A 56,515-nucleotide genomic window follows, 5' to 3' on the forward strand; every position below is an offset into this window, starting at 1 on the left:
CGCTCGCTGGCGAGGGCGGGGCTGCCAGTTTGCTATCATTGCAACGAACAGACTTCGATATCGCGACCGATGACCCCCTTGCCGGCAGCTGCGCTGCACGCCATCAATGCCGATCTGCACTGCCATTCCACCGTGTCCGACGGCTGGCTGGAGCCGGAGGCAGTGGTGCTGCGCGCACTCGGCAATGGCGTGGAGTTGCTCGCCCTGACCGATCACGACGAGGTCGGCGGCATCGACGCCGCGGCCAGGGTGGCGGCGGCACACGGCTTGCGCTTCGTGCCGGGAGTGGAAATTTCGGTGTCCTTCGCCGGGGAAACCATCCACATCGTCGGCCTCGGTATCGATCATCATCATCCTGCGCTGAGCGCGGGGCTGGCACAGGTGCGGGAGGGGCGCGATGCGCGTGCGGTGCGGATGGGCGAAGCCCTCGAGCGCGCCGGAATTCGCGATGCACTTGCCGGTGCCCGCCGCTTTGCACGCAATCCGGCCCTGCTGAGTCGAGCCCACTTCGCCCGCCACCTGGTGGCGAGCGGGGTGATGCCCGACGTCAGGACCGTGTTCGACCACTATCTGGTACGCGGCAAGCCCGGCTTCGTCGACCACCAGTGGGCAACGCTGGAACAGGCGGTGGGCTGGATCCGGGCTGCCGGCGGCATCGCGGTGGTCGCCCATCCGGCCCGTTACCGCCTGTCCGCGGCCGACCTCGTGCGCCTTTTCGACCGTTTTGTCGCCGCCGGGGGCGAGGCGGTCGAAGTCGTCTCGGGGGCGCACACCGAGGACGAGATGCGCCGCTTCGCCACGGTCGCGCGCCAGCGCGGCTTGCTCGCTTCGCGCGCGTCGGATTTCCACGGTGAAAAGGAAAGCGCGGTCGATCTCGGGCGCTGCAACCCTCTTCCTCCCGATCTCGAGCCGGTGTGGTCGCGCCTGCTGTAAGGGCGGGTCCGTGCCGCCGGTCTGCCCGGGAAGGCCTTTTTCCACCCCGCCGCCGATCCGCTTCACCCGTGACCGGCCGCATGCGCACCGTCCCGCAATCAACAACACGACCATGACACAGTTCTTCACCCTCCATCCCGAGCAGCCGCAGCCGCGCTTGCTTCGCCAGGCCGCGGAAATCATCCGCGATGGTGGCCTGGTGGTGCTGCCGACCGATTCGGCCTACGCCCTCGGCTGCCAGATCGGCGATGCCGGCGTGCTCGATCGCATCCGGCGCATCCGCGCGGTCGATGAGCGCCACCATTTCACCCTGATGTGCCGCGACCTGTCCGAGATCGCCACCTATGCCCGGGTGGACAACCGCCAGTACCGCCTGCTCAAGGCGACCACGCCCGGTCCTTACACCTTCATCCTCGAAGGCACCAAGGAGCTCCCCCGCCGCGTCCTGCACCCCAAGCGCAAGACGATCGGTCTGCGCGTGCCCGAGCATGCCGTGGTATCGGCGCTGCTTGCCGAGCTCGACGGCCCCTTGCTGACCTCCACCCTGATCCTGCCCGGCGAGGACTTGCCGCTGAGCGACATCGATGAAATCCGCGAGCGTCTGGACAAGCAGGTCGACCTCGTCATCGAAGCCGGTTACTGCGGGCCGGAGGCGACCACCGTGATCGATCTCACTTCGGGGGCGCCCGAGCTGATCCGGGCCGGGCGCGGTCCGCTCGGACCCTTCGGGCTAGAATGAGCGCTTTATTGCCGCCGATTCCGTCATGGATGCGCTGATTCCGACCCTGGCCATCTGGGCCCTGCCGGTGCTGCTGGCGATCACCCTGCACGAGGCGGCGCACGGCTATGTTGCGCGCCACTTCGGCGACCCGACAGCGCATCTGGCCGGGCGGATCACGCTCAATCCGCTGCGCCACATCGATCCGGTCGGCACCGTACTGGTGCCGGTCGGCATCCTTGCGTTGAGTACCTTGATGGGCGGGGGCGGCATCCTCTTTGGCTGGGCCAAGCCGGTGCCGGTGAATTTCGGCCGCCTGCGCAGTCCCAAGGCCGACATGCTGTGGGTGGCGGCAGCGGGGCCGTTCACCAATCTGCTGATGGCGCTCGGCTGGGCACTCTTGTTCCGCATCGCCGTTTCCGCCGAGCCGGGCGCTTATTCGCTGGCGATGCTGAAAATGGCCGATGCGGGTATCCAGATCAACGCCGTGCTGATGGTGCTGAACCTGCTGCCGATCCCGCCGCTCGACGGCGGACGGATCGCGGTCAGCCTGCTGCCGGACCGCTTCGCCTGGCGTTTCGCCCGGCTCGAACCGTACGGTTTCCCGATCCTGCTCGTGCTGTTGTTTACCGGCATCCTCGGCGCCATCCTGTGGCCGCTGATCGCCGGCTTCCGCTACCTGCTCTCCCTCGTCTTCGGTCTCTGACTTCCGCCCATGTACGCAGAACGCGTCCTTTCCGGCATGCGCCCCAGCGGCCGCCTGCATCTCGGCCACTATCACGGCGTCCTCAAGAACTGGGTGAAGCTGCAGGAGGAATATCCCTGCCTGTTCTTCGTCGCCGACTGGCACGCGCTGACCACTCATTACGACACGCCGCAGGTGATCGCGGACCATGTCTGGGACATGGTGATCGATTGGCTCGCGGCCGGCGTCGACCCCGCCCAGTCCACCCTCTTCATCCAGTCCCGCGTGCCCGAGCATGCCGAGTTGCACCTGCTGCTGTCGATGATGACGCCGCTCGGCTGGCTCGAGCGTGTGCCGAGCTGGAAGGAGCAGCAGGAAAGGCTGGAGGGGCGCGACCTGTCGACCTACGGCTTTCTCGGCTATCCCTTGCTCCAGTCGGCCGACATTCTGCTCTACCGCGCCGACAAGGTGCCGGTGGGCGAGGACCAGGTGCCGCATGTCGAGATCACGCGCGAAATCGCCCGCCGCTTCAACCATCTTTACGGGCGTGAGGCCGGCTTCGAGGACAAGGCGAAAGAGGCGGTGAAAAAGCTCGGCGCCAAGCGCGCGCGCCTTTATCAGGAGCTGCGCACCCGCTTCCAGCAAGAAGGTGACGACGATGCGCTGGAGCAGGCCAAGGCCCTCCTCGATGAAACCCAGAATCTGAGCCTGGGGGACCGCGAGCGCCTCTACGGCTATCTCGAAGGCAGCGGCAAGATGATCCTGGTCGAGCCCGAGACCCTGCTGACCCCGGCGGCGCGCATGCCCGGGCTGGATGGGCAGAAGATGTCCAAGTCCTACGCCAACACGATCAACCTGCGCGAGGACGCCGACAGCGTCACGCGCAAGATCCGCACCATGCAGACCGACCCGGCGCGGATGCGGCGCACCGACCCGGGCGACCCGGAGCGCTGCCCGGTGTGGCCGCTGCATGCGATCTATTCGGACGAAGCCACCCTGGCCTGGGTGCAGCAGGGTTGCCGCAGCGCCGGGATCGGCTGCCTGGAGTGCAAGCAGCCCCTGCTCGAGGCCATCCTCGACGAACAGGAAATTCTGCACGAACGGGCCCAACCCTATCTCGACGATCCCGCGTTGGTGCGCAGCATTCTTGCCGACGGCTGCGAACGTGCGCGCAAGCTGGCGCAGGAAACCATGCGCGACGTGCGTGAGGCGATGGGCCTGGATTACGGCTGATGGGCAGGCCGATGCGCCGTCACCGGGCGGGACGCCGATGAGCCTGCCGTTGCCGCTGGCTCCCCCCGAAACCGCCGCGACGCTGGATGCGTTCGCCCGCATCTACGGCGAACCCCTGCTCGAACTGCCCAAAGACCTGTATATTCCGCCCGATGCGCTGCAGGTGTTCCTCGATGCGTTCGAGGGGCCGCTGGATTTGCTGCTGTACCTGATCCGCAAGGCCAATCTCGACGTGCTCGACATTCCGATGGCGCCGCTCACCGCGCAGTACCTGGAATACGTCGAGGCGATGCGGGCCACGAATCTGGAGCTGGCTGCCGAATATCTGCTGATGGCGGCGATGCTGCTCGAAATCAAGTCGCGCATGCTGCTGCCGCGGCCGCCGCGCGAGCATGCCGAAGAGGGCGACCCGCGCGCCGAATTGGTGCGCCGCCTGCTCGAATACGAGCAGATGAAGTTCGCTGCCGCACGGCTCGACTCGCTGCCGCGGGTCGAGCGCGATTTCGAATGGGTGGGGGTGTTCGTCGCCGAGAAAGTGGTCGAACGCCTGCCCGAGGTCAGCCTGCACGACCTGCAGCTGGCATGGCTGCGGATCATGAAGAAGGCCCGGCTCAACCAGCATCACCGCGTCGGCCGCGAGCAGCTGTCGGTGCGCGAGCTCATGGCGGCGATCCTGCGCAAGCTGGGCGATGGCGCCTTCGTGGCGTTCGACACCTTGTTCGATGCGCAGCTCGGGCCGTCGGGGCTGGTGGTGAGCTTTCTCGCCGTGCTCGAGCTGGTGAAGGAAAGGCTGGTCGAAGTGACTCAGAACGAGGCTTTTGCGCCGATCTACGTGAAACTCGCCGATGCCAGCCGCAACGACACCTGAGGCCTACCTGCGCATCGTCGAAGCGGCGCTGTTCGCCGCACCGGCGCCGTTGCCCGTGTCCGAGCTGCGTCGCTTGTTCGACGAGGATCCCGGGGCGGAACTGGTGCGCCGCCTGCTCGATACCTTGTGTGCGGAGTGGCGCAGCGCCGGACGCGGCATCGAGCTGGTGCAACTGGCCAGCGGCTGGCGCTTCCAGACGCGGGCGCAGTACCAGGTTTATCTGGACCGGCTGAAGGAGGAAAGGCCGCCGCGTTATTCGCGAGCGGTGATGGAAACCCTGGCGATCATCGCTTACCGCCAGCCGGTCACCCGGGGCGACATCGAGGATATCCGCGGCGTGGCGGTGTCGCCGAACATCTTGAAGACGCTGGAATCGCGCGGCTGGGTCGATGTCGTCGGTCATCGCGACACGCCCGGCCGGCCGGCCTTGCTCGCCACCACCCGGCGCTTCCTCGACGACATGGGGTTGCGCAGCCTGACCGAGCTGCCGGCGCTCACCGAAATCGAAAAAATCATGGACTTAGTCGATGTCTCGCAAAACGAACCGGCCCCTGCGCCCACCCCTGAAGAAGAAGTCTGACACGATCGAGATTCTCGATCACGAGCCGCGGCCGGGGCGCGCGGTCCGCCGCGAAGGCCCGGCCCATGCTGACGGGGACGCCCAGCCGCGCCACAAGGACGCCCATCTCAATGCCGATCCGCGTGGGCCGCGGGCGCCGCGTCCGGGTACGGCGGGCAGGGGGCAGGGCCGCAGCCAGGACGATCCGGTGCGCCGGCCCGATGCCCATCATTCCGCCCTCGGCCAGCCCGAACGTGGCGAGCGTGCGCCGCGGGGCCGCAGTCAGGGGAGCGGGCGCGCGGCGCCGACCACCCTGAGCGAGCCGGAGCGGCTGCAGAAGGTGCTGGCCCAGGCCGGCGTCGCCTCCCGGCGCGAGATCGAGGAGTGGGTGGTGGCCGGGCGCATTTCGGTCAACGGCCTGCCGGCTGCGCTGGGGCAGAAGATTGGCCCGGGTGATCGGGTCAAGGTCAACGGCAAGCTGATTCCGCTGCGCTTCACCCAGCGTTCGCCGCGCGTGCTGATGTACCACAAGCCCGAGGGCGAGATCGTCTCGCGCGACGACCCGGAAGGCCGTCCCACCGTGTTCGAGCGCCTGCCGCTGCTGCGCAAGGGGCGCTGGCTGGCGGTCGGGCGGCTCGACTTCAACACTTCCGGCCTGCTGTTGTTCACCAACGACGGCGATCTTGCCAACAAGCTGATGCACCCGCGCTACGAGCTCGAGCGCGAATATGCGGTGCGCCTCCTCGGCGAGCTGACCGAGGAGCAGGCGAAGTCGCTGACCGAGGGCGTTCAGCTCGAAGACGGCCCGGCGAAATTCACCAACCTGCGTGACGAGGGGGGGGAAGGGGCCAATCACTGGTACCGGGTGACGATCTCCGAGGGCCGCAACCGCGAGGTGCGGCGCATGTTCGAGGCGGTCGGCCTGACCGTCAGCCGGCTGATGCGGGTGCGCTACGGCAGCGTCGAGCTTCCCGCCCGCCTCAAACGTGGGATGTGGATGGAAATGCCGGAGGCCGATGCCTGCCGCCTCGCCGATCTGCCCGTGCCCCAGGGGCGCAGCCAGGACGAGCGCGCCAAGCGCCCGGCCAAGCTGCACCGCACCCAGCCTCGCAGTGCCCCGAAAATGCGCTGATCGGCGATGCCAGCCCCCGCCCGTTGGTTTTCCGCGGCTGGGGCGTGGGGGTTTTTCCCGCTGTTTCCAGAACAGGCCGTTGACTTGCGACGGTTTGCCTGGACAGCGGCTTTCGCGCTATAATCTCAAAGCTTTGATGAGTGGCTTTATGGCTGCGCGCTTCAGCTGCCGCCGACCTCGTCAGTTATCCGGTTGTGGGCAGTGGCGTGTTTCCGGCGGGGTCAATCGTTTGATGGGCGTTTCGCCCATTTTTTATTTGTGGCGCCAGTCGCGGCGCCGGTGAAAGAGCGGGTTGAGTGCATGCGTGCAGAAGTCGAGCAACTGATCGAGCAGGTGGTGAGCGGTCTCGGGTACGAACTCGTCGATGTCGAGTTTTCTCCCAAGGGCCGGCTGCTGCGGGTGTTCCTCGATATCGAGCGTGGCATCACGGTGGATGACTGCGCCACGGTGAGCAACCAGCTGCAGCGCGTGTTCGAGGTCGAAAACGTCGATTACGACCGCCTCGAGGTGTCGTCGCCCGGACTCGATCGCCCGCTCAGGAAACTCGCCGACTTCGAACGTTTTACCGGTAGCGAGGCCCAGGTACGCCTTTCGCTGCCGATCGGCAACCAGCGCAATTTCGTGGGTGTGATCGAAGGAGTGCGCGATGCTGCGGTAGCGCTCGCCACCGAGAAAGGCGAAGTGCTGCTGCCTTTCGATGACATCGAGAAGGCACGCCTTGTACCCAAATTTTAAGACTGTGGATGTGGAGGTATTCTTGAAATGAGCCGCGAGATCCTGCTGCTTGTTGATGCGCTGGCGCGCGAGAAGAACGTCGCCAGGGACATCGTTTTTGCCGCGCTCGAAACCGCGCTGGCCTCCGCCACCAAGAAGCGCATCCATGACGACGCCGACGTGGTGGTGTCGATCGATCGCGAGACCGGGGACTACACCTCGCGCCGGCGCTGGCTGGTGATGCTCGACGAGGACGTGACCAACGACGAGGCCGAGATGGGCATCATCGATGCGCGCGAACTCGATCCGGACATCCAGCTCGGCGACTATATCGAGGAAGCGCTCGAGCCGATCGACTTCGGTCGCATCGGTGCGCAGGCGGCCAAGCAGGTGATCCTGCAGCGCATCCGCGACGCCGAGCGCGAACAGGTGCTCAACGACTTCCTCGAGCGCAAGGAATTCCTCGTTTCCGGCTCGATCAAGCGCATGGAGCGCGGCAGCGCGATCATCGAAGTGGGGCGCATGGAAGCGGTCCTGCCGCGGGATCAGCAGATTCCGCGCGAGAACCTGCGCGTGGGCGACCGGATCAAGGCCTTCCTGCTCAAGATCGATCGCGGCGCCCGCGGTCCGCAGCTGATTCTGTCGCGCACCGCCCCCGAATTCCTGATGAAGCTGTTCGAGCTCGAAGTCCCCGAAATCGAGGACGGCCTGCTCGAACTCAAGGCCTGCGCCCGCGACCCCGGGCTGCGCGCCAAGATCGCGGTCAAATCGAACGATCCGCGCATCGACCCGATCGGCACCTGCGTCGGCCTGCGCGGTTCGCGTGTCACCGCGGTGCGCAACGAAATCGGCGGCGAGCAGATCGACATCATCGTGTGGGCGGCCGACCCTGCCCAGTTCGTGGTCGCTGCGTTGCAGCCGGCCGAAGTGGTCTCGATCGTCGTCGACGAGGAAGCGCACGCGATGGATGTCGTCGTCGACGAGAACAATCTGGCGATCGCCATCGGCCGCAACGGCCAGAACGTCAAGCTCGCTTCCGAGCTCAGCGGGTGGACGATCAACCTGATGAGCGAGCAGGAGTCGGCGGAAAAGACCGCTCAGGAGCAGCAGGGGCTGCGTGCGCTGTTCATGGCAAAACTGGACGTCGACGAGGACATCGCCGACATCCTGATCGAGGAGGGTTTTTCCTCGCTCGAAGAAGTCGCCTACGTACCGCTGGCCGAGATGCTCGACATCGAGGCTTTCGACGAAGACACGGTAAACGAGCTGCGCAACCGCGCTCGCAACGTGTTGCTGACCGAGGCGATCGTCACCGAAGAGCAGCTGGAGAACGTCTCCGACGATCTGCTCAATCTCGAAGGCATGGAGAAATCCCTTGCCGCAACCCTGGCCCAGAAGGGCATTCGTACCCGTGATGATCTTGCCGACCTTGCGGTCGACGAGCTGGTCGAGATGGCCGGGATCGACGAAGAAAGAGCCAAGGCGCTGATTTCCGTTGCGCGCGCCCATTGGTTCGAAGAATGATGGGAGGGCAGTAATGGAACAAATGAGCGTGACCCAGTTTGCCGGCGAACTGAAAATGCCGGCCGCGGCGCTGCTCGAGCAGTTGAAGCGTGCGGGCGTGGAAAAAACCGGCCCCGCCGATCTGCTCACCGAACAGGACAAGGCGAGGCTGCTCGAATACCTGCGCCGGGCGCATGGCGATGTCCAGCCCAAGGGCAAGATCACCCTGACCCGCAAGCAGACGACCGAAATCCGTGCGACCGACTCGACCGGCCGTGCGCGCACGGTCCAGGTCGAAGTGCGCAAGAAGCGCACCTTCGTCAAGCGCGATGAACTCCAGGGGGAGGCGGGCGCCGAGGTGAGCGAGCTGGCTGCCGCGCCCGAGTCGCAGCTGGCCGCACCGGAGCCGGCCGAAGAGGTGTTCGAGGCGCCGCAGGCGGAGCCTGTGGCTGAAAGTCCTGTGCAGGCAAGCGCCGATGAGCCGGTGCCCGAAGTCCAGGAAGCGGCGCCGGTCGAGGCGGCGAAGGCCGAGCCTGCCGCCGCTTCCGAGGCGGTTGCCGTCGAACCGGCACCGGCGGAAGCCTCCGCCGGCGGCAAAGGCGCGGCCGTGCCTGCCGCCGAGCCGCCCCCCGCAGCGCCGACAACGACCATTGTGCTTAGCAGGCCGCTGCCGCTCAGCGAGATTCTCGGCGACGAAGAAATCGCCGCCCGCAAGCGCGATGAAGATCGCCTGCGCGCCTTGAAAGAGCGCCAGGCGGCCGATCTGCGCGCACGCCAGGAGCGCGAGGCGGCGGCGCGGGCTGCAGCTGAAGCCCGCCGTGCCGAAGAAGAAGCCCGTATCCGTGCCGAGCAGCAGAAAAAGGAAGAGCCGGCGAAGCCGGCCAAATCCACTACCGGCACGCTGCACCGGCCGGCGAAGACCGAAGACAAGCCGGCCGTCAGCCGCGACGCGCGGCGCACTCCAGCGGCCCCGGCGCGTGAGGCCGACAGCGGCAGCAAACGTCGTGGCGGCCTGAAGACGCGCGGCGAAGTGGGCGCGACCACGGGCAGCAACTGGCGTGGAGCGGGCAAGGGGGGCGGTCGTCACGGCCGCCATCAGGAAGACCGCTCGTCGTTCCAGGCGCCGACCGAACCCATCGTGCGCGAAGTCCATGTGCCCGAGACCATCACCGTCGCCGATCTCGCCCACAAGATGGCGGTGAAGGCGACCGAGGTCATCAAGACATTGATGAAGATGGGCTCGATGGTCACGATCAACCAGGTGCTCGACCAGGAAACCGCGATGATCGTGGTCGAGGAAATGGGTCACAAGGCGCTCGCCGCCAAGCTCGACGACCCTGATGCCTTCCTCGAGGAAAATGAGGAGCTCAAGGATGCCGAGCTGCTGCCGCGTGCGCCGGTGGTCACGGTCATGGGCCACGTCGACCACGGCAAGACCTCGCTGCTCGACTACATCCGCACGGCGAAGGTCGCGGCGGGCGAATTCGGCGGCATCACCCAGCACATCGGCGCGTATCACGTCGAGACCGCACGCGGCATGCTCACCTTCCTCGACACCCCGGGCCACGAGGCGTTCACCGCGATGCGTGCGCGCGGCGCCAAGGCCACCGACATCGTCATCCTGGTGGTGGCGGCCGATGACGGCGTGATGCCGCAGACGCGCGAGGCGATCCACCATGCCAAGGCGGCCGGTGTGCCGCTGGTGGTGGCGATCAACAAGATCGACAAGCCCGATGCCAGCCCCGAGCGCGTCACCCAGGAACTGATTGCCGAGTCCGTGATTCCCGAAGCCTACGGCGGCGACGTGATGTTCGTGCCGGTGTCGGCGAAGAAGGGCACCGGCATCGACGAACTGCTCGAGGCCGTGCTGCTGCAGGCCGAAGTGCTGGAATTGACCGCTGCGGTCGACACTCCGGCGAAGGGTCTGATCATCGAAGCCCGTCTCGACAAGGGGCGTGGCCCGGTGGCTTCGCTGCTGGTGCAGTCGGGCACCCTGAGGAAGGGCGACGTGCTGCTTGCCGGCGCGACCTTCGGCCGCATCCGCGCGATGCTCGACGAGAACGGCAAGCAGATCGACGAGGCCGGCCCCTCGATCCCGGTCGAGGTCCTCGGCCTGTCCGATGTCCCGGCTGCGGGCGACGAGGCGATCGCACTCGTCGACGAGAAGAAGGCGCGCGAAATCGCCCTCTTCCGCCAGGGCAAGTTCCGCGATGTCAAGCTCGCCAAGCAGCAGGCAGCCAAGCTCGAGAGCATGTTCGAGCAGATGAGCGAAGGTGAGGTCAAGACCCTGGCGCTGATCATCAAGGCCGACGTCCAGGGCTCGCAGGAAGCCCTCGTGCAGTCGCTGCAGAAGTTGTCCACCGACGAGGTACGGGTCAACGTGATCCACGCCGCGGTGGGGGCGATTTCCGAATCCGACGTCAACCTGGCGCAGGCCTCGGGCGCCGTCATCATCGGCTTCAACACCCGCGCCGATGCCGGTGCGCGCAAGCTGGCCGAGAGTTTCGACGTCGATATCCGCTACTACAACATCATCTACGATGCGGTCGATGAGGTGAAGGCGGCGCTGTCCGGCATGCTTGCCCCCGAGAAACGCGAAGAAATCACCGGTCTGGTCGAAATCCGCCAGGTGTTCACGATTTCCAGGATCGGCTCGATCGCCGGTTGCTACGTGCTCGAAGGGGTGGTGCGGCGCAATTCGCATATCCGCCTGCTGCGCAACCACACGGTGGTGTGGACCGGCGAACTCGAATCGCTCAAGCGCTTCAAGGACGACGTCAAGGAAGTCAAGTTCGGCTACGAGTGCGGCCTCCAGCTCAGGAACTACAACGACATCAAGGAAGGCGACCAGCTCGAGGTGTTCGAGATCAAGGAAGTGGCGAGGACGCTGTAGACGATGCCCAAGGAGTATTCCCGCAGCCAGCGCGTGGTGGAGCAGATCCGCCGCGAGCTGGCCGAGCTGATCCGGCTCGAAGTGAAGGATCCGCGCGTCGGCTTCATCACCCTGACCGATGTCGAGATCACGCCCGATTACGCTCACGCCAAGGTGTTCTTCACCTCGATGACCGGTGCCGGCGATGTCCCCGAAATCCTCCAGGGCCTGCGCCGTGCGAGCGGTTTCCTGCGCCGCGAGCTGGGCCGGCGGATCCGCATCCACACCATTCCCGAGCTCCATTTCCAGTACGACCGCTCGGTCGAGGAAGGCGCACGCCTTTCGCAGCTGATCGACGAGGTGGTTCGCGAGGACGAAGCGCGCCACCAGGACGACGGCGTTACGGGGCCGGATTCCGCCAGTGATGACGACGGCAAGCGCGGCTGAGGCCGGGGCGGCGACTCCGGGTGCCGACGCTTCGCGCCCGCGCCGGGCGAAGCAGCCGCAGCGCAAGATCGTGCGCCGGGTGGTCGACGGCGTGCTGCTGCTCGACAAGCCGCAGGGGCTGAGTTCCAATACCGCGCTGCAGGCCGCGCGCCGCCTGTTCCGTGCTGCGAAGGCCGGCCACACCGGGACCCTCGATCCGATGGCAAGCGGGCTGTTGCCGCTGACCTTCGGTGAAGCGACGAAGTTCTCGCAGATGTTGCTCGATGCCGACAAGACCTACGAGGCGGTCGTGCAACTCGGCGTCGAAACCGATTCGGGCGACGCCGACGGCGTGGTCATCGCCACCCGTCCGGTGGCGGTCGGGCTGGCGCAGCTGGAGGCCGTGCTCGCACGCTTTCGCGGTGAGATCGAGCAGATCCCCCCGATGTATTCCGCGCTCAAGCGCGACGGCAAGGCCTTGTACGAATACGCCCGGGCCGGCATCGAGCTCGAGCGCGCGCCGCGCCGGGTGTGCATACATGCGCTCGATCTGCTCTCCTTCGATGGCGATCGGTTAATTTTTCGCGTCGCCTGCAGCAAGGGCACCTACATTCGCAGCCTGGCGATGGATATCGGCACCACGCTCGGTTGCGGTGCCCACCTGTGCGGACTGCGGCGCACCGTGATCGGCCGCTTCCGGGTCGATGAAGCGGTCACCCTGGCGCAGCTCGAAGCTGCAGCCGAAGACGATCGCGGCCGCCTGCTCGCCCCGGTCGATGCGCTGGTGGCGGAGTTCCCTGCGCTCGAACTCGATGCCGACGCCGCCAGCGGGCTGCTGCAGGGGCGTGTGCTGAGTCTGGCCACAGGCGCTCCCGGCGAGGCCGGGAAAATATTGCGCGTGTATGGGCCTGGCGGTTTTCTCGGCCTCGGACAGTGGCAGGCCGACGGTCGGCTCGCGCCGCGCCGCCTGATCGCGACCGGCGGCGAGCGCCAGGGCGGTGCTTGAGGTTCGCGCGCGCGCACGATTTCGATTGAGTTTATGGTGCCGCTATGGGTATAATCCGCGGCTTCTGATTGGCAGAAAATACGAGTAAAGACACACATGGCTCTTGATACCGCATCCAAGTCGAAGATCGTCTCCGACTTCCAGCGCGCCCAAGGCGACACCGGTTCGCCGGAAGTCCAGGTCGCGCTCCTGACCGCCCGCATCAACGGGCTCGCCCCCCACTTCAAGGAGCACGGCAAGGATCATCACTCCCGCCGCGGGCTGCTGAAGATGGTCAGCCAGCGCCGCAAGCTGCTGGATTACCTGAAGGGTCGCAACGCCGACAGCTATCGCAATCTGATCGAGCGTCTCGGCCTGCGCAAGTAATTGCCGCCCGTGACCAGCCCGACAGTGCCGATCAGGGCGAAGTAAGCCAGGAAAGCCGGTGTGTGCCCAGGCGGCCGCACCGGCTTTTTGCCGTTTGGCGTCCGGGTCCGACGCCGCCTTTCCGCGCTGCCCCTCTCAGGGAAGGGCGCGGCATGCAGTTGTAGTCCGCTGCAATCAACGATAAAGGAATTCATCTTGCCTACTGCAATCAAGAAAACTTTCGCCTACGGCGCGCATACCGTCACCCTGGAAACCGGCGAAGTCGCCCGCCAGGCCGGCGGCGCAGTCATCGTCAACATGGACGAGACCGTGGTGCTGGCCACCGTGGTCGGCGCCAAGGAAGCCCGCCCGGGGCAGGACTTCTTCCCGCTCACCGTCGACTACGTCGAAAAGTTCTACGCCGCGGGGCGCATCCCCGGCGGCTTCTTCAAGCGCGAAGGGCGGCCGAGCGAGAAGGAAATCCTCACCTCGCGCCTGATCGACCGCCCGATCCGCCCGCTCTTTCCCGATGGCTTCATGAATGAAGTCCAGGTCATCATCACCGTGCTGTCGCTGAACCCCGAGATCGACTCCGATATCCCGGCGATGCTCGGCGCTTCGGCCGCGCTGGCGATTTCCGGCCTGCCATTCAATGGCCCGGTCGGCGCTGCGCGCGTCGGTTACCTCGACGGCCAGTACGTCCTCAACCCGACCGCCACCGAACTGCAGGCGAGCCAGATGAACCTGGTCGTGGCCGGTACCCAGACTGCGGTGCTGATGGTCGAGTCCGAGGCCCAGGAGCTGCCCGAAGACGTCATGCTCGGCGCCGTGGTGTTCGGTCACGAGCAGATGCAGACCGCGATCAATGCGATCAACGCGTTGGTCGAAGTCGCCGGCAAGCCCGAGTGGGACTGGCAGGCGGCGCTGGCCAACGAGGCGCTGATCGCCAGGGTCACCGAGCTCGCCAAGGCCGAGATGGAAGAAGCCTTCCGCATCACCAGCAAGCAGGAACGCTCGGCGCGTCTGTCCGAGATCCGCAAGCGGGTGATCGCACAACTCACCGACGGGGTGGAGAACGCGCCCTCGGTCAATGAGCTCAAGGACATCTTCTTCAACCTCGAGTCGGGCATCGTGCGCAGCCGCATCCTCAACGGTGAGCCGCGTATCGACGGGCGCAACACGCGCACCGTGCGCCCGATCGAGATCCGCACCGGGGTGCTGCCGCGCACCCACGGCTCGGCACTGTTTACCCGTGGTGAGACCCAGGCCCTGGTCGTGGCCACGCTCGGCACCGGCCGCGACGAACAGATCATCGATGCCATCGCCGGCGAGTACCGCGAGCGCTTCCTGCTCCACTACAACTTCCCGCCGTTCTGCACCGGCGAAACCGGCCGCTTCGGCATCACCAAGCGCCGCGAAGTCGGCCATGGCCGACTCGCCAAGCGTTCGCTGGTGGCGATGCTGCCCAAGCCCGAAGAGTTCTCCTACACCGTGCGCGTGGTTTCCGAGATCACCGAGTCCAACGGCTCCTCGTCGATGGCCTCCGTCTGCGGTGGCTCGCTCGCCATGATGGACGCCGGCGTGCCGCTCAAGAACCACGTCGCCGGCATCGCGATGGGCCTGATCAAGGACGGCAACCGCTTCGCCGTGCTGACCGACATCCTGGGCGACGAGGACCACCTCGGCGACATGGACTTCAAGGTCGCGGGCACCGAGAACGGCATCACCGGCCTGCAGATGGACATCAAGATCCAGGGCATCACCAAGGAGATCATGCACGCCGCGCTCGAGCAGGCCAAGGAAGGCCGCCTGCACATCCTCGGCCTGATGCAGCAGTCGCTGGGCAGCAGCCGCGGCGAGGTCTCGGAGTACGCGCCGCGCATGATCAACATGAAGATCAACCCCGAGAAGATCCGCGATGTGATCGGCAAGGGCGGTGCGGTAATCCGTGCGCTGCAGGAAGAGACCGGCACCGTGATCGAGATCGAGGACGACGGTGCGATCAAGATCTCGTCGGTGAGCGCCGAAGGTGCGCAGGCGGCGAAGGCAAAGATCGAGGCGATCACCGCCGAGGTCGAGATCGGCAAGATCTACGAAGGTACGGTGGTGCGGTTGCTCGATTTCGGTGCGATTGTCAACATCATGCCGGGACGCGACGGCCTGCTGCACGTTTCCCAGATCGCCAACGAGCGGGTGAATAATGTCTCCGACTACGTCAAGGAAGGCCAGTCGGTGCGCGTCAAGGTGCTCGAGACCGACGAGCGCGGCAAGATCCGTCTGAGCATGAAGGCGCTGCTGAGCGAAAACGCCTGACCGCCCGGGTGGGGCCGGATCTTCGCCGCCCGGGCTTTACGGGCGGCGGTTCCCCTTCGGACACATGAAGCACACATGAAAAAAGGACGCTGCCGCGTCCTTTTTTCATTGCCGTCAGGCATGCGCCGGTGAGCACGGCGTGCTTACTTCGCCACCTGGCGTTCCCGCATCTCTTCCAGCGTCTTGCAGTCGATGCACATGGTCGCCGTCGGGCGGGCTTCCAGGCGCTTCAGACCGATCTCCACGCCGCAACTGTCGCAGTAGCCATACTCGCCCTCGTTGATGCGGCCAAGCGCCTCGTCGATCTTCTTGATCAGCTTGCGCTCGCGGTCGCGGTTGCGCAGCTCGAGGGCGATGTCCGACTCCTGGCTGGCGCGGTCGTTGGGGTCGGCGAACACCGTGGCTTCGTCCTGCATGGTGTGCACGGTGCGCTCGATGTCTTCCATCAGCTCGCCCTTCAGCGAGCTCAGGATCTCGCGGAAGTGGGCCAGCTGCTTTTCGCTCATGTATTCCTCGCCGGCTGCAGGTACGTAGGGCGGGAATTGCTTGTGCAGGGTATCGTCAGCCATGAATCAACTTCCGTAGGTTGGTGAATGAAGAGACCCGACTTAATAGCAGAATCAGGCAGGCACGGCAAGCAAAGGCGCCTGCCAGGCCGCGGCATGCGAGAGCAATGGATTGTGCCGAGCGCTGTGCGTTGTCGAAGGGGGCAAGGTTCGCTATGCGGTACGCTGGAAAGGGAGGGCGGCGAAGGGAGCGGCGGCGTGATCCTAGCGTGGCGGGGGCGCCGGCTTCCCGGCCAGGCCGGACCAGCGTAGCCACTGGCCGCAGGCATTGCGTACTCCCCGGATGCTGCGGTGCCAGGGGCCGTCGATGCAGAGCCCTCTGGTGGCGCCCGATGCGACTTCGACGGTGTCGGGTTCGTCGCCCGCTCTGCGGCGGCCGTGCCAGCGCTCGCAGCTGATGCAACGCCTGTCGCTGACGGCTTGAAGCAACGGCATCGGCGCTTTTCCGCTCACTGGTGTTTTCGATCCGGGGGCGGGCTCGACGGGGCTGTGCGGCATGCCGTGCCCGTTCCGTACCGTACAAGGCGCCGGTCGCGGCGAGCCGCTGAGGGCCGGTGACGTCAGGTGGTGAGCCGGTTGATGAAGGGGTAGCCGAACCTGCGCAGCAGATGCTTGAATGCTCTGGAGCTGGCCTTGGGGTCGCTGCTGGTGAACAGCGCCTTTTGGCGGGGGTGTGTTGCGGCGGGTAATGAAGCCAGTAGCATTTCACGCTCATCAAGGATGTCGTCGCACATCCTGTCGGTGACGAACATGAACGGAATCGGGTGATACAGACCATCCTTCCGGAGGCGGTGAAAGCGTGGATTGGTGCTCTGGATGCTCTCAGTGGTGTGGCTTTTCATGGGCTCCGTGGGGGCGAATGGAAAGGCTGCATTTATAACAGAGAAATGTAACGGGTGTATTACGTTGTGTTAGGTCGTGCCGAATTCCGGGGTGGCCGGTCCGAAACGGCGGGCGGTGCCGGCTGGCAGACTCGCTGGCGTGAGATGGCGGCGAGAATGCGCGGCAAGAGCGGGGGCCAAAAAACAAAAACCCGCTCGGCGTGGCGCCTGGCGGGGATCGTTGGGGCCATCTCGTTGATGGGCTCCGGGGCTGGTGGCTGCGCGGTGATCTGCGCTTTTCAGCCTGTGCAGTACAGCGCTTTCGAGCGCTTGAATATTATGGGGCGACATACCGGTTTCGAACCGGTGACCTCTGGAGCCACAATCCAGTGCTCTACCAACTGAGCTAATGCCGCCACTGATGAACCGCGGTGAAACCGCAGCCCGAAACTTTTCTGGCCTGCCCGGCAGGGATCGAACCTGCAACCCCCGGCTTAGAAGGCCGGTGCTCTATCCAATTGAGCTACGGGCAGCTTCCTGCGGGCAATCGGAGTGTGAGCTGGTCGGGGTGGAGGGATTCGAACCCCCGACATCTTGCTCCCAAAGCAAGCGCGCTACCGGACTGCGCTACACCCCGAGAGCCGCGAACTATACAGTCCGAAAGACCCGCCGTCAAACACCTTTTGGAGATTTTTCGATGCCGGACGGGCAATCGCTGAAAAGCGCCGGATCACCCGCCAGCGCGGCTTTCAGCTCGAGTGGGCGCTGCCAGGAGCGCAGTCCGGCGTGCGCGCACGACACGGACCAGGTTGAGCAGCAGCCAGCCGAATTCCACCATCAGCAAGGCTCCGGCGAGCGGCGCGAGAAACGGCACGAAGACCGCGATGCAGAGCGCGCCGAGACTGAGCGTACGCACCTTCAGCTGGCGCCGGATGTGCACGTCGGGGAGCAGTTTCTTCATGTTGGGAGCCTTCACGCCGCTCTGGGTCAGGTGCAGCCAGGCGAGGAAGGGCACGATCTTGTAAAGCATCGCGGTGATCGCGCCGCCGAAGCCTCCGTGCAACACCAGGATCCCGGCGAGCACCGGCCAGTAGTCGGCATCGGTCCACAGTGCGAGGAGCAGGACGACGATGCCGGCCAGCGCGGCATGCATCGCCTGGCGGAAGGCGAGGAAAGGGGTGTCGAGCTTGCTGCGGCGCGAACCGGCCTGCAGTCGCAAGGTCATCCCGGCATAGCCTGCGCCCAGAAGCGCGAGAGCGATCACTGCGGCGATGCCGGGCCAGTCCGCACCGGAAAAAAATGCGCTGGCCGACCAGACGAGCAGCAGTGCGGTGACTGCGGGGGCCCAGAACGTGGTGAAGCGCTGCGGGTAGGGTGCGGTAATCTGGAACATCGGCACGACGACCCAGCTGGTGGCGGCGAGCAGCACCGCGGCCCAGCCCATCCAGCCCCAGCCGGCGTGCAGATTGACCATCGTGGGCAGCGGCAGCGGCAGTTCGAGGCCGCGGCCGAGCGTCAGCGACAGCAGCAGGCCGAGGGTGGCGGTGACGGCGAGTCCGAAGAAGGCGAGCCGCAGGTCGCGCGGCGTGCGCGTATTCGTGCCCGTCGTCGCCCCCTTGCGCAGGCCGACGATTGCGGCGCCGAGGAAAGTCGCCAGGCCGAGCAGGAGCATGCCCGCTCCGGCCAGCAGGATGTCGGGATGGCCTGCACCGAGGCCGTATGCCAGCGAAGCCGTGCCCAGCGTCATCAGGATGTGGGTGGTGCCGGCGGTGCGAAGTGGTGCGGGCATGCTGGCACCGGCGACCACCGGCATGACCTGCACCAGGGCGCCGAGCATGACCTGGAGCATGAACCCTGCAGCGAACAGGTGCACGATGGCCAGCGCGCCCGGAGTCCAGCGTGAAACCAGGATGTCGCCGCCGAACAGCAATACCGCGCCGGCGGCGATGGCGAACAGCGGTGCGGTCAGGAAAAACCGCAGCGGCGCGGAGAACGGAGGGGTGTCATCGTAGGCGAGGCCGGGCGCTGCACCGCCCATGGCAGGGCGGGCCATCATGGCTGGACGATGCGGATTTCGACCGCGCCGTCGTCACGATAGGCTTCAGCGTGACGATAGCCGTCGCGGTCGAGAATGCGCAGCAGCGGATGCGGCATGCGGTCGAGGATCAGCAGCATCTCTTCGCCCTTGGCCAGCGTCAGCAGCACTTCCATCGCGCGTTCGAAGGGCTCCGGCGGCTCGAGGCCGCGCGCATCGACGACACGGTCGCTCATGCGTTGCGCGCCCCGCTCAGCTGCTTGCCGACGGCGGTGGACAGGTTCTGCTGCTCTTCGGCCGGAAGACGGGTGTCGAGCATCGGGTAGATCACGCTCTCTTCCTTCATGTTGTGCTGCTGCATCATGATCAGCAGGGTCTCGGCCTCGCCGGCGAAGTCGTCCGCGTCCTGCTTGTCGAGCGCGTATTGCAGCGCTGCAAGCACTTCGCGCATGCCTTGGTGTTCACTGCGCATCATCGCGGTGGGGCCCTGGGTCATGCCGGTGGCGGCTTCGAAAGCCGGGAAAAGCTTCGTTTCCTCGGCCTCGAAATGGGCGCTGAGCGCATTCGAGAATTCGGTGAGCGACTCTGCCGCGCCCGCCCAGTCGCCATCCGAAGCGAGCTCTTCGGCACGCGCGAAAACGTGGTCACAGTCGCGATGGTCGTGGGTCATCAGCTCGGAAATCGTGGTCATCATTGCCTCCTGTGGTCGATGGGCTGCATTCTCCGCAGCGACCGTGGAAGGGCATTGATGCAAGTCAAGAGCGTTTGGGCATCAACTGTTTGCATGGCATCATCCTTGCAGATTGCATGGTGTGAGCGGGTGAACGGGATAATGGCTTCTTTTGCTGTGGAGGGTCCGGATGAGCGATGACGGCCGGGGGGGCGCCAGTCAGTCTCGTGCATGGGTGCGGATTTTTCTGCCCTTTGCGCTCGGGTATTACCTGTCCTACCTGCTGCGCACGGTGAATGCGGTCATTTCGCCCGCCCTGACCGAAGAGCTGGGTTTGACCGCAGCCAGCCTGGGCCTGCTCACCAGTACCTACTTTCTCGCTTTCGCCCTGGCCCAGATCCCGGTCGGAATGGCGCTCGACCGCTTCGGCCCGCGCCGGGTGGAAGCGGCGCTGCTGCTGCTCACCGCGCTCGGCTCCGGCCTGTTTGCCCTCGGCGACTCGCTCGGCAGCCTCGGCCTGGCCAGAGCCCTGATCGGGGCCGGCGTGTCGGCCTGCCTGATGGCGGCGCTGAAAGGGTTTGCGCTGTGGTATCCGCCGGAGCGGCAGAGTTCGATGATCGGCTTCATCATGGCAGCGGGGGCCTTCGGCGCCCTCACCGCGAGCGTGCCGCTGGAGGCGGTGCTGCCGTTTCTCGGCTGGCGTGGCGTGTTCTGGATCATCGCCGCGACTGCGCTCCTCGCATCGGTGCTGCTGCTGCGCTCGTTGCCCGATGCCGGCCGCGGCCGCAGCGCGCCGCGGGGCTCGCTCGGCAATGCGCTGCAGGTGGTGGCGGGGATCTACGTGACGCCGGCCTTCCTGCGCTTTGCCGCGTCCTCGGCATTCTTCGTCGGTGGCTTCATGGCGTTGCAGAGCCTGTGGGCCGTACCCTGGCTGATGCACGTCAACGGCTTCGATCTGGGCCAGGCCGCGGTGATGCTGGTGGTGCTCAATCTGGGCAGCCTGTGCGGGCAGCTGTCGATCGGCTTCATGGGCGTGTGGCTTGCGCGCAGGGGTATCGAGGCGCTCGCACTGCTGCGCTGGGGTTATGCCGGCGTGCTCGTGGTGCAGGTCGCGATCCTGTCCTCGACAGGGTCTTTGCCACTGCTGTGGTTCGTGTTCGGGATGCTTTCCGCCGCCAATTCACAGACCTATCTGGCGGCTTCGCGTGCCTTTCCGCCGAGCCTGTTCGGGCGCGTGAGCACGGCCATCAACCTGATGGCCTTCGTTGGCGCGTTCGCGCTCCAGTGGGGGCTGGGTCTCGCTCTCGATCTGCTGCAGTCGCAGGGGTACGGCCTGGGGACGGCGCTAAGGTTCAGTTTCGCGGGCCTGATCGTGCTCCAGGCGGTCAGTTTTCTCCCCCTGCTGCGCAGCTCCGCTCGCCATTCCGGGGTCGCGGAGGGGTGAGCCGACCGATTCCCGGGCAGGATCGAGCTGCCATGCCGGAAAGACCGTTTCTTTGGGGGAAATCGACTTCGTGAGCGCGGCCAAGACCGATAGAATCGCGCCCGCCGGCCGAGCTGCAAGCGGTGTTCCGGGGCTGCCTCCGCGTGGGGGCCGGCAGCGGCGCGGTGGTGCTTGCGGAGCGCTATCCGGTGCAGCGTTTCCTGTTGCGACATGCCTTACAAACTTACTCGTTGGAGCCTTCCATGTCTGATACCACCACCGACTCGAGCGCCGGCCCGCGCCGGCGGGCGCTGTGGCTCGCGGGGGCAGTGCTGGCCGTAGCCGCCGTCGCCTACCTGGCGGTTCCACCGATCGCCCGCCATTACGCGCAGACGCTGCTCGCCGATATGCTCGGTCGTGAGGTCAGCATCGAGCGCGTGCTGATCAATCCTTTCCGCCTGAGCGCCGAGGTCGGTGGGCTCAAGGTGATGGAAGCGGGGGGCGAGGGCGAAGCGCTGGCGTTCGAGTCCCTGCGCGCCAACTTCGAAATCGAGTCGATCGTGCGCCAGGGCCCGGTGCTGCACGAACTGATGCTGGTCGCGCCCCGCCTCAAGCTGGCCCTCGGCGAGGACGGCGGGCATAACTGGGCCGATGTCGCCGCGCGCATCGCGGCCTCGGGAGGGGGGGGGCGCGCTGCCGGTGAGGGCGCGGCGCTGCCGTTCTCGATTGGCAACATCCGCATTCGTGGCGGGCACATCACGGTCGAGGACCGGCCGCGGGGCCTTACCCACGAGCTCGCCGACATCGCGCTCGGCGTGCCTTTCGTGTCGAATCTGCCGGTGCGGATCGAGGTCTTCGTCGAACCTTCGCTGTCGGCGACCCTCAATGGCGACCCGTTGTTGCTCAGCGCGCGCACCAAACCTTTCGCCGAGAGCCAGGAAACCGTGGTGGACGTGGTGCTCAAGGCGTTCGACCTGGCTCCCTGGCTCGCCTACCTGCCCGGCGAGCAGCGCTTTCGCCTGCCTTCGGCCTTGCTCAGCACCAATCTCGAAGTGTCGTTCCGCCAGGCGCCGGATGCCGCGCCCGAGTTGACGCTGCGCGGCCCGCTCCAGATCGACCGGCTCGTGCTGCAGGATCAGCGGGGCGCGCCGGTGGCCGCCGCCGCCGAGCTCGAGCTCGAGCTTGCCGATGTGCAGCCTCTGGCCGGGCGCTGGCACTTCACCCGCTTGCGCCTGGCACAGCCCGAGCTCGACCTCGTCCGGCTCCAGAGCGGGGGGTTGAATGTGCTCGATCTCCTGCCGCCGGAACCGCCCCGGACGCCGAAGTCGGCGCCGGCCCAGGCAGCGCAGGAAGCGGCGACCGCGCCGGGGGCGGAAGATGGCGCCCGCGCCGCAGCGCAGGCACTCCCGGGGGCCGCTGTCGGGCGCCCGGATTTCCTTCTCGCGCTCGCACGCGTCCGTGACGGCGTGATCCGTTTCGAGGATCGCAGCCTGGCCACGCCTTTTCACACCCGCATCGAAGCGATCAACCTCGATGTGCGCGACCTGGCGACCGTCAGCGAGCTGCCCGCCGGGGTCCGCCTCGATTACGTCAGCGATGCCGGCGAGAGCTTCCACCACGAAGCCCAGCTGCGCCTGCAGCCTTTCGAGCTCGATGGCCAGCTCCAGTTCGAAGCGCTCCAGCTGGCGCGCTATGCCCCCTACCTCGCGGACGTCCTGCCCGGCGCCGAGGTGCGCGCAGGCCGCCTCGGCGGCAGCGTCCAATACCGCGCCGCGCGCGGGGCCGGGGGCGAACCCGTATTCGGATTCGGCGCCCAGGCGCTGTCGCTGCGTGATTTCGCCCTTGCGCTCAAAGGTAGCAAGGATGCCGCGGTGAAGCTGCCGGAGGTGGACGTGCGCGAGGCCAGCCTCGATCTGGCCGGGCGCACGCTGGCGGTGGCGGGAATCGATGCCAGGGGCGCGGCGGTGTCCGCGGTCCGCCAGAAAAACGGCGAATTCGACCTGATGCGCCTGCTCGCGGCCGCGCCGGGCGCCACGCGCAACGGCGCAGCCGGGGGGCGCACGGCGAAACCGGCGGCGCCAGCGTGGACGGTGACGGTGGACAAGCTGGCGCTGCAGGCCGCCTCACTCCGGATCGAGGACCGGACGGCGGCGAAGCCGGTGCTCACCACGGTGAACGACATCCAGTTCGAACTCGACGGTTTTTCCACCGCGAAGGGCCACAGCAGCCGGATCAAGCTCGATTCCCGCCTTAACCGGCGTGGCCGGGTTGGTATCTCGGGGGCGTTGGCGCTGGCGCCGCTGAAGGCCGATCTGCGCCTGAACCTGCGCAGCGTCGACCTGCTCCCGCTGCAGCCCTACGTGCTCGAGCAGACGAACGTCGCGATCTCGCGCGGCAGTCTCAGCAGCCAGGGCCGGCTCACCCTCCGGAGCGGGCGCCGGGGACAGTTGCTGGGCGCTTTCCGCGGCGATCTGGGGGTCGCCGACTTCGCTTCGGTCGATCGCCTGAACGCGACCGATTTCGTGCGCTGGCGCACCTTGCGCGTGGGCGGGATCGACGCCCGCCTCGAGCCCCTCTCGCTCGCCATCGAGCGTGTCGCGCTCGATGACTTCCATACCCGGCTGATCCTGGACGAGAACGGTCGGCTCAACTTGCGCGAGATCGGCGCGCTGCGCAGCGAAGCGCAGGCCGGAGCCGTCCCGTCTCCCGCGTCGGCCGAGCCTGAGGGCGGCGGCGCGGCGCAGGCAGCCGGCGCGGCATCGACCGCGCGCAGCGTCGAGCTGGCGCCGCCGGCTGCGCCCCCGCCGCCGGTGCGCATCGAGCGCATCGAGATCAAGCGCGGCAACGTCGCCTTCAGCGACCGCTTCATCCGGCCGAACTACGATGCCAACCTGACCGATCTGGCCGGTGCGCTGGTGGGGTTGTCGACCGCCGAGGACACGATCGCCAGGCTCGATCTCAGCGGCAAGGTGGACAAGGCCGCGCCGCTGAGCATCACCGGCGAACTCAACCCCTTCCGCCAGGACGCCCACCTCGACATCCTCGCCACAGTGAAGGATTTCGAACTCACCGGGCTGTCGGGCTACTCGGGCAAGTACGTCGGCTACGGCATCTCCCGCGGCAAGCTGTCGGCCGAGCTGAACTACAAGATCGAGGACCGCAGGCTGACGGCGACCAACCGGATCTTCCTCGACCAGCTGACTTTCGGCGACAAGGTCGACAGCCCGGATGCGGTGAACCTGCCGGTGCAGCTGGCGGTCGCGCTGCTCAAGAACGGCCGCGGCGAGATCGACCTGCGCCTGCCGGTGAGCGGCACGCTGGACGACCCCGAGTTCAGTGTTTTCGGCCTGGTGGTGAAGATGCTGTTCAACCTGATCGGCAAGGCCATCACGTCGCCGTTCGCGCTGCTCGGCGCGGCCCTGGGCGGCGGGGAGGAACTGTCCTTTCTCGAGCTGGCGCCGGGTAGCGCCCGCCCCGGCGAGGCCCAGCACGACAAGCTCGCCACCCTGGCGCAGGCGTTGATCGAGCGCCCGGCGCTGCGCCTGGATGTGATCGGCCGCGCCGATCCGGCGGTCGACCGCGATGGCCTGCGCCAGACCGGCCTCGAGCGGGCGGTGCGCGCGCAGAAGCTGAAGGCGTTGATCGCGCGCGGGGAAGAGGTCCCATCGATCGAGGAGATCGAGATCGGCGCCGGGGAGTATCCCGAACTGCTGAAGAAGGCCTACCGCGAGGCCGACTTCAAGAAGCCGCGCAACCTGATCGGCCTCGCCAAGGATCTGCCGCCGGCGGAAATGGAAGCGCTGATCCGGGCCGACGTCGCCGTCGGCGAATCCGAGCTGCGCGCGCTTGCCCAGCGGCGGGCACAGGGGGTGCGCGACTGGCTGGTGGAAGAAGGCAAGGTCCCGGGCGAGCGCATCTTCGTTCTCGAACCCCGGGTCGAGGCGGCCGGCGAGGGTGGCCAGGTGACGTTCTCGTTGCGCTGAACCGCGGGGCGAAGCCGCAGCGGTGCGCCCGCTGCGCCGCGGTCAGCGTGACCTGATCGGCTCGCCCACGTTCAGGTTGCCGACCCCGTCACGCCCCCGGATGAGGAATTTCCCGGGAGCCTGGCCGGGTTTGCAGGGGCCGAGGCGGCGCCCCTCGATCGCCAGCGTGGTGGTCGCGCCGTCGCCTGCCCCGCCGTGGCGGGTGTCGAGCTCGCCCTGGAAGTTGTACATGAAGTCGCCGCTGAAGCGGCCTTCCACCCGTGCGCTGCCGCCGTTCACCGTGCACACCGCGCGGTAGTAGGTGTAATGCGCGTCCCGCGACCACGACTGCTCGCTGCAGCCATCGAACGCGCTGCCGGGATGGCGCAGGACATCGTCCTCGCCGGCGCCGATGCACAGGTGAAAGTGGGGGACGCTCGCCGGGGATTCGGCCGGGGTGGTGTTGATCAGCCACAGCCCGGGCATGCGCTGGGGCGGGTCGATGGCGGCAGGGGCGGCAAGGGCGGGGCCGCCGAGCAGGCTTGCAGCAAGAGTGAGAGCCAGGCGCATGGTGTCTTTCCGGGAGGCGGGGAATGAAACAAAGAAAAAAGGGCAGGGCGGCGTCGGTCACCGCGGCGCGAGCATAGCAGCGCCGTTCCGGTCGGGAACTTGAGCAGGCGCAAACGCCGCTTCAGGACAGGCCCATTTCCAGCCGGGCCGCTTCGCTCATCATCTCGCGGCTCCACGGCGGGTCCCACACCAGGCTGACTTCCGCTTCGGCGACGCCGGGGATGGCGAGCAGCTTGGCGCGCGCCTCGTCGGCGATCAGCGTGCCCATGCCGCAGCCGGGCGCGGTCAGGGTCATGCTCACCGCCAGCCGGTAGCGGCCGTCGGCCAGCGCTTCGGCCGTGCAGGCATAGACCAGGCCGAGATTGACGATGTCGATCGGGATCTCGGGATCGTAGCAGGTGGCCAGCTGCGCCCACGCCGCGCGCTCGATGCTCCTGGCGTCGATCGTGCCGTCTGCGGCCGGAGGCGGGGCGATCGCCTGCGGCTCGAGACCGAGGGCATCGGCGTTGCGCTCGTCGATGCGGTACAGGTTGCCGCCGCTCATCACCGTGATCGAGCCGCCCAGGCGCTGGGTGACCAGCGCGAAGCCGCCGCCCTCCAGGGTTGCGGCTTCGCCCCAGGGTACGCTGACTGCGGCGCAGTCGCGCAGCAGCACGCGGGATTCGGTTTCGCCGTAACGCTCACCCATGGGCTTCTCCTTTCGTGTCCCCGGTGTCCGGGGGCGTCATTCCGTGTGGGCGGTGCCGTGCTCGCCGCCGAGCGCGTTGTGCAGGGTGTGCCAGGCCAGGGTGGCGCACTTCACCCGCGCCGGGAATTCCTTCACCCCGGACAGCGCCGCCAGCTTGCCGACGTCGCGCGCCGGCGCTTCTGCCCCTTGACCGCCGGTGAGCAGTGCATGGACGTCGCGGAACAGCGCCTCGACTTCTTCGACCGGCTTGCCCTTGACCGCTTCGGTCATCAGCGAGGCCGAGGCGGTGGAGATCGCACAGCCGTGGCCGACGAAACTGGCGTCGTGCACGATGCCGTCGGCGACGCGCAGGTACACGGTGAGCTGGTCGCCGCACAGCGGGTTGTGGCCGTCGGCGTGGCGGTCGGCGTCGGCCATCTTGTGGAAATTGCGCGGGTTGCGGTTGTGGTCGAAGATCACTTCCTGGTACAGCTCGCGCAGCGCATCCTGCTTGTCGTTCATCCCGGCCTCCTCGTGCCGAACAGGTCCTGTGCCTTGTGGATCGCGGCGACCAGGGCGTCGATGTCGTCGATGTCGTTATACATCGCGAACGAGGCGCGGGCCGTGCCGGGAATGCCGAAGCGCGTCATCAGCGGCATCGCGCAGTGATGGCCGGCGCGGATCGCCACCCCTTCCGCATCCAGTATGGTGCCGAGATCGTGGGGGTGGATGCCATCGACGAGGAAGGACAGGATACCGGCCTTGTCCTGCGCCGTACCCACCAGGCGCACCCCGGGGATGTCGCCCACCGCGGCGCTGGCGTGGGCGAGCAGGGCGTGCTCGTGGGCGGCGATGCGTGCCAGGCCGATCCGGCTCACGTAATCGATCGCCGCCGCCAGCCCGATCGCCCCGGCGATGTTGGGGGTGCCGGCCTCGAAGCGCTGCGGCGGCTCGGCGAAGGTGCTGCGCTCGAAGGCGACAGTGCGGATCATGTCGCCGCCGCCCTGCCACGGCGGCATCGCCGCGAGCAGCCCGGCGCGGCCGTAGAGCACGCCGATGCCGGTCGGGCCGTACAGCTTGTGCCCGGAAAAGGCGTAGAAGTCGCAGCCGATCGCCTGCACGTCCACGGCCTGGTGGGCCACCGCCTGGGCGCCGTCGATCAGCACCACCGCACCGGCGGCGTGTGCCCTGGCGGTGAGGGTGGCGACCGGGTTCACCGTGCCGAGCGCGTTCGACACGTGGGTGATCGCCACCAGCCGGGTGCGTTCCCCGAGCAGCGCATCGAAGGCGGCGAGCTCGAGCGTGCCGCTCTCATCGACCGGGACCACCTTGAGTACCGCACCGGTCTGCTCGCACAGCAGCTGCCAGGGAACGATGTTGGAGTGGTGCTCGAGGGTGGTGAGCAGGATCTCGTCGCCGGCTTCGAGCCGGCTGCGCCCCCAGCTGTGTGCGACCAGGTTGATCGCTTCGGTGGTGCCGCGGGTGAACACGATCTCCTCGGCGTGCGCGGCGTTGAGATAGCGCTGCACAGTGGCGCGGGCGGCGTCGTAGAGCTCGGTGGCGTGCTGCGACAGCCGGTGTACGCCGCGGTGGATGTTGGCGTTGGATTCGCGGTAGAAGCGGCGCTCGGCTTCGATCACCGCTTCGGGCTTCTGCGTGGTCGCGCCGTTGTCGAGGTACACCAGGCGGCGGCCATGCACCGGGCGGGCGAGAATCGGGAAGTCGGCGGCGATCCCGGGCAGGGCGCCGCCTGCCGGCGTGGCGTGGCGGGCGCCTGCGCCGGCAGGCGGGAGCGGGGCGTTCATGACAGTTCCTCCAGGCGGGCGGCGTCGGGCAGGCGGGCGAACAGGGCGGCGCGGCCGAGCGCGCGCAGCGGTGGATGGGCAATGCGCTCGAGCACTTCGGCGGCGAAGGCGTAGGTCAGCAGCTGGCGCGCGTGTCCGGCATCGACGCCGCGCGCGCGCAGGTAGAACAGCGCATCTTCGTCGAGCTGGCCGACGGTGGCGCCATGGGCGCACTTGACGTCGTCGGCGTAGATCTCGAGTTCGGGGCGGGCGTCGGCTTCGGCCCGTGGCGACAGCAGCAGGTTGTCGCAGCGCTGCAGGGCGTCGGTGCGCTGGGCGTCCTGGGCGACGACGATGCGGCCGGCGAACACGCCGCGCGCGCTGCCGTCGAGCAGCCCGCGGTAGTACTCGCGGCTCGTGCCCCGTGGGCGGGCGTGGTCGATGTGGGTGTGGTGGTCGACGTGGCGGCGGCCGTCGGCGTGGTAGAGGCCATTGAGCAGCACTTCGGCGCCTTCGCCGAGGCGGGTGCGGATGTCGGTGCGCGCCAGGCGGGCGCCGAAGGACAGTGCGTGCGAGGCGAACACCGCGCCGCGGGCCTGGTCGGCCTCGATCGTGGCGAGGTGGATCGCCTGCTCGCCTTCCTGCTGCAGCTTGATGTGCTCGATCCGGCTGTCCGCCCCGGCCTCGATGCGGGTGACGGCGGTGGTCAGCGTGGCCGCCTCGCCGCCCTGCGGGTAGTGCTCGACGATGCGGGCCTGGCTGCCGGCTTCGGCGACGACCAGATTGCGCAGGTGGCGGTGGGCCGCGCCGCCGCCGAGGAACACGAGGTGGATCGGCGGCTCCACCGCGACCCCGCGGGCGAGCCGGATCCAGGCGCCGTCGCCGGCAAAGGCCGCGTTGAGCGCGGCCGGGCTGTCGCCGTCTCCGGCGCGGCCGAAAGCGGCTTCGACCGCTTCCGGCTCATGCGCCAGGGCATCGGCGAGACTGCCGATGCGGGCGCCGGCGGGCAGGGCGGAAATCGCCGACAGTGCGGGGGCGAAGCGGCCGTCGACGAACGCGAGCCAGTGCGCTCCGGGGTCGCTGGCGCGCAGGGCAGCGAGGCTGGCGTGGGCGGCCTGCGTCGGGGCGTGCGCGCCCGTGCCCAGCGGATACTCTTCCATGAAGGCGAGCGAGGTATGGCGCCAGTTTTCCTGGCGTGTGGTTGGCCAGCCTTCGTCGGCGAAGCGCTCGATCGCCTGCCGGCGCAGTGTGGCGAGCCAGGGCAGGGCGGCGCCGGGCAGGGCGGCGGCGGCCCGGTGGTGTTCGGCGAGCCAGAATCCGGGGGCGCTCATGACCGGCCTCCCGCGGGCAGTGATGCGGCTCCCGCCGCGTTGCCGGCGTCGATCCAGCCATAGCCGTGCGCTTCGAGTTCGAGCGCGAGCTCGCGCCCGCCCGAGCGCACGATGCGGCCCTGCGACAGTACATGCACCTGATCGGGCACGATGTAGTCGAGCAGGCGCTGGTAATGGGTGATCACGATCATCGAGCGTGCGGGCGAGCGCAGGCGGTTGACGCCTTCGGCGACGACCTTGAGGGCGTCGATGTCGAGCCCCGAGTCGGTCTCGTCGAGCACCGCCAGCCGCGGTTCGAGCAGGGCCATCTGGAGCACTTCGTTGCGCTTCTTCTCGCCGCCGGAAAAGCCTTCGTTCACCGAGCGGTAGAGGAACTCCTCCTTCATGCCGACCGCCTGCATCTCGGCCTTCACGCGGGCGAGGAAGTCCATTGCATCGTATTCGGGCAGGCCGCGATGGCGGCGGATCGCGTTGACCGCGGCCTTCAGGAAGTAAGCGTTGGAGACGCCGGGAATCTCGACCGGATACTGGAAGGCGAGGAACAGTCCGGCGCGCGCGCGCTCCTCGGCGGGCAGGGCGAGCAGGTCGCTGCCGTCCCATGCCACGCTGCCTGCGGTGACGGTGAAGGTTTCGCGCCCGGCCAGCACCTGGGCGAGCGTGCTCTTGCCCGAGCCGTTGGGCCCCATGATCGCGTGCACTTCACCGTCCTTCACTTCCAGGTTCAGGCCCTGGAGGATCGCCTTGCCGTCGACCGCAGCGTGCAGGTTGTTGATTTTCAGCATGTCCGTTCTCCCTTTGGTCCTTAGCCGACGCTGCCTTCGAGGCTCACGCCCAGCAATTTCTGTGCTTCCACCGCGAACTCCATCGGCAGTTCCTTGAACACCTCGCGGCAGAAGCCATTGACGATCATCGACACCGCGTCCTCGGCGCTGATGCCGCGCTGCATGGCGTAGAACAGCTGGTCCTCGCCGATGCGCGAGGTGGTGGCCTCGTGCTCGACGTGGGCGCCCGGGTGGCGCACCTCGATCGTCGGGAAAGTGTGCGCGGCGCAGCGGTCGCCGATCAGGAGCGAATCGCACTGGGTATAGTTGCGCGCGCCTTCGGCCTTCGGCGTGACTTTCACCAGGCCGCGGAAGGTGTTGCTGCCGCGCCCGGCGGAGATGCCCTTGCTGAGGATGGTGCTCTTCGTGTTGCGCCCCATGTGGATCATCTTGGTCCCGGTGTCGGCCTGCTGCAGGTTGTTGGTGAGCGCCACCGAGTGGAAGTCGCCCACCGAGTCGTCGCCGCGCAGGATTACGCTCGGATACTTCCAGGTGATCGCCGAGCCGGTCTCGACCTGGGTCCACGAGATGTGCGAGCGCGCGCCGCGGCAGTCGCCGCGCTTGGTGACGAAGTTGTAGATGCCGCCCTTGCCGTCCTTGTCGCCCGGATACCAGTTCTGCACCGTCGAATACTTGATCTTGGCGTCGTCGAGCGCGATCAGCTCGACGACCGCGGCGTGGAGCTGGTTCTCGTCGCGCATCGGCGCGGTGCAGCCTTCGAGGTAACTGACCGAGGCGCCTTCCTCGGCGATGATCAGCGTGCGCTCGAACTGGCCGGTGTCGCGGGCGTTGATGCGGAAGTAGGTGGAGAGCTCCATCGGGCACTTCACGCCCTTGGGGATGAAGACGAACGAGCCGTCGGAGAACACCGCCGAATTGAGCGCGGCGTAGAAGTTGTCGCCCGGCGGGACCACGCTGCCGAGGTACTTCTGCACCAGCGCGGGGTGGTTCTTCACCGCCTCGGAAAACGCACAGAAGACGATGCCGTGCTCGGCGAGCTCCTTCTGGAAGGTGGTTGCTACCGACACTGAGTCGAACACCGCATCCACCGCCACGCCGGCCAGCCGCGCGCGCTCGTGCAGCGGCACGCCGAGCTTCTCGAAGGTGCGCAGCAGTTCGGGGTCGACTTCGTCGAGGCTCTTGGGGCCGTCCTTCTTCGACTTCGGTGCGGAGTAATAGACGATGTCCTGGAAGTCGATCGGCGCAAAGTGCACTGCGGCCCAGGTCGGCGGGGTCATCGTCAGCCAGTGGCGATAAGCTTCGAGCCGCCACTCGAGCATCCAGTCGGGTTCGCCCTTGCGCGCCGAGATCAGGCGGATGATGTCTTCGGACAAGCCCTTGGGCACGGTGTCGGTGTCGAGCCGGGTTTCGAAGCCGGCGGTGTAGTCCTGCTCGAGATAGGCGCCGAGGGCGTCGCTGCGGGAGGTGGTGATGGTCGGGGCGTTCATGCGGTCAGTCCTCCTGGTCTAGCCTGGTCAGGCGTGCCATTCCCGGGTGAGGCTCGGGGCCGTGCAGCCGGTGTTCGGTGATGCCGGCCGCCGGGCCGTGGGGGTGGATCATGTCGGCGACGCTGACATCCTGTAGCGCGCGCCGGACCACGCCGTTGATGCGCTGCCAGTTGTCGCGGATGCGGCAGCCCGTTTCCATCGAACATAGTCCGCTGCCGGCGCTGCACTCGGTGAGGCCGAAAGGCTGTTCCTCGAGCGCATCCACGATGTGCGCCATGTTGATCTGTTGTGGCGGGCGCGCGAGCGCATAGCCACCGCTGGCGCCGCGATGGCTGTTAACCAGGGCATGACGGCCGAGCGCCTTCAGTACCTTGCTCACGGTCGGCACCCCCAGCCCCAGCGTTTCGGCCAGTTCGGTGGCGCTGTGCAGGCGTTCCGGACGGCTGGCCATGTGGGCCAGGATCAGGGTGCCGTAGTCGGTGAGCTTGCTGATGCGCAACATGCCGGGGTATCCGCTTATGTTCGTGGCTAAACAGTACTAAAACAGTTCCGTATGGTCAAGCGTGATTTCCCCGCCTGCCGCGTGCGTCTCCTCGTCTTCGGTGTCGCGATTTATGATGGAAACGGATCAAGCGGGGGCGGGGCGGATGCTCGGGATGTCCCGGGGCGGTCGCGCCTGCAAAGGCACGCTGTGGACTTTGGAATTGGAGTCGGTTCGACGATGAAACTCATCCCCGGTCGTATCTATGCGGTCCGTTTGTGCAGCGGCGAGTTGCGGCGTTGGCGCTTCGACGGGGTGGATGGCAACGGGCTCGCCTGGTGGCAGGACGAAGAGACCGGGCTCGGTTTTTCCGAGGCCAGCCTGATGTACGCGTGGGAAATCGCCGCCGCGGAAAGCGGCTGCAGCGACGAGGATGGGGATGGCTGAGCGGGATTTTCTCCGTTGGCGCCATTTACGTATCATGATGATGGCAGCGTTGTGCGATTCCGGTGACTGCCCGCAAGGCGGATGCCCGTTTTTCCCCCTGGATCGTCTCTTTATTCATGACTCCGGACCTGCATACGCTGCTCAGGCAGCAGACCGCCGGTCTGCACCGCCGCCTGGACGGTGCGCCGGAACTGCTCGCGCTGATGCGCCCCGGGCTGACCCCGTCGGCCTACGCCGCCGCGCTTCGGCGCTACGCCGCCGCCCATGCCCGGGTGGAGCCCGTCCTCCAGGCGCTGGCGCCGGCCGGCCGGCCCGGCCTGCCGCCCTACCGTCCGCGCCTGCCGGCGCTGCAAGCCGATCTGGCAGCGCTGCAGGTGTCTCCGGCGGTGACGCCGGAGCCTACCGGGCCGGCCCCGGCGCTGGGGCCTGGCGCCTGCCTCGGCATCCGCTACGTCCTCGAAGGCTCGACGCAGGGCGCGCGCGTCATTGCCGCCCGCCTGGCCCGGCATCTGCCGCAGGGCTGCGAACAGGCCTTCGCCTTCTGGCGCTTTCAGGAGATCGCGGCGGCGGCCTGGCCGGCCCTGTGCGCCTGCCTCGACCGTCCTCCCCGTGATGCGCTCGAGCAGGCAGGCATCGTGCAGGGCGCACGGTTCGCTTTCGATACGTTCATCGACGTGTTTTTCGCTGCGGAGCCTCCATCGTGATCAATGCCCCGTTCGGTGACTGCAAGAGCGCTGCGCTTCACCTGGCCGACAGCATCCAGCCGTTCGGCGTACTGCTCGTCATCGAGCGCGAGGGTGGGCGCATCTGCGCCGTATCGGCCAATGTCGAAGCCTGGCTCGGCCTGTCCCCGCAGGGCTTGCTGGGGGCTCCGTGGTCTGCGGCCCTGCCCGCCGGGCTCCGGGCGCTGGTGGAGGCGTTGCCGGACGAGGCCGAAGGGCGGCAGGCGCCCGGATCACCGCAGGCGAGGCTGCGCGCCTTCCGCTGCAACGGACGCAGCCTGATCGCCGCGCTGCATCTTGCCGGGCCGCACCTCGTCCTCGAACTGGAAGCGGGGTGCGCGCCCGTGTTCGGGCAGCGTGAGCAGGTGCTGGCGCAGGGCGTGGCGGCACTGGCGGCGACCGACTCCGAGGAGGCCGCGGCGCGGGCCCTGATGCGGCAGGTGGCCGACGTCACCGGCTACGACCGGGTGATGCTGTACCGGTTTCTGCCGGACTGGCACGGCAAGGTGATCGACGAAGTCCTGCGCCCCGGCGTGGAAGGTTTCCTCGGGCTGCATTTCCCCGCCGGGGATGTGCCTGCCAATGCCCGCCGCCTGTACCTGGTGAAGCGCCAGCGGGTCATCGCCGATGTCGATGCCGAGCCGGTGCCGGTGCTCTCCGCGGTCGACGGCCTGAGCGTCGATCTCACCCATGCCGAACTGCGCGCAGTCCATCCGGTGCACGTGCAATACCTCAAGAACATGGGGGTGGCGGCTTCGTTCAGCGTATCGGTGGTGGCTGCCGGCCGGCTCTGGGGCTTGATCGCCTGTCATCACCTGGAGCCGAAGGCGGTGTCCTTCGCCGACCGCCAGCTGTGCGAGCAGCTGGCCACGGTGGCCGCGATCCACATGAGCGACCTGCAGCGCCTGGCGTACGAGCAGGCCCGCCACGCCCATCATCTGGCTCGCGCACGGCTCAGGCTGGAACTGCAGGCGAGCGGTGGCGGCAGGCACGCCATCGCCACCCAGCTCGAACGGATGCGCGGCGCCTTCGGTGCGCAAGGGGGCTGGGCGCGGCTCGACGGGCGGGACCATTACAGCGGTGATGTCCCCGATGAAGCCAGCCTGAGCGTGCTGCAGCGCTGGCTCGACCGTCTCGGGGGCGAGAAGGTTTCGTCCTACGACGTTCTCCCCGCGGCGCTGGAAGTGAATCCGGCGCTGCTCCGCCTGGCCAGCGGCCTGCTCTACCTCCCGCTGGGCGGGCAGGATTTCGTCGTGCTGCTGCGCGTCGAGCAGCCGGAAAACGTCGCCTGGGCCGGTGGGCCCGCCGCGCCCCCGGAGAGCGGTGCTCCACCGCTTGGGCTCGGCCCGCGGACTTCGTTCCGGGTCTGGCGCGAGCAGACCCGCGGCCGGGCGAGCCCGTGGCTGGATACCGACATCGAGGCCGCTGCCTTGCTGCGTGCAATGCTGCTCGAACACGGTGAGCGCCTGGACCTGGAACGCATGGCGCTGACCGACCCGCTGACCGGGCTGTGCAACCGCGCGATGTTCGAGCGCAAGCTGCAGGAAGCGGTGGACCTCGGCGTGCGCGGCAACGACCTGTCGGCGCTCCTGATGATCGATCTCGACCGCTTCAAGCCGGTCAATGACCGCTATGGCCACCCGGTCGGCGATGCGCTGCTGGTCGAAGTCGCCGAGCGTCTGCGCCGCCACGTGCGCGGACGCGACGTGGTCGCCCGGCTCGGCGGCGACGAATTCGCCGTGATCCAGTTCCACGCCGGCAGCGAGCGCGACGTCGAAGCCGCCGCCGCCCGCATCCTCGATGCGATCCGTGCGCCTTACGCGGTGCTCGGCCACCGCGTCGAGATCGGCGCCAGCATCGGCGCCGCGCTGTGCCCGCGGGACGCCGCCGAGCCGCAGGCGCTGGTCAAACTTGCCGATCTTGCGCTCTACCGGGTCAAGCACGGCGGCCGGGACGGGTTCCGCCTGTTCGACAGCAGCATGCTGGCCTGAGCGCCGCGGCCGCCCCGGCGACTTCGGCGCAGCCGTCGGGGCGGGCCTCCTGCGGAACGCTTAGACCAGCCCTTCCGCCTTCAGCGCGGCGCGCACCGCCGGGCGCGCGGCGACGCGGTCCAGGCAGGCGGTGACGTTCGGCCAGGGCGCGAGATCGAGGCCGATGTATTTCGCCCAGCTCAGCACGGTGAACAGATAGGCGTCGGCGACGCTGAAATCCTCCCCCAGCAGATAGGCGCGGCCGGCGAGCTGGCTGTCGGCGTAGCCGAGGCGGCGCTCGAGGTTGGCGCGTGCGGCCTGTTTCCAGTCGTCCCCCGCGGCCGGATTGAAGAAGGGGCTGAAGGACTTGTGCACCTCGGTGCCGATGAAGCCCAGCCAGCTTTGCAGGCGGTAGCGTTCGAGCGTGCCGTTGGCCGGCGCGAGCTTCTTTTCGGGGGCGAGATCGGCCAGGTACTGGACGATCGCCGGCAGCTCGGTCAGCACTTCGCCGCTGTCGAGCTGCAGCGCCGGTACGTAGCCCTTGGGGTTGATCGTGGTGTAGTCCGCACCGCCGGCGGTGCGCCGGGTGCCGAGATCGACGGTTTCGGTAGTGTAGGGAAGGCCGGCTTCCTCGAGCACGATGTGCGGGGTCAGCGAGCAGGCGCCGGGCTTGATGTACAGCTTCATGGGTGGATCCTTGCGAAGGAGAAGGGCGGGTTCAGGCGGCGGCGAGGGCCTGGTCGAGGTCGGCGATCAGGTCGTCGATGTGCTCGATGCCGATCGACAGGCGCACCATGTCCGGCGACACCCCGGCCTTGGCCAGTTCGGCGGGCGAGAGCTGGCGGTGGGTGGTGGACGCCGGATGGCAGGCGAGCGATTTGGCGTCGCCAATATTGACCAGGCGGGTGATCAGCCCGAGCGCGTCCTGGAAGCGGCCGCCGGCTTCGAAGCCGCCGCGGACGCCGAACGACAGGATGCCCGAGGCGCGTCCGCCCATGTACTTCTGCACCAGGCCGTGGTCGGCGTGGTCGGGCAGGCCGGCGTAGTTCACCCATTCGACCTTGGCGTGCTGCTGCAGGTAGCGGGCGATCTTCAGCGTGTTCTCGCAGATCCGGTCCATGCGCAGCGCCAGGGTCTCGATCCCCTGCAGGATCAGGAAGGTATTGAACGGCGAGATCGCCGCGCCGGTGTTGCGCAGCGGCACCACACGCGCCCGGCCGATGTAGGCCGCGGCGCCCAGCGCCTCGGTATAGACCACGCCGTGGTAGGAGACGTCGGGCTCGTTGAGGCGGTGGAAACGCGTCTTGTGTTCGGCCCACGGAAACTTGCCGGAATCGACGATGACGCCGCCGATCGAGTTGCCGTGACCGCCGAGGTACTTGGTCAGGGAATGGACGACGATGTCGGCGCCGTGCTCGAAGGGGCGGCACAGGTAGGGCGAGGGCACGGTGTTGTCGACGATCAGCGGGATCCCCGCCTGGTGGGCGATCCCGGCCAGGCGACCGATGTCGGTGATGTTGCCGAGCGGGTTGCCGACCGACTCGCAGTAGATCGCCTTGGTGCGCTCGTCGATCAGGGCAGCGAAGGAATCCGGGTCGCGGTAGTCGGCGAAGCGCACTTCGATGCCGAACTGGGGGAAGGTGTGGGCGAACAGGTTGTAGGTGCCGCCGTACAGCGTCGCCGCCGAGATGATGTTGTCGCCGGCTTCGGCGATGGTCTGGATGGCGTAGGTGATCGCCGCCATGCCCGAAGCCACCGCGAGCGCGCCGACGCCGCCTTCGAGCTGGGCCACGCGCTGTTCGAGCACCGCGGTGGTCGGGTTCATGATCCGGGTGTAGATGTTGCCCTGCACCTTGAGATCGAACAGGTCGGCGCCGTGCTGGGTGTCGTCGAAGGCGTAGGAGGTGGTCTGGTAGATCGGCACCGCGACCGCCTTGGTGGTGGGGTCGGGCGAATAGCCGCCGTGCACGGCGATGGTTTCGAGCTTCATGGGGGTAGGTCTCCTCGTTGGACGTGCCGGGGAGTATAGCCAGCGTGCGGCGGAAGTCGAAACAGGCCGGGTCTGGGTGCTCTGACTTGGTGGTGAGGCGCGGGAAACCACTTTGCAATGCCCGGGTTCGCCGCTATATTGCAAGCATTGCAATCATCTGGAGTTTACGATGGCGACCAGTCTAGTCGTTCGAAACATCGAGCCCGCCGTCGCGCAAGCCCTGAAAGAGGCGGCGGCACGGCATGGCCGAAGTGCCGAGGCAGAGCATCGGGAGATTCTGCGCGCGGCGCTCGCCCGACCGGTGCGCCGGACCTTCAAGGACGTGCTGGCGAGCATGCCCGACGTGGGGGCCGATAAAGATTTCAATTGCAGGCAGGGCTGATGTACTTGCTTGACACCAACATCATCAGTGAGCTGCGCAAGGGAGCATGTGCCAATGCCGGCGTGACCGCCTTTTTTGCGACCCTGGCAGCGGAGGACATTTATCTGTCGGTGCAGACCATTGGCGAGCTTCGCCGCGGCCTCGAGCACATCCGTCACCGCGGCGACCGCGAGCAGGCCGCCCGACTCGAGACCTGGCTGGATGGCGTGGTTGCCGGCTACGCAGACCGTATCCTGGGTTTTGACGTCGACTGTGCTCAGCTTTGGGGTTCGCTCATGTCGCCCAGTCCACAGCATCCCATCGACAAGCAGATTGCCGCCATCGCCCTCATTCATGACCTGATGGTCGTCACCCGTAACACGGACGACTTCAGGCCGACCGGTGTGCGTTGCATCAATCCGTTCTGCTCGAACTGAGCTTGCGATGAACCGTATTTTTCTTTTCATCGGCGCGCTGTCGGCGTGCATTGCCGTGGGGCTGGGCGCGTTCGGCGCCCATGGGCTGCGCGGGCGGCTGGAGGCGGACATGCTGGCGGTGTTCGAGACCGGGGTGCGCTACCAGATGTACCACGCGCTCGCGCTGGTCGCGCTCGGCCTGGCGCAGCGGCCTGAACCCGGCCGGCTGGCCGCGGCGGCGGGCGGCCTGTTCATCGCCGGGTCGCTGTGCTTTTCCGGCAGCCTGTACCTGATCACGCTCGCCGGTGCGCGGGGCATCGGACTGGTGACGCCGGCCGGCGGCCTGATGCTGCTTGCGGGCTGGCTGGTGCTGGCGCTGGCCGCGCTGAAGTCCGCGCGCACGGCGCCGCCGCCAGGCGGCTGAGGCGGGCGCAGGACCCGGGCTGCGCCGGGGGGCGGCACATCCGGCAGCGCGCGCGGGGTGGGCGGGGCGTTTGCCGGGCCAGGCGCAGCGCGAAGGGGAACGGGCGGGCGGGGTGCATCGCGGCGGGGTACAGGCTTGCGCGCCGGCTATGGGCACAGGCTATGGGCGAGTGCGGTGCGAGCCGGTACACTGCGCCGCCTTACTTGTGCGATATCGTCCGGAGTCCGCATGGCCCAGCTCATTCTCAAGCCCGGCAAGGAACGTTCGCTGTTCCGCCGCCACCCCTGGATCTTCGCCGGCTCGGTCGAGCGCCTGGAGGGTCGTGCGCGGCCGGGCGACACGGTGACGGTGCTGGCGGCCGAGGGCAAGGCGCTGGCCCGTGCCGCGTTCTCGCCCGCTTCGCAGATCCGCGCCCGGGTGTGGAGTTTCGATGCCGAGGCGGCGATCGACCATGCCTTCTTCAAGCGCGTGGTGGCCGCTTCGGTCGCGCGCCGGGCGGCGATTCCGGCGCTGCGCGGGGAGGACGGTGTGCGCCTGATCCACGGCGAATCGGACGGCCTGCCGGGCGTGATCGCGGACCGCTATGGCGAGGTGGTGGTGCTGCAGCTCACCAGCGCGGGCGCCGACAAATGGCGCGAGGCGATCGTCGCCGGGCTGGTGCAGGCCACCGGCTGCGCGGCGGTGTACGAGCGTTCCGATTCCGAGGTGCGCGCACTCGAAGGGCTGGAGCCGCGCACCGGCTGCGTGCATGGCGTGCTGCCTGAGGGCGGGCTCTCGATCGTCGAACACGGTGTGCGCATGGAGGTGGACGTCGAAGGCGGGCACAAGACCGGCTTCTACCTCGACCAGCGCGCCAACCGGCTACTCACCGGCCAGCTTGCCGCCGGGCGCGAGGTGCTCAACTGCTTCTGCTACACCGGCGGTTTCTCGCTGCAGGCGCTCGCCGGCGGGGCGGCCTCGGTGCTCTCGATCGACTCCTCCGCCCCGGCGTTGGCGTCGGCACGGCGCAATCTCGCGCTCAACCCGCAGCTCGACGCCGGCCGCGCCGAATGGCGCGAGGCCGACGTGTTCAAGGCCCTGCGCGCGCTGAAGGACGAAGGCCGGCGCTTCGACCTGATCGTGCTCGACCCGCCCAAGTTCGCTCCTTCGGCGGCGCATGCCGAGCGCGCGGCGCGCGCCTACAAGGACATCAACCTGTTCGGCTTCCGCCTGCTCAACCCGGGCGGCATCCTGATGACGTATTCGTGCTCGGGCGGCATCGGCCAGGAACTGTTCCAGAAGATCGTCGCTGGCGCCGCGATCGACGCTGGCGTCGATGCGCGCATCCTCTACCGCCTGGCGGCTGCGCCCGACCACCCGATCGGGCTGGCGGTGCCCGAAGGCGAATACCTGAAGGGGCTGGCCTGCCAGGTGGAATGAGGCCATCGCCAGCGGCCGGCCCCGCGGCCCCGGGTGAAGCCGAAGCGCGCGGATCGGGCCGCGCCGGAGGGGCGGGCGGGGCGCAGCGAGGCCGGGCCGCCGGCGCATTTTCGCGCGCCGGCGGGGTGTCCACGGAAGGCTAGGCGAGGAGCTTGTCGAGCTTGCCCAGCAAGGTGGCGCGATCGAACGGCTTGGCGATGAAGTCGTTGGCGCCGGCCTTGAGGCTGGCTTGGACGGTGTGCTTGTCGCTCTTTCCGGTGAGCATGACGAAAGGAATTTTTGCCAGCGCGGGCATCTTGCGGAAGCGGGGCAAGGCCTGCACGCCGCTGATCCCCGGCATCAGGATGTCGAGCAGCACGAGGTCGGGCGTGGTGTCACGGAGAATCCGCAATGCCTCGGTGACGTCGTAGGCCACGGTCAGTTCGTATGCGGACGGTTCGAGCTGGTGGACGACCGTCTTGTGCACGAACTCGTCGTCATCGATCAGGAGGATGCGTGGGCGCACATCCTTGACCATCGCCTTGAGGGCGCGGGCCGACTCGATGTGCGGTGTGCAGTCGTGCTGCAGTTGCTCGGCCCACTGGCGCACTGGCCGGACCGCTTCGGTGAGGCCCTTGAAGTACTCGCGCAACTCGTTCTGCTTGAGTTGGGCGATGTCTTCCTGCAGGTTCTGGAGCGCTTCGGGGTCGTCGTGGGCCGCCTGGTCGGCGCGACGGTGCAGGTGATCCAGCGCGCTGCCGATACTTTGCTCGGCCAGAATGACGGCATCATCGACCGAAGCGATGTGCCGGTTGCCTTCGCCCGCTTGCTGCTCGAGCAGTTCTTCGAGGCCGACGATCGACCGCGCCTGCCGGGCGAACTCGCCGAGTAGCGGGGGGGTACGCTTGAGCGCCTGCTGTTCGCGCAGGGCGTTATGGACCGACATGCGCAGGCGCGGGACGTCATACGTCATCGGCCAGAACATCACGTAGTCGTCGAAGACCGCCTTGCGGCACAGTGCGTAGGCGTCCTGAACGCTGAGCTTGTTGCACAGGACGACGGTGCGGTGCGGCTGCAGATGGATCTTTTCGCTGAGCCGATAAAGTTCCAGGTAGAACTCTTCGGACTTGTTCAGCGTCTTGAAGGCCAGCACCAGGACGTCGGGCGGTCGCAGGTCGAAGAACCCGACGCGCTGCTCCGGGTCCAGCGACAGGAGGACATGCTCGAACTCCGGCGCGAGCTGCTTGCCGATGATGGTGGCGTCGTTGTGATCGTCGGTGACGATCATGATGGTCGCAGGAATTCTCTTGGTGGGGGTCATCTGTACAGTCGTTCCGACAGGTTGACGGGACGGTCTGGTCCCTGTGGATCGGGGCGTGACATTTCAGGCAAGCAGCCGGTCGATCCGGCCGGCCACAGTGTGAAGTTCGCGCTCCAGCGCCTCGATCGAGGTCTTCAGTTCTGCGATCGGCCGGCCCTGTCCGGCCTCGACCTCGAGACGGGCGCTCGACTCCCCGAGGGCCATCGCGCCGACTGTGCGGGCGTTGGATTTGAGGCGGTGGGCGAGACCGGAGATGCGCTCAAGCTCTCCGGCCTGGAGGGCGGCTTGCAGCGCTTCGAGGGCCGTGGTCGCCACCCGGCGGAAGTCGGCGAGGAAGTCGGCGATGACTTCCGGCTCGTCGCCGACCACCGCCTTGAGCATGTCGAGGTCGAGAACAGGGCTGGCCGTCGTTTGCTTCATGTCGTTCTCCTTGGCGGGGCTGGGTGTGCGCTGCGCGAGGGCATTTCGCTAAAGGGGGGCGGCCGCCGGCTGCGTTTTCAAAAGAGATTGTGGGCCGGATTGAAGGAGGCGCGGCCGATCTCCCGGTCGTGGAGCCAGGCAAGCAACTGCTCGACCGGCAACGCCCGGGTGATGAACCAGCCCTGGGCGATGTCGCAGCCGGCTGCGCGCAGATGGTTCCAGTCGTCGTGGTCTTCGATGCCTTCGGCGACGGTCTTCATGCCCAGTTTGCGGGCCATGTCGAGGCTGGCGTCGAGAATGGTGCGCAGGTCATCGTCGCGCCAGGCGCCATGGACGAAGCTGCGGTCGATCTTCAGCTCGGTGAAAGGGATGTCGCGCAATTGGGTGAGGGAAGAGTGGCCGGTGCCGAAGTCGTCGATCGACAGGCCGACGCGCTTCAGGCGCAGGCGGGTGAGGATGTCCAGTGCCGCCTGGCGGTTTTTCATCAGGCGGCTCTCGGTGACTTCGAGGATCAGCGTGCTCGGCGCCACTCCGGCGGCCGAGGCTTCCTGCTCGATGAATTCGGGGAAGTCCAGACGCACGAGGTTATCCATCGACACGTTGATCGCCAGCTGCAGGGCGTGACCCTGCAGCTGGCAGCGCCGGGCATCGCACAGCGCACGGTGCAGCACCGCGCGCATCAGTGCATCGATCAGGCCGTGATCCTCGGCTGCCGCGATGAATCGATCCGGATAGACCAGCCCGTCTTCCGGGTGCTGCCAGCGCACCAGCGCTTCCACGCCGACCACCGCTCCGCTGCGCAGATCGACCTTGGGTTGGTAATGGTTGACCAGCTGCCCGGCGGCGATGCCGTGTGCCAGTTCGTCGGCGCCGTAGGGGGCAGCGGGCGCGAGGCATTCCTCGCTGGCCTCCGGTAGTGCCTGCAGCAGCCGCTGCAGCTGCTCGTTGGACACGGGCTTGTAGAGCGTGCCCGCGACCCGCAGGCGGTCGGCCCGTGCCAGGCGCTCCGCGCTTTGCAGGATGCGTTCGTCCTCGCCGCTGATCAGTACCAGGGCACCACGGTAGCCGATGCGGACGAGGTGGCGGATGAACTCGACACCGTCCATTTCGGGCATCTGCAGATCACAGAAGATCAGCTCGGCCGCGCCGGGCTCGCGTTCCAGGTGCTCGACCGCGCTGCGTGCACGCCCGTACAGTGTGACTTCGGTGAACCCGAGTGCCTGCAGCTGGCGATTCATCAACCGGCAGATGAAGGGGTCGTCGTCGACTATCAGGATTTTCATCGCGCTCGTCTCATTCAGGCCGGTTGTTCGCCGGCCAGCTGCTGTTCTATTTGTCGTCGCGTGGCGGCGTGGATGCTGCGGAATTCGCTGGTGCAGTGCGCCAGGGTGGCGCTATCGGCCGCTTTTGCGGTCTGTTCCAGCAGGCTGCACAGCTGCGCCAGGCGTTGGGCACCGACGGCCCGGGAAGACGACTTCAGGCGATGGGCGAGGGCGCCCATGGCGGCGTGGTCCCCGCATCCGAAGCTGTCTTCGAGTTCGATGGCCAGTGCATCGAGCGATTCGACATAGTCGTGAAGGACTTCGGCGGCCATCTGCCGGTCGCCCCCGACCAGGGTGTCCAGCGCCTGCGTATCGAGCAGGATCTCCTCGACCGGTGCGGCGGCGCCGGGTTGAGTGATCTTGGCGGGTTCGGCGGCGGCGGTCGTGTGCGGCAGCCAGCGCTCGAGTGCCGCTTTCAGCGTGGCAAGCCGGATTGGCTTGGTCAGGTATTCGTCCATTCCGGCCGCTTTGGCTCGTGTGGCTTCATCGCGCAAGGCATTCGCGGTGAGGACCAGGATCGGGATGCGCCGCTCGCCGTTTTCCTCGCGGCGGATGCACCCGGCGAGCTGGTAGCCGTCCATCTCCGGCATGTGCAGGTCGGTCAGCAGCAGGTCGTAGGGTGCATCACGCCACCTCTCCAGGGCTTCGACGCCGTTGCGGGCAATCTCGCAGTGATGGCCGAGCAAGGCCAGCTGGTGCTGGATTACCTTGCGGTTCACCGCATCGTCTTCGGCGACCAGGATGCGGTGGCTGCGTCCGTCGCCCCGTGCCGACGGGGCTGGTGGTGGCGTAGGGTCGATGCTGGCCGGGGGGCTGGCCGGCTCCAGCGGCAGGCGGACGCTGAATAGCGACCCTCGCCCCGGGCAACTGTCGACGCCGATTTCGCCATTCATCAGGTCGACCAGGCGCTTGCAGATCGCCAGGCCCAGGCCGGTGCCGCCGAAGCGGCGGGTGGTCGAGCTTTCGGCCTGGGTAAAGGGGGTGAACAGATTGCGCTGATGCGCTGCGCTGATGCCGATGCCGTTGTCCTCGACTTCGAGGACCACCTGCAGCGGAGTGGCGGCCCGCACCCGGGCGCGCACGTGGATTCGGCCGCGGCCGGCGCTGGGGTTGCGTTCGGTGGAAGAGAACTTGATCGCGTTGCCGACCAGGTTGCAGAGGATCTGCCGCAGGCGCAGCGGGTCGGCGTGGATCCACCGTGGCATCCCGGCTTCCACGTGTACCTCGAGATCGACGCCTTTGGCCTCGGCGAGCGGTATCAGGGTGCGGCCCTGCTCTTCCAGCAGGGCGGGGAAATCGACCGTCTCCTGACCGATCTCCAGCTTGCCGGCTTCGATCTTCGAGAAGTCGAGGATGTCGTCGATGATGCTGAGCAGATTGCCCGCCGACTCGCGGATGGTCTTCACCAGATCGGCCTGCTGGAGGTTCAGATCATCCTGGGCGAGCACGTCGATCAGGCCGATCACGCCGTTCATCGGCGTGCGGATCTCGTGGCTCATGGCGGCGAGGAAGGCCGACTTGGCGCGGCTGGCCTGCTCGGCGTCCTCGCGGGCCTGGGTGAGACTGGCGATCAGCGCCCGGCGCTCGCGGATGTCGCGCAAGGTGCCGATGAACAGGTGCTCGCCGTCGATGCGGTACTCGGACACGCTCAGCTCCAGGCTGACCGCCGTGCCGTTCTTGTGGCGCCCGGTCACTTCGCGGCTGGAGCCGATGATGTGGCGTTCGCCGCTCTGCAGGTAGCGTGCCAGGTAGCCGTCATGCTGGTCACGGTGGGGACTGTCCATCAGGCAGGAGACGTTGCGCCCGAGCAGTTCCGCGGGGGTGTAGCCGAGCAGCGGCTCGATCGCCGGGTTGACGCGACGGATGGTGCCGTGGCGGTCGATGGTGATCACGCATTCGAGCAGGTGATCGAGAACCGCGCGGATTTCCTCCTTTTTGGCTTCCAGCTCGGTCAGGGTCCGGCTGCGCTCCTCGATGCGCTGCTGCAGCTCGGCATTGAGCTCGGTGAGCTGCCGCGCGGCGCGGTGCTGCTCGGTCATGTCCCGCGCGGTGGCGAACAGCAGCTGGCCCGGCTGGGGCAGGGCCTTCCAGCTCAGCCAGCGCCAGGAGCCGTCCTTGCAGCGGTAGCGGTTCTCGAAGCCCAGCGTGCTGTTGTTGTTATGCGCCAGGTGCTGCAGCTCGTGGCGGGTGGCGGGAATGTCGTCGGGATGGACGAAGTCGAACATCGGGCGACTGAGCAGTTCCTCCTCGCTCCAGCCCAGGATCCGGGTGAAGGCGGGGTTGACGCTCTTGAAATGGCCGTCGGTGGAGGCGATGCAGAACAGGTCGAGGGAGAGGTTGAAGAAGCGGTCGTGCTGCTCTTCGGCACGGATGCGCGCGCTGATGTCGTTGAGCAGGATCAGCGAGCCGAGGCGCCCGCCGTGCAGGTAAGGCACCGAGCTGAGCTCGGCCCAGGAATAGGAGCCGTCCAGGCGGTGATAGTGGATCACCGTCGGGTTGGGAGCGGGCAGCCCTTTGCTGCGCAGTTCGGTGCGCTCGCGAATGATGTCGCGGCTGTCGGGGTGAACGAAATCGATGAGGGCGCGGCCCAGCAGCTGATCGGCGGAACGGGCGCCGAACATCGCCAGGGTGCGGGTGTTGACGAACATGAAGCGGCCATCGCACTGCACCAGGATGCCAAGGGGCGAGAGCTCGATCAGCTGGCGGTAGCGTTCTTCGCTCAGATGCAGGGCGCGCTCGGCCGCCGAGCGGGCGTCGAGTTCGCTGCGCAGCTGAGCGGTGCGCTCGCTGACCTCGCGGTTGATAAGGGCGTGGCGGCCGGTACTGCTGAGGGTGGCGAAGGCCGCGAGCAGCGCGGTGAGCAGGGTGAAGCCGAGGAAGAGACGCTCCTCGCTGCTCGGGCCGGGCAGGCGGGGCGGGCTGTCGGGCTGCATTTCCAGGCGCCAGGTGCGGCTGCCGAAGTGGAACTCGCGCCGCCAGTCGGGGCTGGCGCCGCTGCGCAGGCCGTCGATCAGCGGGTGTGGCGGGTTGTCCCGGGTAATGTCGGTGATGCGCACGGCGAGGCCTTGTGCGCGGGCGCGTTCGACCAGCGGGGCGAACAGCTGCGGGATGTCGACGACGCCGGCCACGTAGCCGGCGGGGTGCTGCGGCCGTTCGCCGCCGGCCTGTCGCCACACCGGGATGTAGGCCAGCGAGGCGTGGCGCCCGGTGCGCGGCAGATGAATCCGGTCGGAGGCGACGGCGATGCCGTTGTCGCGGGCGGTGGCCATTGCCTGGCGGCGTAACGGATCGAAGCCGTGGTCGAGGCCGAGGACGTCGCGGCTGACGGCGAACGGCTCGCTGTACAGGATCGGAAAGTATTCGGCGCGGCGACTGGCGGGCTGGAGTTCTCCCTGATCGTCCAGTTCGGCGATGCGGAAGGTCTCGAAGCCTTCGGCGAGCATCGATGCTTCGAAGCCGCTGCGCTGGGCGGCGGTGATGCGCGGCGCCCAGTCCACCGAAAGGATCGCCGGGTGATCGAGAAAGCTGTGGGCGTATTCGCGGAATTCTTCGCGCGTGACTTCACGGCTGGCGGTGAAGAAGTGGGCCAGTCCCTGGAGCGGCAGCAGCGTTTCGACGATGGCCTGGGTTTCATTGTCGCTGATGACTTCCATCAGGGCGTGGGTCTGGCTGCGCGCGCGCAGGTCTATGAGTTGCGCCAGACCGAGATGGCCGAGCACCAGCAGCGCGGTGGTGACGATCAGCGGCAGGGCGAAGCGGTAGCTGCCGCCGCCAAGCACCCGGAAGGGGTGGGCGCCCGGCCACAGCAGCAGGCTCAGCGGGGCGAACAGCAGCACGCCGAGGGTGTCTCCCGACCACCAGCGCAGCCATTCGTCGAGCAGCGCGGCCTCCTCGAGCCGGCCACCGAAGAAGCGGATGGCGGTGCTCAATGAGGCGGAAAGGAGGCAGGCCAGCGGTCCTGCGCCGATCAGGACGCGGCCCAGCCTCCAGTCGTGGGCGAACGGCAGGTCGTTGCGGAAATAGCGGCGCGCCAGCCAGGCGCCGAGCAGGGCCTGGGCGGTGACTGCGCTCGCGATCAGCGCCGCGAGTCCGGCGCCGGCCGCGGAAGGATCGAACCAGAGATTGGTCGATAGCCCGCTGAGCCAGACCCCCGGCCAGCAGCGCGGCCCCCAGATCAGCAGGGCGGCGACCGCAACCCCAGCGGCGGGCCATACCGGGGAGGCGTACCCCGAGGAAAGGGGCAGTACCATCGCGGCGCCCCCGGCGAGGGCGTAGAGGAGGGCGACGATCAGGCAGCGGCGCAGGTGCGCAATCGGGGAGATGGGCGTGTCGGCTGGCGCCCTACCCAGTGCGGCCTTCATCGCGTTGTGATTCATTCATCGGCCAGTCGGTCGTGTTTTTGCGGGCCCGGATCATATCAAGCATGTCTGTGGATGCCGAAGGAACTTTTTCACGCTGGCGGAGCGGTCGTTTGCGGAACCGGCTCGGCAGCCTCGCCGCAAAGCCACGCGCTTGCGGGGTGTGCGACAGGAGCGATTCGGGCGGGGGGCGTGGCCTTGGTCCATCCGCCCGGCCGCTGCGGTGGCAGAAGGGTGGATCGGCCCTCGGGGCGGCATCAGGAGTAAAATCGCTCCCTTTGCGTTCGGCCCTTTCGCGGTCCGGGCTGTTGCATCCGGCCCTTGCCCCGTGTCCCGGACGCCCTCGATCCTTTCCTCCTGCCGATCTTCCGACCCCTATGCCCGCAACGCCTGCCTCCCGTCCCGTTCGCACCCGTTTTGCCCCCAGCCCGACCGGCTACCTGCACATCGGCGGCGCCCGCACCGCGCTGTTTTCCTGGGCGTATGCCCGCCGCCACGGCGGGGCCTTCATCCTGCGCATCGAGGACACCGACGTCGCCCGCTCGACCCCGGCGGCGCTGCAGGCCATCCTCGACGGCATGCGCTGGCTCGGCCTCGCGCACGACGAAGGCCCGTTCTACCAGATGCAGCGCATGGAGCGGTACAAGGACGTGATCCGCCAGATGCTCGCCGCCGGCACCGCCTACCCCTGCTACATGGCGGCGGAAGAACTCGACCGCCTTCGCGAGGAACAGCGCGCCCGCGGCGAGAAGCCGCGCTACGACGGGCGCTGGCGCCCCGAGGCGGGCAAGATCCTGCCGCCGCCGCCCGAAGGCGTGCAGCCGGTGGTGCGCTTCCGTAACCCGACGACAGGCGTGGTGGCGTGGGACGACCTGGTCAAGGGCCGTATCGAGATCGGTAACGCCGAGCTCGACGACTTCATCATCGCCCGCGCCGACGGCACGCCGACCTACAACTTCTGCGTGGTGGTGGACGACTGGGACATGGGCATCACCCACGTCATCCGTGGCGACGACCACGTCAACAACACCCCGCGTCAGATCAACGTGCTGCAGGCGCTCGGTGCCGAAGTGCCGCTGTACGCCCACCTGTCGATGATCCTCGGCGACGACGGCACCAAGCTCTCCAAGCGCCACGGCGCGGTGAGCGTGATGCAGTACTTTGATGACGGCTATCTGCCCGAAGCGGTGATCAACTACCTCGCGCGCCTGGGCTGGAGCCACGGCGACGCTGAAGTCTTCAGCCGTCAGCAGTTCGTCGAGTGGTTCGACCTCGACCACATCACGCCCTCGGCGGCGCAGTTCAACACCGAAAAGCTCAACTGGCTCAACGCCCAGTACCTGAAGAAGGCCGACGACGCCTTCCTCGCCGCCGAAGTCGCCAACCGCCTGGCCCGGCGCGAAGTCGATCCGGAAACCGGGGTGTCCCTGGAAGCGGTGGTGGCGCTGTACAAGGACCGGGTCGCCAACCTCAACGAACTGGCCGACGCGGTCGAGCTGTTCGTCGCCGAGGTGCATCCGGCGCCGGAAGTGATCGGCCAGCACCTGACCGAGCCCGCCCGCGCCGCGCTCGCCAGCCTGCGCCGCCGCCTCGCCGAGGTCGCCTGGGACAAGGCTGCACTGGCGCAGGCGATCAAGGACACGATGGCCGAGCACAGCCTGAAGATGCCGCAGGTGGCGATCCCGCTGCGCGTCGCCGTGCTCGGCGTGGCGCAGACGCCCGCGATCGACGCGGTGCTCGAAGTGCTGGGGCGCGAACGCGTGCTCGCGCGCCTCGATCGCCACCTCTGATTTCCGCCCGCGATCCGTCCGTACCCGGAGCAGGGGCGGCCTGGCGCTTGTGGGGCAGGGGGAGGGCGCCCACGGACGGGGAGGGCGCCCACGCTTGCGCCCGTTTTTTGCGGGTATTTCCGCAGGCGGGCTGCGTCAGTCCGCGCTCTGGGGGGCGCGGGGCGGGCGCAGCAGGAAGCGTGCCGGATCGAGCGCCTCGCACAGGTCGCGCTCGAGCGGCAGCGGGTCGCCGTCGAGCACGCTGGCGAGCAGTTCGGCGGCGATCTCCGACCACACCAGGCCGCGCGCACCGTAGCCCGACAGCACCCAGGCGTCGGGTTGGCGCGGGATGGCGGCGAGCGGGGTGGCCGGGGCGACTGCGGATGCGGCAGGAAGGGCGCCGACCATCGGCAGGCGGTCGGGCGAAGTCGGGCGGAAGCCGACGCGGCCGCCGACATCGGCGGGCGCGAGCCCGGCGGTGATGCCCGGCAGCATGGCGTCGAGCCGGGCGAGGTTGGCGGCGTGGTCGCCCAGGCGTGGCGCCGCATCCTCGTCGTCGCTGTCGAAGCTGGCGCCGGTGCAGTGCTGGCCGTCGACTTCGGGGCTGACGTAGCCACCGCGGCATACGACCACCCGCGGCGCGTCGCCGGGGGTCGCCGGCAGCAACGAGACCTGGCCGCGCGCGCTGCCGACCGGCAGCAGGCGGGCGGGGACGAAGTCACGCACCGCGGTGCCGATGGCGAGCACCAGCACCGCGGCGCCGGCGATCTTCACGCCCTGTTCGTCGACGGCGCACCAGCCGTTGTCGTCGTGCTGCAGGGCGCCGAGCTTGCGGTCGAAATGGGGGCGGACCCGATCGCCGTGACGGGCGAGGTTGGCCGCGCACAGGCTGGGCGGATGCACCCAGCCGCTGTCGCCGAACCACCAGCCGCCGATCGGCACCGGCCAGCCGGCAAGGGTGGAGGCCTCGTCGGCGTCGACGTAGCGCAGGTGGCCGGGGGGCAGGGCGAGGCGCTCGACCACGGCGCCCATCTTCGCCGCCTGGGCGTCGTCGCGCGCCAGATGCAGCACGCCGCAGGCCTCGGCCTTCACCGCCTCGCCTGCGGCGCGCAGGCGGGTGATGTGGCGCCAGCCGTAGAGCGTGCCGGCGCGCGTCAGCCGGCTCATGCGGTTGTCGTCGACGCTGGGGAGCGGGCGCAGCACCCCGGCGAGGTTGCCGGAGGCGCCGCGGGCGGGCGCGGCGGCGGCGTCGATCAGCTCGATGCTCCAGCCACGGGCGGCGAGGCGCTCGGCCAGCGCGCAGCCGGCGAGACCGGCGCCGACGATCAGGGCATGGCGCGGCGCCGCGGCGGGGATCTCCGGCAGGGAGGCGGTATCCGGCCGCCCGCCTGCAGAGCGCACCGCGGCGGTTTCGGCGCCTCGCAGGCGTCCGCGCAGCATCTGGCGCTTGCCGCCGAAGCCGGGTGTCTTCGTCAGCTCGAAGCCGGCGTCGCGCAGGTGCCGGCGCACCGCGCCGGCAACCGACCAGGTGGCGAGGGTCGCGTCCGGCGCGGCGAGGCGGGCGAGCAGGCGGCAAAGCTGCGGCGACCACAGTTCGGGGTTCCTGGCCGGGGAAAAACCGTCGAGGTAGAAGGCGTCGGCCCGGGCGACGAGCTGCACCAGGCCTTCGCGCGCATCGCCCAAATACAGCGTCAGGGTGACGCGCTCGTCGTCGAGGTGGAGGCGGTGCAGGCCGGGGGCGAGCACCGGCCACTGCGCGCGCAGCGCCGCGGACAGTTCGGCGAACTGCGGCCAGCGCCGGTGCAGGTGGGCGAGATCGTCGGCGGTGAAAGGGTGGCGTTCGCAGGAAACGAAGTGGAGCCGCCCGCAGCGTTCGGGATCGTCACGCCAGGACGCCCAGGTGGCGAGGAAATTGAGCCCCAGGCCGAAGCCGGTCTCCAGCACCACGAAGCGCTCGTGGCCGCGCCAGCGCTGCGGCAGGCCGTTGCCGGCGAGGAACACGTGATTCGCCTGGCCCAGGCCGCCGTCGGCGGAATGGTAGACGTCGCCGAAGGTGTCGGACCAGGGCGTGCCGTCTTCGGTGAAGGCGAGGCGTGCCGGAACGAGGGGTTGCGCTGCCATGCCGCGGCCGGGAGGAGAAGGTCCGCCGGGCGCCGTTCAGTGGGCGGCTGTCCGCGCGGGCAGCAGATGCCTGCCGAGGCTGACGGCCACCAGCACCAGCGCGCCGGCGATCACGCCGAACATGCCGTCGAGCAGGCTCGGCAGCAGGGCGCCGCTCAGACCGTCGAGGTCGGCAGTCAGGGTTTCGATCAGGTGATGCACCGGCGGCAGGCCGTGCGTCAGGATGCCGCCGCCGACGAGGAACATCGCCACCGTGCCCAGCACCGACAGCGTGCGCATCAGCCACGGCGCCAGCCACAGGATTGCCGCACCGATGCCGCGCGCAACTGCGTTGGCCAGGCGACTGAGGAACAGCCCGGCGTCGTCGAGCTTGACGATGCCGGCGACGAGGCCGTACACCCCGATCGTCATCATCACCGCGACGCTGACCAGCACCGCGACCTGGGTGCCGAAGTCCATGCCGCCGACGACGCCGAGCGCGATGACGATGATCTCCGCCGAAAGGATGAAGTCGGTCCGCACCGCGCCCTTGATCTTGTCCTTCTCCAGTGCGGCCAGATCGGCGTCCGGATCGATCAGCGCCTTCACGACCTCGCGGTGGTGTTCGGCGTCTTCCTTGCGGTGCAGGAACTTGTGCACCAGCTTCTCGAAACCTTCGAAGCACAGGAAGGCGCCGCCCAGCATCAGCAGCGGAGCGATCAGCCAGGGCACGAAGGCGCTGATCGCCAGCGCCGCCGGCACCAGGATCGCCTTGTTGATCAGCGAACCTTTCGCCACCGCCCATACCACCGGCAGTTCGCGCTCGGCGCGCACACCGGCGACCTGCTGGGCGTTGAGCGCAAGGTCGTCGCCCAGCACGCCGGCGGTCTTCTTGGTTGCGACCTTGGTCATCGTGGCGACGTCGTCGAGCACGCTCGCGATGTCGTCGAGAAGCAGGAACAGGCTGCCGCCGGCCATGGTGGGGATTACTCCGCCCGCATCTGCGGGAAGAGGATCACGTCGCGGATCGAGGGCGAGTCGGTGAGCAGCATCACCAGGCGGTCGATGCCGATGCCGCAGCCGCCGGTCGGGGGCAGGCCGTATTCGAGCGCGCGGATGTAGTCGGCGTCGAAGTACATCGCCTCCTCGTCGCCGGCCTCCTTGGCCTCGACCTGGGCGCGGAAGCGCGCGGCCTGGTCTTCGGGGTCGTTGAGTTCGGAGAAGCCGTTGGCGATCTCGCGGCCGACGATGAAGAGCTCGAAGCGCTCGGTGATCCCGGGGTCGGTGTCGGAGGCGCGCGCCAGCGGCGAGACCTCGACCGGGTAGTCGATGATGAAGGTCGGCTCCCACAGCTCGGCTTCGGCGCAGGCTTCGAACAGCTGCAGCTGCAGGCTGCCCAGCCCGCCCGGCTTCACCTTCTCGCCGAAGGCGACGATCTTGTCCTTGAGCCACGCGGCGTCGGCGAGCTGCGCCTCGGTGAAACCCGGGTGGTACTTGCGGATCGCCTGGACGATGGTGAGGCGGTGGAAGGGCTTCGACAGGTCCAGTTCGCGGCCCTGGTAGACGAAGGACTCGGTGCCCAGCGCCTCGCGCGCGGCCTGGCGGATCAGGCCTTCGGTGAAGTCCATCAGCGTGCGGTAGTTCGCGTACGCTTCGTAGAACTCCATCATGGTGAATTCGGGGTTGTGGCGGGGGCTGAGGCCTTCGTTGCGGAAGTTGCGGTTGACCTCGAACACCTTCTCGAAGCCGCCCACCACCAGCCGCTTCAGATACAGCTCGGGCGCGATGCGCAGGAACAGCTCCATGTCGAGCGCGTTGTGGTGGGTGGTGAAGGGTTTCGCCGCGGCGCCGCCGGGGATGGGGTGCATCATCGGCGTCTCGACCTCGAGGAAGCCGTGGCCGGTCATGTAGTTGCGGATCGACTGCACCATGCGGCTGCGCGCGACGAAGGTGAAGCGCGTCTGCTCGTTCATGATCATGTCGACGTAGCGCTGGCGGTACTTCTGCTCGACGTCGGTGAGGCCGTGAAACTTGTCCGGCAGCGGACGCAGGCTCTTGGTCAGCAGGCGGATCTCGGCGGCCTTGACCGAGAGCTCGCCGGTCTTGGTCTTGAACACGGTGCCGACGCAGCCGACGATGTCGCCGATGTCCCAGTGCTTGAACTCGGCGTACACGTCCTCGCCCACGGCGTCGCGCTGGACGTAGAGCTGGATGCGCCCGGAGAGGTCCTGGATGGTGACGAAGCTCGCCTTGCCCATGACCCGCTTGAGCATGATGCGCCCGGCGACCCTGACCTCGACCGGGGTCGCTTCCAGCGCGTCGGCCTCCTTCTCGCCGTAGAGTTCGTCGAGCTTGCCGGCGGTGTTCTCGCGCGAGAAGTCGTTGGGGAAGGCGCGGCCACTGGCGCGCCAGGCGGCGAGTTTTTCGCGGCGCTCGGCGATCAGGTGGTTTTCGTCGACGGGCGGGGTGGGGGTCTGGTCGGACATGGCGTCGTGGTGAAATCGAAGGAAATGGGATGCGGGCACGGGCGCGCGGCCGGTGCGAAGGGGGTAATTGTGGCAGGGCCGGCAGGGCGGGGCAAATGCGGATGCGGGTGGGCGGGCGCGCTCATCCTGCCCGGGTGAGCACGCCGATCGGGGGCGCCCATTCGCTGCCGGGCGATTTCTTCCTCGTCACCAGGGTCAGTTGTGCCGGGGCGAAGACGTTGGCGTTGTGGGTGACCGGGGTGGTGATCAGGTACTGCGCGCGGGTGGCGCGCAGGAAGGTGCCGACGCGGTCGATGTTGGCGACGTCGAGGTGGGCGAAGGGCTCGTCGATGAAGACGAAACCGCCCGGGCGGGCCTCGTCCATCAGCAGGCCGATCAACAGGATCAGCGACTTCATCACCTGCTGGCCGCCCGAGGCCTCGCCGTCGTTGAGGCCGACGGCGCCCTTGCGGTCGAAGTCGAAGCGCACTTCCAGCCCGGCCTGGGCGAGCGTCAGGTCGTCGTTTTCCAGGTGCGGAGTGGGGCAGTCGACGCTGACTCCGGCCAGTTCGCCGAGCGCTTTGAGGTTTTTCGCGTACTGGCGCACGGTGGCGCGCAGCTTGGCGATGTAGGCGGCGCGGGCGTTGTCGGTGTGCAGGCGCGCGGTGGCGCAGTAGCCCTGGCGGTGGTGATAGTCGCGCTCGCGCACGGCGACGTCGGCGGCGAGGCGATCGCGCACCACCAGTACCGCGGCATCGCTGATCCAGTCGCCTTCGTCGAGATGGCGCTGCAGGCGCTCGAGCTGCAGGCGGGCGCCGCGGGCGTCGCCGTACTTGTCGGCGAGCAGGGCCAGCTCCGCTTGTTCGAGCCATTGCACCGGCATCGTCCGGCGGCTGCGGCGCAGCCGGGCGATGCGCTGGGCCTGGGCGTGGCGGCGTGGGCCGTGCTCGCGGGCGAGCTCGGCCAGGCGCAGCTCGATGACCTTGAGTTCGCGGTGGCGGCGGTCGAGTTCGATCTGGATGCCGTTGAGCTTGTCGCCGAGGGCGTCGAGCGCAGCGCGGGATTCGGCGCGTTCGGCGATCGCCTCGGTGAGCGCCTTGCGCGCGGCGGCCAGCTCGGACTCGGCGCTGGCGTAGGCCTCGGCCTTGGCCGCGAGCAGCTGCGCCGATTGCAGGCCGAGCAGGCGCTGGCGGATTGCGGTGAGCCGGGTGGTGGCGGCATCCAGCCGGGGGCGCAGCGCCTGGAGCTGGCGGTCGAGGCCGGTGATCTCGTCCTGCAGCGCGGCGATGCGCGACTGGCGGGCGAGTTCGCCGAAGTGGAATTCCTGCGCCCGGCCAAGGTGGCGGGCGCCGCGGCGCTCGCGGTGGTAGCCGTCGCGGGTGATCCATTCCTGCTCGCGCGGCAGCGCGCGGGCGGCGTCGGCGTTGTCGACGCGGCGGATGCGGTTCACCAGGTCGGCGAGCCAGCGCGGCACCGGGGCGCCGAATTCGAGGACTTCGGCCAGGCTCAGCGGTCGTGGTGGCGGGGCGGTTTCGCGCTCGGCGACGATGAAGTGGCGGAACTGCTCGCGCTCGCCGAGCGCCCAGGCGGCGTGGCGGTCGGCTTCGCGCTCGAGCAGGATCAGGTGGCGGTAGGGGCGCAGGATCGCTTCGAGCGCCGCCTGCCAGCCCGGGTCGGTGACTTCCACCACTTCGGCGAGGCTGCGGTGGGCGATGCCCTCGGCGCTGAGCCTGACGCGAAAGCGCGCGACTTCGGCGTCGCCCGGCGGGCCGGAGCGGTTGCGTTCGGCGCGCAAGGTGGCGGTCTTGTCCTCGAAGGCGGCGACCAGTTCGCGTTCCTTGCGGCGCAGCGTGGCGAGCGCCGCGTCGGCTTCCTCGTGCTCTTTTTCCAGCGCAAGGGCGTCGGCGCCGTGCTCGCTGGCGAGCTGGGCGCGGAGCACGTCGCGTTCGTCGAGCAGTTTTTCGAGGTCGCGCACGCGGTCGTGGGCGGCGAGGTGGCGCCGTTCGGCTTCGCTATTGCCGGCCGCGAGACGCTTGCGCTCGGCGCTGGCAGCGTCCTGCTCGGCGCGAACGGCGTCCTGGCGCTGGCGGGATTCGCGCTGTTCGGCCCGTTTGTCGCTGCGCTCGCGGCCGATGCGCTGCAGGGCTTCGCGCTCGGCGACGACTTCGCGCGCGAGCTCGGCGAGCTCCAGGCGCGGCACGATCCCGGCTTCCAGCGCCTGCGCTTCGTCGGTGAGCTGCTTCCATTCGAGGTAGCGGTTGGCCTCGGCCTTCTTTTCCTCGGCCTGGGCCTTGAGCCGGTCGAGATCGATACCGAGCTCGCTCAGTTCGCGCTCGGCGTTTTTTTGTTCCTCGCGCGCGGCCTGGTAGTTGTCCAGCACATCCTTGTCGCCGAAGACGTCGAACACGAGCTCGAGCAAGGCCTTGGGCGAGTATTCGCACAGCTTGTCGGTGTCGCCCTGCTCCAGTGCCAGCACCTTGGTGATCGCCGGCGTCAGCCCGCCCCAGGCCAGCCGGTGCTGGTAGTCGCGCAGGCCGATCCAGTCGCTGGTGGCTTCCAGCGCCTCGATGTCCTGGTTGCCGTCGACGATGGTGTAGTCGCGGATCCAGTCGCCGCCGGCCTTGCGGATACGGCAGGCGAGCGTCACTTCGTCGGTGAGGCAGGGAAAGAACGGGCGCCGGCCGGTGCTCCCCGGCAGGTTGGCGACCACCGCGCGGATCCAGGCGAAGCTGCGCCCGGCGCGGCGCACGTAGCGGCGGAAGTCGCGCTTGCCCGAGCAGCGCAGGGCGAACAGGGTGCGCAGGGCGTCGAGCAGGGTGGTCTTGCCCGAGCCGTTGGGGCCGACGATGGTGATGATCTGGGCGTCGAGCGGCAGCGCGAAGCGGCGCCAGAAATCCCAATGGACGAGTTCGAGGGTCTTGATGTGGAACATGGGCTATCTGCGCTGCAGCAGCAGGCCGCACTCGAGGTGATGGGTGTAGGGGAACTGGTCGAAGGCGGCCGCGGCGGCGATGCGGTGGCTGGCGGCGAGCGCGGCGACATTGGCGCGCAGCGTGTCCGGGTTGCACGAGATGTAGACAAGGTTGTCGAAGCCTTTCGCCAGCGCGATCGTGCCTTCGTCCAGCCCGGCGCGCGGCGGATCCACG

The 56,515-nt window shown here is 68.0% G+C and carries 48 protein-coding genes and 3 tRNA genes (1 of these 51 only partly in view); 24 read left to right on the top strand and 27 right to left on the bottom strand.

Annotation, left to right across the window (positions count from 1 at the left end; genetic code table 11):
• The first annotated feature begins 69 nt into the window (after nt 1–69).
• The 14 genes from Tchl_RS10955 (at nt 70) to pnp (ending at nt 15,307) form a co-directional block, all read left to right on the top strand.
• Entirely contained in the window at nt 70–933 is an 864-nt protein-coding gene (locus Tchl_RS10955) for a 3',5'-nucleoside bisphosphate phosphatase (RefSeq protein ID WP_075148444.1), read from the top strand.
• A 112-nt stretch (nt 934–1,045) separates the two neighbouring features.
• The gene (locus Tchl_RS10960; RefSeq protein WP_075148445.1) at nt 1,046–1,672 is read left to right on the top strand and encodes an L-threonylcarbamoyladenylate synthase; all 627 of its coding nucleotides are present in this window, start codon (nt 1,046–1,048) and stop codon (nt 1,670–1,672) included.
• 25 nt (nt 1,673–1,697) lie between these two features.
• On the top strand, nt 1,698–2,357 hold the full coding sequence (locus tag Tchl_RS10965) for a site-2 protease family protein (RefSeq protein WP_075148446.1): 660 nt from the start codon (nt 1,698–1,700) through the stop codon (nt 2,355–2,357).
• A gap of 9 nt (nt 2,358–2,366) precedes the next feature.
• Complete coding sequence (locus tag Tchl_RS10970; RefSeq protein WP_075148447.1) at nt 2,367–3,569, top strand: tryptophan--tRNA ligase; 1,203 nt, start codon at nt 2,367–2,369, stop codon at nt 3,567–3,569.
• Nucleotides 3,570–3,606: 37 nt separating this feature from the next.
• A complete protein-coding gene (locus Tchl_RS10975; RefSeq protein WP_075148448.1) occupies nt 3,607–4,437 on the top strand; it encodes a segregation and condensation protein A in 831 nt (276 codons plus the stop codon).
• Entirely contained in the window at nt 4,415–5,017 is a 603-nt protein-coding gene (gene scpB, locus Tchl_RS10980) for an SMC-Scp complex subunit ScpB (RefSeq protein WP_075149693.1), read from the top strand. Before Tchl_RS10975 ends, scpB begins: the two co-directional genes overlap by 23 nt.
• A complete protein-coding gene (gene rluB, locus Tchl_RS10985) occupies nt 4,965–6,128 on the top strand; it encodes a 23S rRNA pseudouridine(2605) synthase RluB (RefSeq protein ID WP_075148449.1) in 1,164 nt (387 codons plus the stop codon). Before scpB ends, rluB begins: the two co-directional genes overlap by 53 nt.
• Nucleotides 6,129–6,428: 300 nt before the next feature.
• Nucleotides 6,429–6,863: a ribosome maturation factor RimP gene (gene rimP / locus Tchl_RS10990; RefSeq protein ID WP_075148450.1), complete on the top strand. Its 435-nt coding sequence runs from the start codon at nt 6,429–6,431 to the stop codon at nt 6,861–6,863.
• Between the two features lie 27 nt (nt 6,864–6,890).
• Entirely contained in the window at nt 6,891–8,366 is a 1,476-nt protein-coding gene (nusA, locus tag Tchl_RS10995) for a transcription termination factor NusA (protein WP_075148451.1), read from the top strand.
• A 13-nt stretch (nt 8,367–8,379) separates the two neighbouring features.
• Nucleotides 8,380–11,238: a translation initiation factor IF-2 gene (infB, locus tag Tchl_RS11000; RefSeq protein ID WP_075148452.1), complete on the top strand. Its 2,859-nt coding sequence runs from the start codon at nt 8,380–8,382 to the stop codon at nt 11,236–11,238.
• A gap of 3 nt (nt 11,239–11,241) precedes the next feature.
• The gene (rbfA, locus tag Tchl_RS11005; protein WP_075148453.1) at nt 11,242–11,664 is read left to right on the top strand and encodes a 30S ribosome-binding factor RbfA; all 423 of its coding nucleotides are present in this window, start codon (nt 11,242–11,244) and stop codon (nt 11,662–11,664) included.
• Nucleotides 11,642–12,649: a tRNA pseudouridine(55) synthase TruB gene (truB, locus tag Tchl_RS11010; protein ID WP_075148454.1), complete on the top strand. Its 1,008-nt coding sequence runs from the start codon at nt 11,642–11,644 to the stop codon at nt 12,647–12,649. The genes rbfA and truB overlap by 23 nt, the downstream gene beginning before the upstream one ends.
• 96 nt (nt 12,650–12,745) lie before the next feature.
• On the top strand, nt 12,746–13,015 hold the full coding sequence (gene rpsO, locus Tchl_RS11015; RefSeq protein WP_075148455.1) for a 30S ribosomal protein S15: 270 nt from the start codon (nt 12,746–12,748) through the stop codon (nt 13,013–13,015).
• Nucleotides 13,016–13,210: 195 nt separating this feature from the next.
• The gene (gene pnp / locus Tchl_RS11020; RefSeq protein ID WP_075148456.1) at nt 13,211–15,307 is read left to right on the top strand and encodes a polyribonucleotide nucleotidyltransferase; all 2,097 of its coding nucleotides are present in this window, start codon (nt 13,211–13,213) and stop codon (nt 15,305–15,307) included.
• A 143-nt stretch (nt 15,308–15,450) separates the two neighbouring features.
• Here pnp and dksA read toward each other — a convergent pair whose 3' ends face one another.
• The 8 genes from dksA to Tchl_RS11065 all read right to left on the bottom strand — a co-directional run bounded on the left by dksA (nt 15,451) and on the right by Tchl_RS11065 (nt 19,420).
• Nucleotides 15,451–15,876 (bottom strand): RNA polymerase-binding protein DksA, encoded by a 426-nt coding sequence (gene dksA, locus Tchl_RS11025; RefSeq protein ID WP_075148457.1) that lies wholly within the window; start codon nt 15,874–15,876, stop codon nt 15,451–15,453.
• A gap of 557 nt (nt 15,877–16,433) precedes the next feature.
• The gene (locus tag Tchl_RS11035; RefSeq protein ID WP_075148459.1) at nt 16,434–16,715 is read right to left on the bottom strand and encodes a hypothetical protein; all 282 of its coding nucleotides are present in this window, start codon (nt 16,713–16,715) and stop codon (nt 16,434–16,436) included.
• A 319-nt stretch (nt 16,716–17,034) separates the two neighbouring features.
• Nucleotides 17,035–17,110 (bottom strand) — tRNA-His (locus tag Tchl_RS11040).
• 40 nt (nt 17,111–17,150) lie between these two features.
• Nucleotides 17,151–17,227, bottom strand: a tRNA-Arg gene (locus tag Tchl_RS11045).
• Between the two features lie 27 nt (nt 17,228–17,254).
• A tRNA-Pro gene (locus Tchl_RS11050) sits at nt 17,255–17,331 on the bottom strand.
• 93 nt (nt 17,332–17,424) lie between these two features.
• Nucleotides 17,425–18,750 carry a hypothetical protein gene (locus tag Tchl_RS11055; protein ID WP_232311564.1) on the bottom strand — a complete coding sequence of 442 codons (1,326 nt, stop codon included), beginning with the start codon at nt 18,748–18,750 and terminating at the stop codon, nt 17,425–17,427.
• The gene (locus Tchl_RS11060; protein ID WP_075148461.1) at nt 18,747–18,965 is read right to left on the bottom strand and encodes a DUF2249 domain-containing protein; all 219 of its coding nucleotides are present in this window, start codon (nt 18,963–18,965) and stop codon (nt 18,747–18,749) included. Before Tchl_RS11060 ends, Tchl_RS11055 begins: the two co-directional genes overlap by 4 nt.
• Nucleotides 18,962–19,420 (bottom strand): hemerythrin domain-containing protein, encoded by a 459-nt coding sequence (locus Tchl_RS11065; protein ID WP_075148462.1) that lies wholly within the window; start codon nt 19,418–19,420, stop codon nt 18,962–18,964. Before Tchl_RS11065 ends, Tchl_RS11060 begins: the two co-directional genes overlap by 4 nt.
• Nucleotides 19,421–19,589: 169 nt before the next feature.
• On the opposite strand from Tchl_RS11065, the gene Tchl_RS11070 reads away from it, so the two are divergent.
• Both Tchl_RS11070 and Tchl_RS11075 read left to right on the top strand, forming a co-directional pair.
• On the top strand, nt 19,590–20,843 hold the full coding sequence (locus Tchl_RS11070; RefSeq protein WP_075148463.1) for an MFS transporter: 1,254 nt from the start codon (nt 19,590–19,592) through the stop codon (nt 20,841–20,843).
• 242 nt (nt 20,844–21,085) lie between these two features.
• A complete protein-coding gene (locus tag Tchl_RS11075) occupies nt 21,086–24,805 on the top strand; it encodes a DUF748 domain-containing protein (RefSeq protein ID WP_075148464.1) in 3,720 nt (1,239 codons plus the stop codon).
• Nucleotides 24,806–24,847: 42 nt separating this feature from the next.
• Here the strand turns inward: Tchl_RS11075 and Tchl_RS11080 are convergent, their stop codons facing one another.
• From Tchl_RS11080 to Tchl_RS11115, 8 genes are all read right to left on the bottom strand, one after another.
• On the bottom strand, nt 24,848–25,354 hold the full coding sequence (locus Tchl_RS11080) for a DUF3617 domain-containing protein (protein ID WP_075148465.1): 507 nt from the start codon (nt 25,352–25,354) through the stop codon (nt 24,848–24,850).
• Between the two features lie 121 nt (nt 25,355–25,475).
• The gene (sufT, locus tag Tchl_RS11085; protein WP_075148466.1) at nt 25,476–26,042 is read right to left on the bottom strand and encodes a putative Fe-S cluster assembly protein SufT; all 567 of its coding nucleotides are present in this window, start codon (nt 26,040–26,042) and stop codon (nt 25,476–25,478) included.
• A 36-nt stretch (nt 26,043–26,078) separates the two neighbouring features.
• A complete protein-coding gene (sufU, locus tag Tchl_RS11090) occupies nt 26,079–26,543 on the bottom strand; it encodes a Fe-S cluster assembly sulfur transfer protein SufU (protein WP_075148467.1) in 465 nt (154 codons plus the stop codon).
• Nucleotides 26,540–27,826, bottom strand: a complete 1,287-nt coding sequence (locus tag Tchl_RS11095; protein WP_075148468.1) for a cysteine desulfurase — start codon at nt 27,824–27,826, stop codon at nt 26,540–26,542. The genes sufU and Tchl_RS11095 overlap by 4 nt, the downstream gene beginning before the upstream one ends.
• Nucleotides 27,823–29,136, bottom strand: a complete 1,314-nt coding sequence (gene sufD, locus Tchl_RS11100) for a Fe-S cluster assembly protein SufD (protein WP_075148469.1) — start codon at nt 29,134–29,136, stop codon at nt 27,823–27,825. The genes Tchl_RS11095 and sufD overlap by 4 nt, the downstream gene beginning before the upstream one ends.
• Nucleotides 29,133–29,918, bottom strand: coding sequence for a Fe-S cluster assembly ATPase SufC (sufC, locus tag Tchl_RS11105; RefSeq protein WP_075148470.1), 786 nt, complete (start codon nt 29,916–29,918; stop codon nt 29,133–29,135). The genes sufD and sufC overlap by 4 nt, the downstream gene beginning before the upstream one ends.
• 20 nt (nt 29,919–29,938) lie before the next feature.
• Nucleotides 29,939–31,405, bottom strand: coding sequence for a Fe-S cluster assembly protein SufB (sufB, locus tag Tchl_RS11110; protein ID WP_075148471.1), 1,467 nt, complete (start codon nt 31,403–31,405; stop codon nt 29,939–29,941).
• Nucleotides 31,406–31,409: 4 nt separating this feature from the next.
• Nucleotides 31,410–31,907: an SUF system Fe-S cluster assembly regulator gene (locus tag Tchl_RS11115; protein WP_075148472.1), complete on the bottom strand. Its 498-nt coding sequence runs from the start codon at nt 31,905–31,907 to the stop codon at nt 31,410–31,412.
• A gap of 219 nt (nt 31,908–32,126) precedes the next feature.
• On the opposite strand from Tchl_RS11115, the gene Tchl_RS11120 reads away from it, so the two are divergent.
• The 3 genes from Tchl_RS11120 (at nt 32,127) to Tchl_RS11130 (ending at nt 35,046) form a co-directional block, all read left to right on the top strand.
• Nucleotides 32,127–32,333, top strand: coding sequence for a hypothetical protein (locus Tchl_RS11120; RefSeq protein ID WP_075148473.1), 207 nt, complete (start codon nt 32,127–32,129; stop codon nt 32,331–32,333).
• A 116-nt stretch (nt 32,334–32,449) separates the two neighbouring features.
• Complete coding sequence (locus tag Tchl_RS11125; RefSeq protein WP_075148474.1) at nt 32,450–33,037, top strand: biliverdin-producing heme oxygenase; 588 nt, start codon at nt 32,450–32,452, stop codon at nt 33,035–33,037.
• Nucleotides 33,034–35,046 carry a sensor domain-containing diguanylate cyclase gene (locus Tchl_RS11130; RefSeq protein WP_075148475.1) on the top strand — a complete coding sequence of 671 codons (2,013 nt, stop codon included), beginning with the start codon at nt 33,034–33,036 and terminating at the stop codon, nt 35,044–35,046. Before Tchl_RS11125 ends, Tchl_RS11130 begins: the two co-directional genes overlap by 4 nt.
• Before the next feature lie 60 nt (nt 35,047–35,106).
• Here the strand turns inward: Tchl_RS11130 and gstA are convergent, their stop codons facing one another.
• Nucleotides 35,107–35,712, bottom strand: coding sequence for a glutathione transferase GstA (gene gstA, locus Tchl_RS11135; RefSeq protein ID WP_075148476.1), 606 nt, complete (start codon nt 35,710–35,712; stop codon nt 35,107–35,109).
• A gap of 31 nt (nt 35,713–35,743) precedes the next feature.
• The gene (locus Tchl_RS11140; RefSeq protein ID WP_075148477.1) at nt 35,744–37,015 is read right to left on the bottom strand and encodes a bifunctional O-acetylhomoserine aminocarboxypropyltransferase/cysteine synthase; all 1,272 of its coding nucleotides are present in this window, start codon (nt 37,013–37,015) and stop codon (nt 35,744–35,746) included.
• 169 nt (nt 37,016–37,184) lie between these two features.
• On the opposite strand from Tchl_RS11140, the gene Tchl_RS11145 reads away from it, so the two are divergent.
• From Tchl_RS11145 to Tchl_RS11160, 4 genes are all read left to right on the top strand, one after another.
• Nucleotides 37,185–37,397, top strand: a complete 213-nt coding sequence (locus Tchl_RS11145; RefSeq protein ID WP_075148478.1) for a FitA-like ribbon-helix-helix domain-containing protein — start codon at nt 37,185–37,187, stop codon at nt 37,395–37,397.
• Nucleotides 37,397–37,813, top strand: coding sequence for a type II toxin-antitoxin system VapC family toxin (locus tag Tchl_RS11150; protein WP_075148479.1), 417 nt, complete (start codon nt 37,397–37,399; stop codon nt 37,811–37,813). The genes Tchl_RS11145 and Tchl_RS11150 overlap by 1 nt, the downstream gene beginning before the upstream one ends.
• 7 nt (nt 37,814–37,820) lie before the next feature.
• Entirely contained in the window at nt 37,821–38,216 is a 396-nt protein-coding gene (locus Tchl_RS11155) for a DUF423 domain-containing protein (protein ID WP_075148480.1), read from the top strand.
• Between the two features lie 228 nt (nt 38,217–38,444).
• On the top strand, nt 38,445–39,635 hold the full coding sequence (locus Tchl_RS11160) for a class I SAM-dependent rRNA methyltransferase (protein WP_075148481.1): 1,191 nt from the start codon (nt 38,445–38,447) through the stop codon (nt 39,633–39,635).
• Nucleotides 39,636–39,774: 139 nt separating this feature from the next.
• Here Tchl_RS11160 and Tchl_RS11165 read toward each other — a convergent pair whose 3' ends face one another.
• From Tchl_RS11165 to Tchl_RS11180, 4 genes are all read right to left on the bottom strand, one after another.
• Nucleotides 39,775–40,935, bottom strand: coding sequence for a response regulator (locus Tchl_RS11165; RefSeq protein ID WP_075148482.1), 1,161 nt, complete (start codon nt 40,933–40,935; stop codon nt 39,775–39,777).
• Nucleotides 40,936–40,998: 63 nt separating this feature from the next.
• Entirely contained in the window at nt 40,999–41,355 is a 357-nt protein-coding gene (locus tag Tchl_RS11170) for an Hpt domain-containing protein (protein ID WP_075148483.1), read from the bottom strand.
• Between the two features lie 77 nt (nt 41,356–41,432).
• Entirely contained in the window at nt 41,433–42,638 is a 1,206-nt protein-coding gene (locus Tchl_RS11175; protein ID WP_075148484.1) for an EAL domain-containing response regulator, read from the bottom strand.
• Between the two features lie 14 nt (nt 42,639–42,652).
• Complete coding sequence (locus Tchl_RS11180; protein ID WP_083945218.1) at nt 42,653–47,053, bottom strand: PAS domain S-box protein; 4,401 nt, start codon at nt 47,051–47,053, stop codon at nt 42,653–42,655.
• A gap of 359 nt (nt 47,054–47,412) precedes the next feature.
• Between Tchl_RS11180 and gltX the strand changes: the two genes are divergently transcribed.
• A complete protein-coding gene (gene gltX, locus Tchl_RS11185; protein WP_075148486.1) occupies nt 47,413–48,825 on the top strand; it encodes a glutamate--tRNA ligase in 1,413 nt (470 codons plus the stop codon).
• A 135-nt stretch (nt 48,826–48,960) separates the two neighbouring features.
• On the opposite strand, the gene mnmC is transcribed toward gltX, so the two are convergent.
• The 5 genes from mnmC to trmA form a co-directional block, all read right to left on the bottom strand.
• Entirely contained in the window at nt 48,961–50,925 is a 1,965-nt protein-coding gene (gene mnmC, locus Tchl_RS11190) for a bifunctional tRNA (5-methylaminomethyl-2-thiouridine)(34)-methyltransferase MnmD/FAD-dependent 5-carboxymethylaminomethyl-2-thiouridine(34) oxidoreductase MnmC (protein WP_075148487.1), read from the bottom strand.
• A 36-nt stretch (nt 50,926–50,961) separates the two neighbouring features.
• Nucleotides 50,962–51,882: a DUF808 domain-containing protein gene (locus tag Tchl_RS11195; protein ID WP_075148488.1), complete on the bottom strand. Its 921-nt coding sequence runs from the start codon at nt 51,880–51,882 to the stop codon at nt 50,962–50,964.
• Between the two features lie 8 nt (nt 51,883–51,890).
• Complete coding sequence (lysS, locus tag Tchl_RS11200; RefSeq protein ID WP_075148489.1) at nt 51,891–53,390, bottom strand: lysine--tRNA ligase; 1,500 nt, start codon at nt 53,388–53,390, stop codon at nt 51,891–51,893.
• A 121-nt stretch (nt 53,391–53,511) separates the two neighbouring features.
• Entirely contained in the window at nt 53,512–56,301 is a 2,790-nt protein-coding gene (locus Tchl_RS11205; RefSeq protein ID WP_075148490.1) for an AAA family ATPase, read from the bottom strand.
• A gap of 3 nt (nt 56,302–56,304) precedes the next feature.
• Nucleotides 56,305–56,515, bottom strand: partial view of a tRNA (uridine(54)-C5)-methyltransferase TrmA gene (gene trmA, locus Tchl_RS11210; protein WP_075148491.1) — the 3' portion only. Its footprint extends 878 nt past the window's final position; 211 of the gene's 1,089 nt are visible here — the last part of the coding sequence; the start codon falls outside the window, past its right edge; its stop codon occupies nt 56,305–56,307.

The sequence above is a fragment of the Thauera chlorobenzoica genome, from assembly GCF_001922305.1.
GTDB classification, from domain to species: domain Bacteria; phylum Pseudomonadota; class Gammaproteobacteria; order Burkholderiales; family Rhodocyclaceae; genus Thauera; species Thauera chlorobenzoica.

Bases quoted from the DNA above. Each gene is read 5' to 3' on its own strand.
- Tchl_RS11205 (WP_075148490.1), bottom strand. From the start codon at position 56,301: ATGTTCCACATCAAGACCCTCGAACTCGTCCATTGGGATTTCTGGCGC.
- sufB (WP_075148471.1), bottom strand. From the start codon at position 31,405: ATGAACGCCCCGACCATCACCACCTCCCGCAGCGACGCCCTCGGCGCC.
- Tchl_RS11195 (WP_075148488.1), bottom strand. From the start codon at position 51,882: ATGGCCGGCGGCAGCCTGTTCCTGCTTCTCGACGACATCGCGAGCGTG.
- nusA (WP_075148451.1), top strand. From the start codon at position 6,891: ATGAGCCGCGAGATCCTGCTGCTTGTTGATGCGCTGGCGCGCGAGAAG.
- Tchl_RS10965 (WP_075148446.1), top strand. From the start codon at position 1,698: ATGGATGCGCTGATTCCGACCCTGGCCATCTGGGCCCTGCCGGTGCTG.
- sufD (WP_075148469.1), bottom strand. From the start codon at position 29,136: ATGAGCGCCCCCGGATTCTGGCTCGCCGAACACCACCGGGCCGCCGCC.
- Tchl_RS11145 (WP_075148478.1), top strand. From the start codon at position 37,185: ATGGCGACCAGTCTAGTCGTTCGAAACATCGAGCCCGCCGTCGCGCAA.
- dksA (WP_075148457.1), bottom strand. From the start codon at position 15,876: ATGGCTGACGATACCCTGCACAAGCAATTCCCGCCCTACGTACCTGCA.
- rbfA (WP_075148453.1), top strand. From the start codon at position 11,242: ATGCCCAAGGAGTATTCCCGCAGCCAGCGCGTGGTGGAGCAGATCCGC.
- Tchl_RS11140 (WP_075148477.1), bottom strand. From the start codon at position 37,015: ATGAAGCTCGAAACCATCGCCGTGCACGGCGGCTATTCGCCCGACCCC.
- Tchl_RS11070 (WP_075148463.1), top strand. From the start codon at position 19,590: ATGAGCGATGACGGCCGGGGGGGCGCCAGTCAGTCTCGTGCATGGGTG.
- Tchl_RS10955 (WP_075148444.1), top strand. From the start codon at position 70: ATGACCCCCTTGCCGGCAGCTGCGCTGCACGCCATCAATGCCGATCTG.
- Tchl_RS10975 (WP_075148448.1), top strand. From the start codon at position 3,607: ATGAGCCTGCCGTTGCCGCTGGCTCCCCCCGAAACCGCCGCGACGCTG.
- Tchl_RS10970 (WP_075148447.1), top strand. From the start codon at position 2,367: ATGTACGCAGAACGCGTCCTTTCCGGCATGCGCCCCAGCGGCCGCCTG.
- gstA (WP_075148476.1), bottom strand. From the start codon at position 35,712: ATGAAGCTGTACATCAAGCCCGGCGCCTGCTCGCTGACCCCGCACATC.
- Tchl_RS11080 (WP_075148465.1), bottom strand. From the start codon at position 25,354: ATGCGCCTGGCTCTCACTCTTGCTGCAAGCCTGCTCGGCGGCCCCGCC.
- Tchl_RS11115 (WP_075148472.1), bottom strand. From the start codon at position 31,907: ATGTTGCGCATCAGCAAGCTCACCGACTACGGCACCCTGATCCTGGCC.
- Tchl_RS11180 (WP_083945218.1), bottom strand. From the start codon at position 47,053: ATGAATCACAACGCGATGAAGGCCGCACTGGGTAGGGCGCCAGCCGAC.
- Tchl_RS11170 (WP_075148483.1), bottom strand. From the start codon at position 41,355: ATGAAGCAAACGACGGCCAGCCCTGTTCTCGACCTCGACATGCTCAAG.
- Tchl_RS11065 (WP_075148462.1), bottom strand. From the start codon at position 19,420: ATGACCACGATTTCCGAGCTGATGACCCACGACCATCGCGACTGTGAC.
- Tchl_RS11075 (WP_075148464.1), top strand. From the start codon at position 21,086: ATGTCTGATACCACCACCGACTCGAGCGCCGGCCCGCGCCGGCGGGCG.
- rluB (WP_075148449.1), top strand. From the start codon at position 4,965: ATGTCTCGCAAAACGAACCGGCCCCTGCGCCCACCCCTGAAGAAGAAG.
- scpB (WP_075149693.1), top strand. From the start codon at position 4,415: ATGCCAGCCGCAACGACACCTGAGGCCTACCTGCGCATCGTCGAAGCG.
- rimP (WP_075148450.1), top strand. From the start codon at position 6,429: ATGCGTGCAGAAGTCGAGCAACTGATCGAGCAGGTGGTGAGCGGTCTC.
- Tchl_RS11175 (WP_075148484.1), bottom strand. From the start codon at position 42,638: ATGAAAATCCTGATAGTCGACGACGACCCCTTCATCTGCCGGTTGATG.
- Tchl_RS11055 (WP_232311564.1), bottom strand. From the start codon at position 18,750: ATGATGGCCCGCCCTGCCATGGGCGGTGCAGCGCCCGGCCTCGCCTAC.
- sufU (WP_075148467.1), bottom strand. From the start codon at position 26,543: ATGAACGACAAGCAGGATGCGCTGCGCGAGCTGTACCAGGAAGTGATC.
- Tchl_RS11125 (WP_075148474.1), top strand. From the start codon at position 32,450: ATGACTCCGGACCTGCATACGCTGCTCAGGCAGCAGACCGCCGGTCTG.
- gltX (WP_075148486.1), top strand. From the start codon at position 47,413: ATGCCCGCAACGCCTGCCTCCCGTCCCGTTCGCACCCGTTTTGCCCCC.
- truB (WP_075148454.1), top strand. From the start codon at position 11,642: ATGACGACGGCAAGCGCGGCTGAGGCCGGGGCGGCGACTCCGGGTGCC.
- infB (WP_075148452.1), top strand. From the start codon at position 8,380: ATGGAACAAATGAGCGTGACCCAGTTTGCCGGCGAACTGAAAATGCCG.
- Tchl_RS11095 (WP_075148468.1), bottom strand. From the start codon at position 27,826: ATGAACGCCCCGCTCCCGCCTGCCGGCGCAGGCGCCCGCCACGCCACG.
- Tchl_RS11035 (WP_075148459.1), bottom strand. From the start codon at position 16,715: ATGAAAAGCCACACCACTGAGAGCATCCAGAGCACCAATCCACGCTTT.
- sufT (WP_075148466.1), bottom strand. From the start codon at position 26,042: ATGGGTGAGCGTTACGGCGAAACCGAATCCCGCGTGCTGCTGCGCGAC.
- Tchl_RS11060 (WP_075148461.1), bottom strand. From the start codon at position 18,965: ATGAGCGACCGTGTCGTCGATGCGCGCGGCCTCGAGCCGCCGGAGCCC.
- mnmC (WP_075148487.1), bottom strand. From the start codon at position 50,925: ATGGCAGCGCAACCCCTCGTTCCGGCACGCCTCGCCTTCACCGAAGAC.
- Tchl_RS11120 (WP_075148473.1), top strand. From the start codon at position 32,127: ATGAAACTCATCCCCGGTCGTATCTATGCGGTCCGTTTGTGCAGCGGC.
- Tchl_RS11165 (WP_075148482.1), bottom strand. From the start codon at position 40,935: ATGACCCCCACCAAGAGAATTCCTGCGACCATCATGATCGTCACCGAC.
- lysS (WP_075148489.1), bottom strand. From the start codon at position 53,390: ATGTCCGACCAGACCCCCACCCCGCCCGTCGACGAAAACCACCTGATC.
- Tchl_RS11155 (WP_075148480.1), top strand. From the start codon at position 37,821: ATGAACCGTATTTTTCTTTTCATCGGCGCGCTGTCGGCGTGCATTGCC.
- Tchl_RS11160 (WP_075148481.1), top strand. From the start codon at position 38,445: ATGGCCCAGCTCATTCTCAAGCCCGGCAAGGAACGTTCGCTGTTCCGC.
- Tchl_RS11150 (WP_075148479.1), top strand. From the start codon at position 37,397: ATGTACTTGCTTGACACCAACATCATCAGTGAGCTGCGCAAGGGAGCA.
- rpsO (WP_075148455.1), top strand. From the start codon at position 12,746: ATGGCTCTTGATACCGCATCCAAGTCGAAGATCGTCTCCGACTTCCAG.
- Tchl_RS10960 (WP_075148445.1), top strand. From the start codon at position 1,046: ATGACACAGTTCTTCACCCTCCATCCCGAGCAGCCGCAGCCGCGCTTG.
- sufC (WP_075148470.1), bottom strand. From the start codon at position 29,918: ATGCTGAAAATCAACAACCTGCACGCTGCGGTCGACGGCAAGGCGATC.